Source organism: Proteus vulgaris, assembly GCF_023100685.1.
Taxonomy (GTDB): Bacteria; Pseudomonadota; Gammaproteobacteria; order Enterobacterales; family Enterobacteriaceae; genus Proteus.
This window is the reverse complement of record NZ_CP090064.1, coordinates 922,744-980,414: the sequence shown is the minus strand read 5'-3', so window position 1 is coordinate 980,414 and position 57,671 is coordinate 922,744. Positions and strand designations below refer to the sequence as shown.

General features: G+C 36.3%; 54 protein-coding genes and 1 tRNA gene (2 of these 55 only partly in view). 16 read left to right on the top strand and 39 right to left on the bottom strand.

Annotated elements, in window-relative coordinates; genetic code table 11:
* From LW139_RS04625 to LW139_RS04610, 4 genes are all read left to right on the top strand, one after another.
* Positions 1-815: the 3' portion of a serralysin family metalloprotease gene (locus LW139_RS04625; RefSeq protein WP_166539055.1), read on the top strand. 613 nt of this gene lie to the left of the window's left edge; only the last 815 of its 1,428 coding nucleotides appear in the window; its start codon lies off the left edge, out of view; it ends in the stop codon at positions 813-815.
* 163 nt (positions 816-978) lie between these two features.
* Positions 979-2,718, top strand: a complete 1,740-nt coding sequence (locus LW139_RS04620; RefSeq protein ID WP_109409417.1) for a type I secretion system permease/ATPase — start codon at positions 979-981, stop codon at positions 2,716-2,718.
* Between the two features lie 16 nt (positions 2,719-2,734).
* Positions 2,735-4,060, top strand: a complete 1,326-nt coding sequence (locus LW139_RS04615; protein WP_227336506.1) for an HlyD family type I secretion periplasmic adaptor subunit — start codon at positions 2,735-2,737, stop codon at positions 4,058-4,060.
* Between the two features lie 2 nt (positions 4,061-4,062).
* Positions 4,063-5,412 carry a TolC family outer membrane protein gene (locus LW139_RS04610; protein WP_247850687.1) on the top strand — a complete coding sequence of 450 codons (1,350 nt, stop codon included), beginning with the start codon at positions 4,063-4,065 and terminating at the stop codon, positions 5,410-5,412.
* Positions 5,413-5,873: 461 nt separating this feature from the next.
* Here the strand turns inward: LW139_RS04610 and arnT are convergent, their stop codons facing one another.
* Complete coding sequence (arnT, locus tag LW139_RS04605) at positions 5,874-7,520, bottom strand: lipid IV(A) 4-amino-4-deoxy-L-arabinosyltransferase (protein ID WP_247850686.1); 1,647 nt, start codon at positions 7,518-7,520, stop codon at positions 5,874-5,876.
* 359 nt (positions 7,521-7,879) lie between these two features.
* Complete coding sequence (locus tag LW139_RS04600) at positions 7,880-8,218, bottom strand: carboxymuconolactone decarboxylase family protein (protein ID WP_109409413.1); 339 nt, start codon at positions 8,216-8,218, stop codon at positions 7,880-7,882.
* Positions 8,219-8,351: 133 nt separating this feature from the next.
* Between LW139_RS04600 and LW139_RS04595 the strand changes: the two genes are divergently transcribed.
* Entirely contained in the window at positions 8,352-8,777 is a 426-nt protein-coding gene (locus tag LW139_RS04595) for a DUF1992 domain-containing protein (protein ID WP_227336502.1), read from the top strand.
* Between the two features lie 20 nt (positions 8,778-8,797).
* Here LW139_RS04595 and LW139_RS04590 read toward each other — a convergent pair whose 3' ends face one another.
* The 10 genes from LW139_RS04590 to mrpA all read right to left on the bottom strand — a co-directional run bounded on the left by LW139_RS04590 (position 8,798) and on the right by mrpA (position 18,515).
* On the bottom strand, positions 8,798-10,372 hold the full coding sequence (locus LW139_RS04590) for an AbgT family transporter (protein ID WP_109409411.1): 1,575 nt from the start codon (positions 10,370-10,372) through the stop codon (positions 8,798-8,800).
* A gap of 715 nt (positions 10,373-11,087) precedes the next feature.
* A complete protein-coding gene (locus LW139_RS04585; protein WP_109409410.1) occupies positions 11,088-11,408 on the bottom strand; it encodes a helix-turn-helix domain-containing protein in 321 nt (106 codons plus the stop codon).
* Positions 11,409-11,429: 21 nt separating this feature from the next.
* Complete coding sequence (locus tag LW139_RS04580) at positions 11,430-12,257, bottom strand: adhesin (RefSeq protein ID WP_166540196.1); 828 nt, start codon at positions 12,255-12,257, stop codon at positions 11,430-11,432.
* 21 nt (positions 12,258-12,278) lie between these two features.
* Positions 12,279-12,827 carry a fimbrial protein gene (locus LW139_RS04575; protein ID WP_109409408.1) on the bottom strand — a complete coding sequence of 183 codons (549 nt, stop codon included), beginning with the start codon at positions 12,825-12,827 and terminating at the stop codon, positions 12,279-12,281.
* Between the two features lie 10 nt (positions 12,828-12,837).
* Entirely contained in the window at positions 12,838-13,323 is a 486-nt protein-coding gene (locus LW139_RS04570; RefSeq protein WP_166540198.1) for a fimbrial protein, read from the bottom strand.
* A gap of 11 nt (positions 13,324-13,334) precedes the next feature.
* Positions 13,335-13,880, bottom strand: coding sequence for a fimbrial protein (locus LW139_RS04565; protein ID WP_166540199.1), 546 nt, complete (start codon positions 13,878-13,880; stop codon positions 13,335-13,337).
* Between the two features lie 13 nt (positions 13,881-13,893).
* A complete protein-coding gene (locus LW139_RS04560) occupies positions 13,894-14,652 on the bottom strand; it encodes a fimbria/pilus periplasmic chaperone (protein ID WP_036932679.1) in 759 nt (252 codons plus the stop codon).
* 54 nt (positions 14,653-14,706) lie between these two features.
* Positions 14,707-17,322: an outer membrane usher protein gene (locus LW139_RS04555; RefSeq protein WP_166540200.1), complete on the bottom strand. Its 2,616-nt coding sequence runs from the start codon at positions 17,320-17,322 to the stop codon at positions 14,707-14,709.
* 21 nt (positions 17,323-17,343) lie between these two features.
* The gene (locus tag LW139_RS04550; protein ID WP_162557010.1) at positions 17,344-17,892 is read right to left on the bottom strand and encodes a fimbrial protein; all 549 of its coding nucleotides are present in this window, start codon (positions 17,890-17,892) and stop codon (positions 17,344-17,346) included.
* Between the two features lie 95 nt (positions 17,893-17,987).
* Entirely contained in the window at positions 17,988-18,515 is a 528-nt protein-coding gene (mrpA, locus tag LW139_RS04545) for an MR/P fimbria major subunit MrpA (protein ID WP_109409403.1), read from the bottom strand.
* A 676-nt stretch (positions 18,516-19,191) separates the two neighbouring features.
* On the opposite strand from mrpA, the gene mrpI reads away from it, so the two are divergent.
* Entirely contained in the window at positions 19,192-19,752 is a 561-nt protein-coding gene (gene mrpI, locus LW139_RS04540; protein WP_166540201.1) for a phase variation DNA invertase MrpI, read from the top strand.
* A gap of 435 nt (positions 19,753-20,187) precedes the next feature.
* Here the strand turns inward: mrpI and LW139_RS04535 are convergent, their stop codons facing one another.
* From LW139_RS04535 to LW139_RS04525, 3 genes are read right to left on the bottom strand one after another with little or no spacing between them, the layout of a single operon-like run.
* Positions 20,188-21,411, bottom strand: coding sequence for an RtcB family protein (locus LW139_RS04535; protein ID WP_166540202.1), 1,224 nt, complete (start codon positions 21,409-21,411; stop codon positions 20,188-20,190).
* Complete coding sequence (locus LW139_RS04530; RefSeq protein WP_166540233.1) at positions 21,408-22,547, bottom strand: slipin family protein; 1,140 nt, start codon at positions 22,545-22,547, stop codon at positions 21,408-21,410. The genes LW139_RS04535 and LW139_RS04530 overlap by 4 nt, the downstream gene beginning before the upstream one ends.
* Positions 22,489-22,689: a hypothetical protein gene (locus LW139_RS04525; RefSeq protein ID WP_166540203.1), complete on the bottom strand. Its 201-nt coding sequence runs from the start codon at positions 22,687-22,689 to the stop codon at positions 22,489-22,491. Before LW139_RS04525 ends, LW139_RS04530 begins: the two co-directional genes overlap by 59 nt.
* A gap of 410 nt (positions 22,690-23,099) precedes the next feature.
* Here LW139_RS04525 and rtcR point away from each other — a divergent pair, with 410 nt between their 5' ends.
* Both rtcR and rnz read left to right on the top strand, forming a co-directional pair.
* Entirely contained in the window at positions 23,100-24,692 is a 1,593-nt protein-coding gene (rtcR, locus tag LW139_RS04520; protein WP_247850685.1) for an RNA repair transcriptional activator RtcR, read from the top strand.
* Positions 24,693-24,701: 9 nt separating this feature from the next.
* A complete protein-coding gene (rnz, locus tag LW139_RS04515; RefSeq protein WP_166540205.1) occupies positions 24,702-25,619 on the top strand; it encodes a ribonuclease Z in 918 nt (305 codons plus the stop codon).
* A gap of 85 nt (positions 25,620-25,704) precedes the next feature.
* Here rnz and LW139_RS04510 read toward each other — a convergent pair whose 3' ends face one another.
* Positions 25,705-26,379: a DUF421 domain-containing protein gene (locus tag LW139_RS04510; RefSeq protein ID WP_166540206.1), complete on the bottom strand. Its 675-nt coding sequence runs from the start codon at positions 26,377-26,379 to the stop codon at positions 25,705-25,707.
* Between the two features lie 267 nt (positions 26,380-26,646).
* Between LW139_RS04510 and LW139_RS04505 the strand changes: the two genes are divergently transcribed.
* Together LW139_RS04505 and betT are read left to right on the top strand one after the other, a co-directional pair.
* Positions 26,647-27,282 carry a hypothetical protein gene (locus tag LW139_RS04505; protein WP_166540207.1) on the top strand — a complete coding sequence of 212 codons (636 nt, stop codon included), beginning with the start codon at positions 26,647-26,649 and terminating at the stop codon, positions 27,280-27,282.
* A 365-nt stretch (positions 27,283-27,647) separates the two neighbouring features.
* Positions 27,648-29,651 carry a choline BCCT transporter BetT gene (betT, locus tag LW139_RS04500; RefSeq protein WP_227336499.1) on the top strand — a complete coding sequence of 668 codons (2,004 nt, stop codon included), beginning with the start codon at positions 27,648-27,650 and terminating at the stop codon, positions 29,649-29,651.
* Between the two features lie 68 nt (positions 29,652-29,719).
* On the opposite strand, the gene hpaR is transcribed toward betT, so the two are convergent.
* The gene (gene hpaR / locus LW139_RS04495; RefSeq protein ID WP_166540209.1) at positions 29,720-30,157 is read right to left on the bottom strand and encodes a homoprotocatechuate degradation operon regulator HpaR; all 438 of its coding nucleotides are present in this window, start codon (positions 30,155-30,157) and stop codon (positions 29,720-29,722) included.
* A gap of 590 nt (positions 30,158-30,747) precedes the next feature.
* Here hpaR and hpaC point away from each other — a divergent pair.
* Positions 30,748-31,266, top strand: a complete 519-nt coding sequence (hpaC, locus tag LW139_RS04490) for a 4-hydroxyphenylacetate 3-monooxygenase, reductase component (RefSeq protein WP_109407878.1) — start codon at positions 30,748-30,750, stop codon at positions 31,264-31,266.
* A 598-nt stretch (positions 31,267-31,864) separates the two neighbouring features.
* Positions 31,865-33,352: a dipeptide/tripeptide permease DtpB gene (gene dtpB, locus LW139_RS04485; RefSeq protein ID WP_166540210.1), complete on the top strand. Its 1,488-nt coding sequence runs from the start codon at positions 31,865-31,867 to the stop codon at positions 33,350-33,352.
* Between the two features lie 261 nt (positions 33,353-33,613).
* Here the strand turns inward: dtpB and fbaA are convergent, their stop codons facing one another.
* The 15 genes from fbaA to dnaQ form a co-directional block, all read right to left on the bottom strand.
* A complete protein-coding gene (gene fbaA, locus LW139_RS04480; RefSeq protein WP_072070716.1) occupies positions 33,614-34,693 on the bottom strand; it encodes a class II fructose-bisphosphate aldolase in 1,080 nt (359 codons plus the stop codon).
* A gap of 63 nt (positions 34,694-34,756) precedes the next feature.
* Positions 34,757-35,920 (bottom strand): phosphoglycerate kinase, encoded by a 1,164-nt coding sequence (pgk, locus tag LW139_RS04475; protein WP_109407880.1) that lies wholly within the window; start codon positions 35,918-35,920, stop codon positions 34,757-34,759.
* 86 nt (positions 35,921-36,006) lie between these two features.
* Entirely contained in the window at positions 36,007-37,026 is a 1,020-nt protein-coding gene (gene epd, locus LW139_RS04470) for an erythrose-4-phosphate dehydrogenase (protein ID WP_166540212.1), read from the bottom strand.
* A 257-nt stretch (positions 37,027-37,283) separates the two neighbouring features.
* Positions 37,284-39,278: a transketolase gene (gene tkt, locus LW139_RS04465; protein WP_227336498.1), complete on the bottom strand. Its 1,995-nt coding sequence runs from the start codon at positions 39,276-39,278 to the stop codon at positions 37,284-37,286.
* 552 nt (positions 39,279-39,830) lie between these two features.
* Positions 39,831-40,289, bottom strand: a complete 459-nt coding sequence (locus LW139_RS04460) for a hypothetical protein (protein WP_247850684.1) — start codon at positions 40,287-40,289, stop codon at positions 39,831-39,833.
* Positions 40,276-40,668, bottom strand: a complete 393-nt coding sequence (locus LW139_RS04455; protein WP_088493575.1) for a hypothetical protein — start codon at positions 40,666-40,668, stop codon at positions 40,276-40,278. The genes LW139_RS04460 and LW139_RS04455 overlap by 14 nt, the downstream gene beginning before the upstream one ends.
* 2 nt (positions 40,669-40,670) lie before the next feature.
* Positions 40,671-41,000, bottom strand: a complete 330-nt coding sequence (locus LW139_RS04450; RefSeq protein WP_109407884.1) for a hypothetical protein — start codon at positions 40,998-41,000, stop codon at positions 40,671-40,673.
* A gap of 55 nt (positions 41,001-41,055) precedes the next feature.
* A complete protein-coding gene (locus LW139_RS04445) occupies positions 41,056-41,406 on the bottom strand; it encodes a hypothetical protein (protein ID WP_247850683.1) in 351 nt (116 codons plus the stop codon).
* 84 nt (positions 41,407-41,490) lie between these two features.
* Positions 41,491-42,189 (bottom strand): hypothetical protein, encoded by a 699-nt coding sequence (locus LW139_RS04440; protein WP_247850682.1) that lies wholly within the window; start codon positions 42,187-42,189, stop codon positions 41,491-41,493.
* Positions 42,190-42,411: 222 nt separating this feature from the next.
* Positions 42,412-42,741 carry a hypothetical protein gene (locus tag LW139_RS04435; RefSeq protein WP_247850681.1) on the bottom strand — a complete coding sequence of 110 codons (330 nt, stop codon included), beginning with the start codon at positions 42,739-42,741 and terminating at the stop codon, positions 42,412-42,414.
* Positions 42,738-43,091 (bottom strand): hypothetical protein, encoded by a 354-nt coding sequence (locus tag LW139_RS04430; RefSeq protein ID WP_227336491.1) that lies wholly within the window; start codon positions 43,089-43,091, stop codon positions 42,738-42,740. Before LW139_RS04430 ends, LW139_RS04435 begins: the two co-directional genes overlap by 4 nt.
* A gap of 1 nt (position 43,092) precedes the next feature.
* On the bottom strand, positions 43,093-43,638 hold the full coding sequence (locus LW139_RS04425; protein ID WP_227336490.1) for a nuclease: 546 nt from the start codon (positions 43,636-43,638) through the stop codon (positions 43,093-43,095).
* Positions 43,639-43,671: 33 nt separating this feature from the next.
* A complete protein-coding gene (locus tag LW139_RS04420; RefSeq protein WP_166540218.1) occupies positions 43,672-44,067 on the bottom strand; it encodes an immunity 22 family protein in 396 nt (131 codons plus the stop codon).
* 175 nt (positions 44,068-44,242) lie between these two features.
* Positions 44,243-44,319, bottom strand: a tRNA-Asp gene (locus LW139_RS04415).
* Between the two features lie 123 nt (positions 44,320-44,442).
* Complete coding sequence (gene dnaQ / locus LW139_RS04410) at positions 44,443-45,195, bottom strand: DNA polymerase III subunit epsilon (protein WP_166540219.1); 753 nt, start codon at positions 45,193-45,195, stop codon at positions 44,443-44,445.
* Positions 45,196-45,260: 65 nt separating this feature from the next.
* On the opposite strand from dnaQ, the gene rnhA reads away from it, so the two are divergent.
* A complete protein-coding gene (rnhA, locus tag LW139_RS04405; RefSeq protein ID WP_109407891.1) occupies positions 45,261-45,746 on the top strand; it encodes a ribonuclease HI in 486 nt (161 codons plus the stop codon).
* Between the two features lie 6 nt (positions 45,747-45,752).
* On the opposite strand, the gene LW139_RS04400 is transcribed toward rnhA, so the two are convergent.
* A complete protein-coding gene (locus LW139_RS04400) occupies positions 45,753-46,469 on the bottom strand; it encodes a methyltransferase domain-containing protein (protein ID WP_109407892.1) in 717 nt (238 codons plus the stop codon).
* Positions 46,470-46,507: 38 nt separating this feature from the next.
* Here LW139_RS04400 and gloB point away from each other — a divergent pair, with 38 nt between their 5' ends.
* Together gloB and mltD are read left to right on the top strand one after the other, a co-directional pair.
* Entirely contained in the window at positions 46,508-47,263 is a 756-nt protein-coding gene (gene gloB / locus LW139_RS04395) for a hydroxyacylglutathione hydrolase (protein WP_166540220.1), read from the top strand.
* A gap of 75 nt (positions 47,264-47,338) precedes the next feature.
* A complete protein-coding gene (gene mltD / locus LW139_RS04390; RefSeq protein WP_109407894.1) occupies positions 47,339-48,673 on the top strand; it encodes a murein transglycosylase D in 1,335 nt (444 codons plus the stop codon).
* Between the two features lie 234 nt (positions 48,674-48,907).
* Here mltD and LW139_RS04385 read toward each other — a convergent pair whose 3' ends face one another.
* From LW139_RS04385 to mazG, 4 genes are all read right to left on the bottom strand, one after another.
* Entirely contained in the window at positions 48,908-50,290 is a 1,383-nt protein-coding gene (locus tag LW139_RS04385; RefSeq protein WP_166540221.1) for an SLC13 family permease, read from the bottom strand.
* Positions 50,291-50,611: 321 nt separating this feature from the next.
* The gene (gene eno, locus LW139_RS04380; RefSeq protein ID WP_072070732.1) at positions 50,612-51,913 is read right to left on the bottom strand and encodes a phosphopyruvate hydratase; all 1,302 of its coding nucleotides are present in this window, start codon (positions 51,911-51,913) and stop codon (positions 50,612-50,614) included.
* Between the two features lie 62 nt (positions 51,914-51,975).
* Complete coding sequence (pyrG, locus tag LW139_RS04375) at positions 51,976-53,613, bottom strand: glutamine hydrolyzing CTP synthase (protein WP_166540222.1); 1,638 nt, start codon at positions 53,611-53,613, stop codon at positions 51,976-51,978.
* A 511-nt stretch (positions 53,614-54,124) separates the two neighbouring features.
* On the bottom strand, positions 54,125-54,922 hold the full coding sequence (gene mazG, locus LW139_RS04370; RefSeq protein ID WP_166540223.1) for a nucleoside triphosphate pyrophosphohydrolase: 798 nt from the start codon (positions 54,920-54,922) through the stop codon (positions 54,125-54,127).
* A gap of 60 nt (positions 54,923-54,982) precedes the next feature.
* Here mazG and LW139_RS04365 point away from each other — a divergent pair, with 60 nt between their 5' ends.
* Positions 54,983-55,549 (top strand): colicin-like pore-forming protein, encoded by a 567-nt coding sequence (locus LW139_RS04365; RefSeq protein ID WP_166540224.1) that lies wholly within the window; start codon positions 54,983-54,985, stop codon positions 55,547-55,549.
* Between the two features lie 23 nt (positions 55,550-55,572).
* On the opposite strand, the gene LW139_RS04360 is transcribed toward LW139_RS04365, so the two are convergent.
* Together LW139_RS04360 and relA are read right to left on the bottom strand one after the other, a co-directional pair.
* Positions 55,573-55,911 (bottom strand): colicin E1 family microcin immunity protein, encoded by a 339-nt coding sequence (locus tag LW139_RS04360; RefSeq protein WP_103005062.1) that lies wholly within the window; start codon positions 55,909-55,911, stop codon positions 55,573-55,575.
* A 149-nt stretch (positions 55,912-56,060) separates the two neighbouring features.
* On the bottom strand, positions 56,061-57,671 hold the 3' portion of the coding sequence (gene relA, locus LW139_RS04355; protein WP_227336489.1) for a GTP diphosphokinase. Its footprint extends 627 nt past the window's final position; 1,611 of the gene's 2,238 nt are visible here — the last part of the coding sequence; its start codon lies beyond the right edge, outside the window; it ends in the stop codon at positions 56,061-56,063.

The window sequence follows — 57,671 nt, the reverse complement described above, 5'->3', positions numbered from 1 at the left end:
CTGATTATGCTGAAGATAGTCGCCAATATACTGTAATGAGTTATTGGGATGAATATGAAACTGGTGCACACTTCCAAGGTGCTTATGCGGGTGCTCCTTTACTTCATGATATTTCAGCAATGCAATACCTCTATGGTGCAAATACAACAACCAGAACAGGTGATGATGTTTACGGCTTCAACTCAAATACAGGTATTGATTATTACACTGCAACAAGCAGTAACGATAAATTAATATTCTCCGTTTGGGACAGTGGTGGTAACGATACATTTGACTTCTCAGGATATTATCAAGATCAAGTGATTGATTTACGTGAGGGTCATTTCTCTGATGTTGGCGGACTACAGAAAAACGTTTCTATTGCCCAAGGCGTTACAATAGAAAACGCAATCGGTGGCTCTGGTAATGATATTATCTATGGAAATGATGCTGATAATATTCTCATCGGTGGTGGTGGTAACGACATACTGTATGGTGGCGGTGGCCAAGATACATTATGGGGCGGTACAGGTAGCAATACCTTTGTTTATAAAGAAATCTCCGACTCTCTAGTCTCAGCCGCGGACAAGATTATGGATTTCAAATCAGGCATTGATAAGATTGATCTATCAGAGCTAATCGAAAATACCTTCAGTCATAAATTCCTTAATTTTGTTGATAATTTTACAGGTCGCTCAGGTGAGGCAACCATTAAATATGATCAATCAACAAACTCAAGTGAACTCGCTATTAATGCTTATGGTTATGACTCTAGCGCTGATTTCAAAATTGATATTGTAGGATTTGTTAATTACGAAACTGATTTTATTGTTTAAGTCGTGATTTATTGGGTAGGAGAAATAGTATTCTCCTGCCCTCTTTTACTTACATGGAGTTATTTTTATATTTTTTAAAAAAAATAAATATAAATTATCATGCGTATAGATAAAAAATTACAAGTATAAATAAGTAGATAAAAATAAAATCAGGAATAATATTATGCCAGAAAGCAAACATAACAATGAAATAACCAGTATTATAAAAGAGAGAAAAAAAGTATTTCTTTCCATTGGAATATTTACAGCACTAATAAATATTTTAATGCTAGTTCCTTCAATCTATATGTTGCAAGTGTATGACCGTGTATTACCTTCTGGTAATGAAATGACATTATTGATGCTAACACTTATTATGTTAGCTCTCTTTATTTTTATGGGTGGACTAGAATATTTAAGAAGTATCATTGTAATTAGGATGAGTAACAAGCTTGATTTATCACTTAATTCGCGTATTTATACCGCCGCATATCAAGCTAGATTAAATAAAACACCGGGTATTAATTCTTCTTTAGCTTTTAATGATTTAGTCACAATTCGTCAATTTATTACAAGCCATGCTATTTTTGCCTTTTTTGATTTACCTTGGTTTCCTATTTACCTTCTTGTTATTGCTTTATTTAATCCTTGGTTAGGGTTATTTGCATTATGTGGTGCGCTAATTTTATTTTCATTAGCTATTCTTAATGAATACTTGTCTAGAACATCATTAAAAAAAGCTAATGAATTTGCTAATCAAGCACAAGTCATACAAGGCCATCATTTCGAACATCCACAACCCATTGAAGCAATGGGAATGTTAAATTATTTAAGAACACAATGGCAAATTACCCACTTTAAATATCTACAAGCACAAACTCAGGCAAGTGATAACGCAGCGGGAGTTAATGCAATAACGAAAGTCACTCGCATGGCATTGCAATCCTTAATGCTAGGATTAGGTGGCTGGCTTGCAATAGACAATACAATTAGCCCAGGAATGATGATTGCAGGATCAATATTATTAGGTCGTGCTTTAGCACCGATTGAACAAGTTATTGGTGTATGGAAAAACTGGGACAGTAGTAAAGAAGCCTATAAAAGATTGACGACATTACTAAAAACCTACCCTGAAGAAAATAAAAAAATGGCATTACCCTCACCTAAAGGTGAATTAACAGTTAACATTAATCAGGCACAATATCCCCAAACTGAACAAGTATTATTAAATAATATACATTTCTCACTAGTTCCTGGTGATGTGTTAGGAATTATCGGTCCTAGTGCTTCAGGTAAATCTTCCTTAGCTAAATTTATTGTTGGTATATGGGAAGTTAAAACAGGTTCAATTCGCCTTGATAATGCAGATATATATCAATGGAATAAAAATGAAGTAGGCCAATATATTGGATATCTACCTCAAGAAATTGCTCTTTTTCCAGGCACTATCGCTGAAAATATTGCCCGATTTTCAGAAATAGACTCACAAAAAGTTATTCAGGCTGCAACAATGGCCAATGTTCATGAAATGATTTTACGTTTTCCTGATGGGTATGAAACTCTTATTGGTGCTCATGGTGAAGGTTTATCTGGAGGGCAACGACAACGTATTGCATTAGCTCGCGCATTATATGGCAATCCTACATTAGTCGTTTTAGATGAACCTAACTCTAATTTAGATGATTTGGGTATTAAAGCATTAATACAAGCAATTCAAATACTCAAGAAAAATAAAAAAACAGTTATTTTAATTACTCATCAAAAGCAATTGCTTTCAGTGACCAATAAACTCTTAGTTCTTTTTGATGGACACACTAAATTATTTGGTTCCACAACCGCCGTTATTGCTGAATTAAATAACTCATCAATAATAAAAAACACCCAAACACCATCAAATACACCTATTACTCAAAGTAATTCTTAATATTGAGAAAATAACAATGATCACAGAGAAAAATGAAATTAATATAGTCAAAAACATTTCCGATGATCCTAAAAAATTCTTAATAATAGGATGGTCTGTTATTCTTTTAGGCTTAGCTGTCTTTATTTTTTGGGCTGCATTTGCACCTTTAGACAAAGGGGTTTCCACCACAGGTAATGTTTCCATTTCAGGCAACAAAAAAAGTGTTCAAGCATCCGTGGAAGGCATTATCACGGATATTTTAGTGAAGAATGGGGATAGTGTGACTGAAGGCCAAACACTTATTCAATTAAGCCCCATTCAATCAAAAGCCTTAGTAAAATCCCTATCAGATCAATATGACAATTTACTTATAACTCAACAACGCCTTTATGCTCAACTCAATGAAAAAACAGAGTTTATTTTAGACTCTACCGAAAAATACTATTCATCATCAGAGAGCTTAAATAAACACTTACAACTACAAAATAGATTACTTAATGAAAAATATATTGAATTGCATAGTGAAATAAATGGTTATAACGCCATTATTGATGGTATTTCTAATCGTTTAATTCATCTAAAAAGATCAATACTAAACAAACAAAACCAAATTAATAGTTTGCAGAGTCAAATAAAAGATTTACGCACTCTTGCTACTGAAGGCTATATTCCCCGTCATCGTTATCAAGAGGTTGAGCGTGAACTTGCTGAAAATAATAATCATCTTAATGATACCTTAGGACAAATTAGTACCTTAGAAAAACAAAAACTAGAGTATGAACAGAAGATATTACAACGTAATGCTAACTTTTATCAATCAGCACGTACTGAGCTTAATCAAATTCAATTACAAATAAGTGAAACTGAAAAACAACTTATTATTGAATTGGATAAACTGGCCAAAATGCAAATTACTGCCCCTATTTCAGGAACAGTAATGGATTTATCTGTTTTTACACAAGGCGGTGTTGTTAGAACAGGACAAACATTGATGGAAGTTGTTCCTCAAGATCATCAATTAATTATTGAGGCTCGTTTAGCTCCTCATTTAATTGACAAAGTAACTCCCGGACTTCCTGTTGATTTAATGTTCAGTGCTTTTAATCAAAATACAACACCTAAAATTCCGGGTGAAGTTACTTTAATTTCAGCAGACAGACTTATTGATGACAGAACAACGGAACCCTATTATCAAGTATTTATTAATGTAAAAGATAATACACTTCTTGCTGATAATAAAAGTAAATTAAAGGCTGGTATGCCCGTTGATGTGTTTATTAATACAGGCGATCGTTCATTACTCAATTATCTCTTTAAACCTGTATTAGATAGAGTTCATACTTCTTTAACGGAAGAGTAATTATGCTAATAAAAAAACTTTCTACTATTATATTGATATGGATGTTCAGTTTTCATACTTTTGCTATCACATTGTCTGATCTCTATTTTTTAGCTGTAAAAAATGATCCTACTTTTAATGCTGCAATCAAAGAACAAGTTGCAGGCAAAGAGTATGAAAATATTGGATTATCCCAATTACTTCCTAGTGTTCATGTTAATTACCAAAATAATCCACGAAATTGGCAACGTAAAGTTTATCCGATTAATACTAGCCAAGGAGAATTACAGAGAACAGAATATCAAAATTACCAAAGCCACTCTGTCAGTGCGATTATTAGCCAACCTCTATTTGATTACACTGCTTTTAGTGACTACAAATCATCAGTTATACAAACGTTACTATCAGATAGCCGTTTTCAAGTAAAATTCTCTGAACTCGTAATTAGGTTGGTTGATCATTATATTGAATTAGCCTATGCCCAAGATAAATTATTATTAAATCTTTCTCAGCAAGAAATTTATAAAAAACAGCTTACGTCTAGCCAACGTTTATTTGAGTTAGGTGAAGGAACAAAAACAGATATTTCAGAAATCCAAACGCGATTATATTTAACTCAGTCTCAATACACAGATATTCAACTTGAACTAGAAAATGCCAAAAATAAACTAAGCTCAATGATTGGTTCTCCACTTCCTTATAATAAGCATATTGCAAAATTAAATAGCAAAAATTTTATATTACAACCCATCACCCCCAGCAATTATGAAGATTGGGAAATGGAAGTGATGCAAAATAACCTCAATATTCAAACTGCACGCTATGAAATGGCAATAGCGAAACAAGAAGTAGAAAAAAACAGAGGTGAATTTTTTCCAACAGTACAACTCTATGCTTCTTATTCTAATAGTGATTCCGATAGTAATAATACGGTAAATCAGAAATACCAATCTGCCAATATTGGATTTTATGTCAGTTTACCTTTATTTAATGGCGGAAAAACGACAGCATCAATGCGTCAATCTACCGCGATGTATCAGATGAGTGCTTTTGAAAGGGATGCTACTATTCAGCAAATTACACAAGAGTTACGTCATCAATATCAAATTTGTACGACCAGTAATATAAAATTGAATGCATATGAACAGTCTGTCTCCTCCGCTAAATTACAATTAGATGCAACTCAAAAAAGCTATATTGGCGGGCAACGAACCATGGTGGATGTTCTTAATGCTGAAGAATTATTATATCGTGCTCAACAAGATTTAATTAAAGCTAAATATGATTATATTCAAGCTTGGGCATTATTACATCAATATACCAACACTCTGGATATTGAAAAAATAAAACTCATTGAAGGCTATTTTCAATAATATATTAATATAACGAAAAAGTCCTACATCATGTTGGATATAGGACTTTACATTATAAGTAATCATTGATTACTTATTTTAGCTAGCGGGGAGCCATCACTTCTTTTTAGTACCGTACAACGTTAATACACGGTGAGTAAGAGCAATTGATGCTAGACCGATAAAACATTCAGCTAGGAAAATCAGCATAAATTACCCCCATTCATAAGTACATTTTGTTTGGGCGGGGGTTCTGATAAAGTAAAGTGACTTGTCATATATTGCTTAGCTAACTCCGATTTAATGGACACAATCTAAACCTACCATTAAAACGAAAAAGAGCAAAATAAATTCATCAACAAAATCTATTTTTTAACTTAGATCACATAAAAACAACACAAAAAATCAAATCTAAGTCATGACAAAACTTGAATGACATTTTAGCTCCCTATTTACAACATATAAATAGATTTAAAAATCAGTCAGTTAAAGAAAACAAATGTTAGATCACCCTGTTTTTCTACAATAGGTTTTATCTTTAATTGGCTTATAACGGATAATATGTCTTTGCGCTCAGGTCTGACCAAAACAATAGCAATACCTTGATAGTTATTCTTTTCAATTAAGTTAACCAGTTGCTTAAGATCATAATATTTATTTTGCACATCAGGATATGCTAAACCATAGGCAAGCTCTCCTCTCGTTTCAGTTAGACGAATATCTGTACGTTTCAATCCCCATGCTAGTGACGTTCCAATACCGACTTCATCAGCTAAAATATAAGGCTTATTTGCTAGCTCACTATAATAATGATTAATTGCTTTTTCAGGAGTGCTTTTACTTTCAATTTTATGTGGGATCGCATATCCAATAGCAAGACTTAATCCAACAGAACAAAATAAAGTTAGCAAACGTGTTGATTTAAAGAATGAAGCAATTCCCATCAGACTCCATATAAAAAATCCCCCTATCGCCAGCATCACTTTATGCTGCTCATCTACTTCATATAGTGTAAATCGAGATGAATAAAGAGAATAAATAATAATAGAAACACCTGTTATTCCAAAGGCTGTATTTATTATTGCGTTAATAGTATGAATTTTTTCATTTGGGTTATTTTTCAATTCTTCCATGTAACTCGCAATCAAAATGGATAACGGAACAAAACAAGGCAACATATAAGTTAATAACTTGCCACTAGAGGCTGAAAAGAACGCAAAAAAGATAAATAGCCAAAATGAAAAATAGAGAGTGCCTTTTTTCAAAAAAAGCGCAGATTTAAGTGTACCGAATAGAAACCCTAACCAAGGTAAAATGCCGAAAACAATAATAGGCAAGTAAAACCACATGGGTTGTGATCTTGCTGATCCTTTTGCTATAAAACGCTGTACATGTTCAATCCAAAAAAAGTAATGCCAATAATCTGGGGCTTGAAGTGCAACTGAAATTACCCATGGACCTGCAATAATAAACATAGAGATAAGCGCTATTGGCGCATAACAAAGGACTTCTTTAAAACGAGATAAGCTAATTGCTGTAATCATAAAGACTAATGTGGGCAAAACAACTGCAATAAATCCTTTAGTTAAAAAACCTAAACCGCAAAAAATACCGACTAAAAAAGAAGCATAAATTTTTGATTTTTTATCTGTTGTCAATAATCCGCTTAAAAAATAATACATTGCTATAGTAACAAACATAGTCACTATAGGATCAAGGATATTATAAGTGCCAATAGACAACACAAGAAAAGAGGATAAAAATACCACTAATGCATTAAATGCCAGAGATTGATTATGCCAAACTAACAAAGCAGCTCGATAAACAAATAGGCTGGTTAATAACGTTGAGGTGACAACAACAATGCGAACGGAGAAATGACCACCTCCAAATAACCATTGTGCAATACTGTTTAGCCAATACCCTAAAACCGGTTTTTCAAAATAGCGAATATCGAGCAAATAAGGCACAGACCAATTACCTGATGTCAGCATTTCCCTGCTAATTTCGGCATAACGAATTTCATCTGGTTGCCACAATAGCCGCGTTTCTAAAGGAATGAAATAAGTTAATAATATAAAAATAAAAAGTAGAAACCATTTATATCTTTCTATAAAACTGACGCTCATACATTCCTCATTAAAATAGAAAACTCACCTTACAAAAACTAATTAGTTAGAATGGTTATATTATAAAAAATTCAATTATTATTCATTAATTTATAATTAACTAAAACACAGCAATAATGACACGCAACACATTGAAATAATTACAATTTATAAAACAAAACATATATATACTGATAGAGTTGATTGCTTTAATTCATCATTTTTTAATTTATTATTAATCTATTTTTAATAATAGATATTTTTATTTCACTACTTTTAACTTAAACAAAAAATAAACAAGCTATAAGAAATAAAAAGGCCAGAATGAACTTATTCTGGCCTTATGACTATTTTATTTTAGTTATATAATGATAAAAATCTTATTTACTAAATTCTTTAAAAGCACCCATAGTGTTGGCGGCATACATAACTGAAGGGCCGCCACCCATATAAATAGCAACGCCCAATGCTTCTGCAAGTTCTTGTTCTGTTGTACCGAGTTCGACTAAAGTTTTAGTATGGAACCCAATACAACCATCACAACGATTGGCAACAGCAATTGCAATCGCGATCAATTCTTTTGTTTTTGAATCTAATGCTCCTTCTTTGCCCCCTGCTTTTGTGGTACTCATAAAAGCTTTCATCACTTCTGGAATATTTTGAGACAATGCTCCCATGTTATTTGCAATGTCTGTTACTATTTCTTTGTACTTACTCATTAGATATCCCTTAGTTAATATATATTTTTATATAATATAAAAATATAATATCAAATCATATAATTTGATCAAGATAAATTGAGCATGTGTGATCTTTTCTGCTTAAAATAATCTCAAAATAACGAGGTTTAGAATGTCAATTATTGATGAATGGGCTGAACGCCACATTGAACAAGCACTACAAAAAGGTGAGCTATCATCACTTAAAGGTGAAGGAAAACCTCTGATCCTTGATGATAATAGTCATGTACCTGAGTCACTTAGAGCAAGCTATCATTTATTAAAAAATGCAGGTTTCTTACCTCCTGAAATGCAAGATAGAAAAGAAGCATTATCTCTAGCCGAAATTCTAAGTACGCTGAGTGAAACAGGAGAAGAGCATGAATCGTTGCAAAAGCGTTTAGTATTGCTCGAATTAAAATTACAACAAGCAGGTTTAGATACTCAGTTTTTACATGCAGATTATGCCAACCAATTAACTGAGAAATTGGCAAATCATAAAAAAGAAATGGATAAAAAAGAAAAAGAAAAAGAAAAAAGCTTATACATCTCTGTATAAGCTTCTGTTATAGCAGAGAATTAACCTGCTGTTGGTGTGTAATAGATTGGTGAGCCAGGTCCTACTGGTAAATGGAATACAAATACCCATAAGTAGAATAAGAGTGACCAGCCAATTAAGAAAATAACAGAATATGGCAACATCATAGAAATCATAGTACCAATACCCGTATCTTTCTTATATTTCGTAGCAACCGCTAATATCAAACCAAAATAACTCATCATAGGGGTGATGATATTAGTAACAGAATCTCCAATTCGATATGCTGCTTGGATTGTTTCTGGTGCATAACCTGCAAGCATTAGCATTGGTACAAAGATAGGTGCTGTTACCGCCCATTGTGCCGATGCCGAACCTATCATTAAATTAATGAAGGCACAGATTAAAATGAACCCTAAAAACAACAAACCACTTGGCATATCAATACTGTTAAGTAATGCAGCACCTTTAACAGCAATAACCTGGCCAATATTTGTCCAACCAAAGAAAGCAACAAATTGGGCCGCAAAGAAAATAATAACTAAATAAAGCCCAAGCGTACTCATCGAATTCGCCATGGCATCAACAATATCTTTATCTGTTCTCATTGTCTTAGCAACCCAACCGTAAACGATACCCGGAATTGCAAAGAATAAGAAAATAAAGACAACAATAGATTTTAAGAAAGGAGAATTACCAATTAGCCCTGTTTCTTGGTTTCTCAATATGCCATTTTCAGGAACAACAGTTAGCGCCAAAATCACGCACATAACAATAAATGTACCCGTTGCAGCCCATAATGCTTTCTTTTCTAACGACGTAACTTCAGCCGCATTCCTTAAATCATTTTCTTCTTCATCAAGCTCATTACCGTTATATGGACCCAATTGAGGTTCAACGATTTTTTCGGTGATGAAGTAACCTAAGAAAGTGATCAGGAATGTACTGACAAACATAAAGTACCAGTTTGCTTCAGCACCCACGATATAAGTTGGATCGATGATACGTGCCGCTTGCTGTGTAATGCCCGATAGTAATGGATCTATCGTACCTAAGAGCAAGTTAGCAGAGTAACCACCAGAAACCCCAGCAAATGCAGCCGCAAGTCCCGCTAGAGGGTGTCGTCCTAATGAATGGAAGATAATTGCTGATAACGGTATTAATACTACATACCCTAATTCAGCAGCGGTATTCGACATTATACCTGCGAACACAATGGCTAAAGTGGTCATTTTACGTGGTGCTTTCATTACCACTAAACGCATAACTGCGGATAATAAACCAGCACGTTCAGCAATACCGACACCTAATAATGCCACCAGCACCGTACCTAAAGGGGCAAATCCCGTAAAGTTTGTGACAATATTGGCTAATATACGGCGAATACCATCGGCATCTAACAAGCTAATAATATGAATATAGCCATCTTCAGCGCGTCCTTTAGCGCCCTCTGGTCGGGGATCTTGTACGGTAACACCAAAATATTCACCAACCGCCGAAGAGACAAGTAAAATAGCAATTAAAATAATAAATAAAATAACGGGATGGGGTAGCGCGTTTCCTAACCACTCCACTGTGCGTAGAAAGCGACTGCCTCCCTGTTTTTTTGTTTGCATCATTTATCCTTTTTATAAAAAAACAGAAAATGCACAGTACACAACCCTTTTTGTTATGACTATCTGTTAATCCTATTTACAACCGCCTTATTTAAGATAAATATCATGATAAAATTATTAGATAATATATTTTTTACTTTATTAAACAATAAGATAAAAATAAATCATACAATTATAAATCACTTACATTAAAATTAATTTATAGTATCTAAAATTAAAAAATGTGCATAAGGTAACATTTTTTAACATTATTATGATTATTTATTAACCTTTCATGACTGAAAATATCTTAAATTAATAGCCAGAATCGATTAAACACTCTGATAAACCTGATAGTAACGGTTGTAATTACTATAAAAGAGAAAATAATGTCGAATAAATGGTCAAGATAGGTTAAAAGCTTAGTTTATTTGTAACGTAAATAGGTAATTTTACAGTAGATATTATACGTAGAATGAAGAATAGATAATCTAAGAAAGGAACGATTAAAATTGAAAAGTTAATATTTAAAAATAGTATTGCTGATTTTTTAAAGATAAAAAAGAAAGCAAGTAATACTTACTCTTTTTAATAACAGCTCAAGTTCATCTCACAATTTAATACTTTTTATATAAAAAAAGGGCAAGGTCTCCCTTGCCTTACCAATTAGGTAATCAATCAAAGAAACACATACACACTAGAACACCAAAATTTGGATCTTATTTAGTCGTATGTATTAGTACAAAAAGACATCGGGTGTCGCTTCAGCAATGATACTGCTACGTTTATCAACACGCAGATTTTCTGATGAGGATTTTGGTATAAAGCAATCTTCAAAAAACCAATAAATAGGTGTATTTAAATAGCTAGCTAATAAAACAAGATAGCTTAAATCTATCTTGTTCATCCCGCGCTCATATCGAGAGAATTGCTGTTGGCTTACACCAATTTTTTCAGCAATTTGCATACCGGTATAACCCAATTCTTTACGCTTTTTTTGAATTCGCTTTCCAACTAACGCATTAACATCAATATCTGTAAAATCGTAATTCATCATAATATTCACCCATTATCATGATTAAGGCATCGTTAAAATAATTGAACCTGAACCAGAGAAATAACCTGGTGCAACGCGACCATTGGTATGTAAAATTGATTTAACCTCTACAGGTATGGTTCCGTTTTTAGGAACATCAATTACAGAGCCTCTTTCACCAGGATAACCATCAAGAAATAAATCAGCATAAAGGCTATTATCAGGTCGTAATGGAACTCGGCCACTGTCCGAGCCTGATGCGATAACCAGAACTTTCATTGCTAAGTTGCAAGTCACATTAATATTTTGAGCTCGTGCTGCATTTTCTAAACTGAATTCGTCAATATCGCCATAATTAAGGTTTACAGCTCCTTCTGTTATTTTGCAGGCACCAACGGGTGGCGGTGCAATACCACATAATGATCCCGGTAATAAACGTCCATTTGGAGACCAGCCGCCTTCCTTAGATTCATAAAATAGCCCAACACACTCTTGGTTTGAGGTCAGAGGATCACCATCATGTCTTGCCGTTCCTTGTATTGGAAAACTCTCAACTCTCATAACGGCATCACGAACCCCCGCTAAATAAGGTTCTTTTTCAACGCGAACAATACTTCTTACTGCCGAACCTGGAGAGCCATTAGCATCATGCTTATGGTTAATTGTTATCCAGCATTTACTCCAGCCATAACAAGGGTTGGGAGTATAAGGGTCTTCAGGATCCCAGCGTTGAATAACATAGGTATATGTGGCGTGAGCAGGCTCACCTTCGGAATGTGTTATATAAGAAAAAATAGATGCCATCGCCGGCGCTGAAAACAGCAAACCTATTGCAATACATAAAGCTGGAAATCGCTTTAATATAGACATAGAAAACCTCAACCCTAATAATTAGTCATAATTCAAATGGAATGTGGCTATTGCACTAAATGGACCGCGTTTAATGGATTGATTGGCAATCGCATCCGGTTCCCCTTGAATAAAGGCATAAAAATTTAAAATAGTGTCATCCGCATTTAATGAAAGTTTGTCTGTCTCTTTATTAACAGGTAAGGCATTTCCATTTTCAGACTCCAATCCAACCGCAATTCCTGCCGCTTGGCTACTTGAGCTAATCGCTAAAAAGCCTTGCCCTGCCATGGCTTGGTTTTCATCACCTTTAAATGTAATTTTGACGCTTTTACCAATCGTGAGATCACATTCAGATAAGCGAATTTGAAATAATTTGCTTGGTGTTCTTTGATATGCATAAAGATTCTTATCAGGAATATTGCCAAAATCTAATTCAACGGTTTCATCACCAGGTTTTATGGTGCAAGGCTCATCAACTAATATGCCGTGAAAGTACATATTGTCTGGTGCAGAAAACGCCGTTGATGTTAATCCCATAAATGTGATAAAGCCCAAAACGAACGGGATCGATAATCTTTTCATTTTCATCAATACGCTCCTATTGGTATTCAGCAAGAAGTGTTGCTGAAACTTCAAATGCACCTTCAGGTAGCGTGCTACCCGGTCTTTTAACCGGCACAGCTTGGATCACTGGAGGATTATCCGGTGATATCGCAATGCGTTCGTTTAATTTAAAAGGCTGACCATCTTGTGTGAGATGAATACCTAAATCAGGAATATTGGTTTGTAGCGCAGCTTCATCAAACTGTGTTTTAGGTCCAATAATAGAAAGACCTAAATCCCATCCTTTTAAATTTGGATCGCAGACCAGTTGATAATTCACTGATTCGGTGTAATTAATACCATCTACTTTATGAATACCTACGTTGTGTCCAAAATAGACATCAATCAGTTGGTTATTGCTGATAACACAAGGAGGTGGAACTAATAAGGTGCCAAATAATTTCATATTCGGCGTATCTGCACCCATGACCGCGTAAGAATTCAGTAATGCAATCAGGCATATGTATTTTAATTTATTCATTTTCTGGCCCCTTACTGATAATCCACATGCAACGTGCCACTAGCGACAAAATCACCACCACTTAATGTGGCACTCTGATCACGAACAGGAATAGCTTCTAAATCAGGCAAATTAGGGTAGGTAAAATTAATCGCTTTGCCTAAATCTAATAATTGGCCTTGATATAAAATACGCACCCCTAATCCCGTAATATCTGTTTGTAGTGCATTTGAATCGAATCCAGTTGCGCTGCCAGTGATATAAACCTTCATTGCATTTGTCGGCATCTTTTGGCACGTCGCAGTATAGTGAACTGGCTGTTTATAATTTGCGCCATCAATACGCGTACTCATCACTTCGCCAAAATTTACCTCAATCATTTTGCCGTCATTGATCAAACAAGGCGGTGGGGCAATAACATTCCCAGTAATATTGATATAAACAATTCCTGGAATAACATCTTTCACCGCTCTAGCGGGTAAATTCGCAACAGCAGTAAAACTTAGGCCTCCAGTAAATGTTGCCAGAATAAAACTCAACACTGCTTTGCTTGGGCTAAACCGCTGTTCCATTTTCATAAAATAGACCTATTTAGTATCCTGCTGATGTTTCTGTCACTTTGCATTCATTGCCATTACAGCTAAATTTCATCTGTGGACGTCCACCATAATCATTGATGTAACTTAATACTGGTGACGCACCAAATGCAGAAGCATTTAGGTTTATCGTGCCTGTACTTTTAGGCGCAATCATTAATGGCTGAAAACCATCAAGACTTTTCCCTTGTAACCCTGTCAATCCATCAACTAATGTTACGTAGTAAGGTGTTGGGTTATTCACTTCGTAACGATCACCTTTTTTCGTTAAGATGATTTTTTCTTGCCAAGGATGAGTCAGATCTGTTTGAGTGGCATAAATAGCCGCTGGGCGATAAAACAACTTAATTCGTGTTTGTAATGCAATTTGCAACACGTTGGGTTTATCACTACGAGGTGGAATTTCACGCAAGTTAAAATAGAAAACGCTTTCTCTATCTTGTGGTAACTTGGCAATGTCAGGCAATGACTGCACTTTTACTTGGCTTTTATCGCCTGGTTCAATACGTTGGATTGGTGGTAAAACCAGCAATGGAGAATCAATACGTTCACCATTCTCATTTTCCATCCAACCTTGTGCTAAATAAGGCAGCTCTTTATTTTGATTACTGACATTTAAACTAATTGATTTATCCGCGCCATTAAAAATGACGCGCGTTCTATCTAAAGCAATCGCGGCAATGGCTTGACTAGTAAACATCATTCCAGTCAATAAAGTGGTTGTTACAACAAATAAGCGCTTTAATAACATCATTTTAAATTACTCTTTTTGTCTGAAATTATTGTTATCTTTCCCTTTTGCCTAACCTTATTTTGTGATCAATTGAGGTTTAGGTAAGGGTTCGGTTCTTTGATTGATTGTTGATGGTGTGGTATTGCCATCACCACAAGTTAGTAATAATGAAGATATAAACATGCCTTCAACTAATGTCGGGATCTGAACTTTGCACTGTGCTTGTCCATTCCAACGCACACTCAACACATCGCCACTATTAATACCTGTCAGGTAGACATTTCCACCATCATTGACAATACCGAGCTCTCGGCCTTTATCAGTTGTGACACTGGCACCAAATGGTGGGTAAGTTCCATCTTGTAAACGAATGACAGCCATGGCTTTTTGTCCCGACACTACATCAAAGTGACGGTAGCCTATTGCGCCTTCTGTTAGGGTTAGTTGTTGAATTGAGCGTAATGCTTCAGCGTTATCAGGCATCTGATCAAGGTCGATACTGGCACTACTACGGTAATAATCATTGATATCAGGCAGTATGGCTTTACCAAAAGCATTGGTACGAGTAATAGCACCGATACTCTTCACTGGTACATCAGAAATACCATCTGTATCAATAAGTAAACGAGTACTACCTGTACGACTTGTACGGTGTAATGCCCCACCTTTTGGTGTCAATGTTGCCCCACCTTGCAATGATAATGTGGCTGATGTGTATTCATCATTTATATGGCTCGCACTGGCAGTGATTAATGCTGCATCAGCGTAATGCATGAGATAGGCATCTGCAGATGGTTTACCGTTACTACTTAAGCCAGCACCAACACGATAGCTACTATTGTCATCAATACGATCGTAATAACTGACATTATGTGAATTACCGTGTTTGTTAATCACGGTGTTGTAGCTAATGGTTGCACGATCGCTCCAAGGCATACTGACATTCATATAAATGCCATTATCATTGGTGCCATTGAATTTATTGCGAAACGCCGACAGACTGAGATTGATGTTTTTAAAGCGACCAATATCCATCGCTTTGGCTAATGACAAGTTATAGTTATCATTATTAGGCTTATTCCAATAAGTCTGATGGCTATAGTTTAAGTAAGCACTTAATCCCCATTCAGGGAACTGCTTACTAAACATAATGGTATAAAGCTCTTTATTGTTATCTTCTTCACCATCACGATAACGGCGATCTAAATATTGGTTCATACTCATAAAATCACGTTCAGAGAATCGATAGCCTGCGAATGTCACTTGGCTATTTATTTGTTCAAAACGTTTTGAGTAACTTAAGCGATAAGAACCACCGTGATAGCGCTTGTTATCACTTGGAATTTTGGCCCAAGAATGTGTTGCATCAAAAGAGATGGCACCCAGCGCCATTAAGTCACGACCAATACCAGCAGAAACAGAGTTATAATCGCCAGAGACTAATGAACCACCATAAAGTGACCAACCATTACTAATACCCCACGAGAATTCACCCATACCAAAAATAGGACCTTCGGTATTACGGTTCATATCTGACGGTTTACCTGCAGATAATTTATATTGCACTCGGCCAGGACGTGTTAAATAAGGAATACTCGCAGTATCCATTTGGAATTCTTGAACAGATCCATCTTGTTCTTCAACACGTACATCTAATTTGCCACTCACTGCATCATTAATGTCTTGAATACGAAACGGCCCGGGAGCAACCTGAGTTTCATAGATCACACGACCTTGTTGGCTAATCGTCACCTTCGCATTCGTTTTTGCGACCCCCGTTACTTCAGGGGCATACCCCCTTAAGTTAGGCGGTAGCATATTGTCATCCGTAGATAAATTAATCCCAGTAAAACGGAAGTTATCGAAAATGTCAGAGCGTGAATAAGTCTCCCCCATCACAAGGCGAGCCCCTAATTGGGTGATTGCTCTATAAAGATAAAGCTGGTTCCATTTCCAACTATTTTCAGTGCTATCGGGAAGACCCGTTGTATGCTGATAACTTGCTTGCCAATCAGCACGGAAACGCCAAACCCCCAGGTTTGCGCCCACGGTTCCTAAACCTGTAACTTGTTGACGTTGCTTTCCTTTAGCGGGATCTGTCACGTTAGCATTGACGTTATAGTCAAAAAGCACTCCTGAGATACCATGATCCCAACGAGAAGGTGGATCCCAGTTTGGTGCTGAATATTCAAGATAAGCTTGAGGAATAGTCAGAATAAGATTACCACTTCCTAGACTTGCATTTACTGTCATTCCAGGAATGGAAGAGATATCAAGACAACTTCCATTATCTTGATATTTAACTTTTTCAGCCCATTCAGGTTTAAGGCCTATTTGATGGATCAATTCTGGAGGTAAGCAAGGTTCACTACCTTTAGGATCATTGGCAGGCACTACATAATTAATGTTATAAAGTTCAGGGAGTTCATTATTGTTAACACGAACAACAAACTCATATCGGCCAGGCATAATATAGCCCGCACGAGAGAAATCTGATAAGTCGATATTTTGCTTATCTTTTAGATCCAGAATATCGGCATTAAATTCAATATCACTATTTGCTAAAGCTGAACTTGAAATACTGGAAGCCCCAGTAAGGATTAAATAGATCAGTACAGCAACAGGCCGAATAGTATGTTGTTTTTTCTTTTTTTCCGTCCCTAAACCAACGGTTTTGAATGATCTCGCCATAAATTATCCAACCCGATCCATTTAATAGTATTCCAGCTTAAATCGCAGCGTTGTACGGTAATTCCCTGCTTTGGGTATTTCGTTATTTTTGACTATTCGCGCTTGATAAAGTAACGCCATTGATTTCGAATCAATACCAACAGGGGGCAATGGTTGCCCTGGAATAGCTTGTCTACCATAACGATCAGCTATCGCTAATGATGCACCTCTTGCTTCACCAGAAAGCGTAAAATTACCATTTTCGTTAGAAGGTCCTTCAAACGTTGCAATAAAACGAGGGTTGTCCGCTTCCTGACCTTTTTGTTCAATGAGCGTACATTCCGTTAATCTGATAGAAAAATACTCAATAGGTCCTCGCCCTTCAGTCACTAACATTGGAATAGAAACCGTTGTCAGTGGAATAACTTGTTCACCACTTCCTGCTGCAATCGTGCAAGATGGTTCTAAGATCGAGCCTGAAAGATTAAGTACCCCAAATCGCTGATGCATGTTTTTATCTTGTTTTACATCACTTGCTATTACCGATGTTGTCAGTAAGCTGGCAATAAGGCATAGCCATAGTGGTGTCATCTTGCGATTCATATTTTTCTCCGTAAGAAAAAAATCGTTAAAAATAGACACAGGAAATAAAGCTCTGTACATCCATGTACAGAACTTATTTTTTCTTACTGATAAGTCAGTGCGAAAGTTGCAATTGCAGTGAAGTCACCTGGAACAGCGGCTTCTGCAGCAGAACCTTGTAGGTAAGCAGCGAAGTTCAGATCATTATTACCATCACGTAAGTTTTGAGCTGCACTTGGTGTACCTAATTTGATTTGTTTACCACCCGCATCAGTGATAACAACAGCAGCATTTTTAGCGATACCTTCAATACCTAAAGAGCCTGCTAAAATGTCTGCATCTTCTGAACCAGTGAAGGTTGTTTGAACTGTTTTATAAGTTTCAGTTGTGCAATTTTCTAAAGAAATTTTGAAATCACGAGAATTACTACGGCCACCATCTTTTAATGCAGCAGTAGAAATTTGACCTAATGGAACAGTTTGATTTTCTGAATCAGGATGAATAGAACAAGGTGCATCAATAATTGAACCAACAAATTTAACAGTACCGTGACCTTGGTCAGCAGCAAATGCAGAACCCGCAGCAACAGATAAACCTAAGCCAAGAACTAACGCTAATTTATTTAATTTCATCTTTTTGTTTCCTAAAATATAAAGGACGAAGACATTAAAAATAATAAATTCATTAGGATTGAATTATTCCTAATTGAATGACTCATTATTGAGTTTTTTAATTTTGGTATACTTGTGCCCGTCCAAAACGAAATTAAATTTCGTTAGAAACAAAACAAAATACACCAAATTGTTTTGTTAAAAATTTTCATCTCGAAATTAAACACATTTAGATAATCTAACTTTAAATATCAGAAAAAGAGTTTATAATTCTAAGTGCAATTACTATAATTTGTGAAAAAAGTAAAAAAATTTATTTCTAGATTTTAAACAAAGTAACTAATCATATTTAATTTTTGAAATAATGATAAATATCAATATGTTAAATAAATGATGATATGTGATGAATATTAAATTTGACTTAAGTGAGAAGCCAGAGAATAATAGTAAACAATTTGGTGTATTCTGTTTATTTCTCTAAAGATGGCCGAATTCCTACCTATACTCATTTTTCGCTTTGTCAATCAATCACTTTCATTTTCTAAAAATAAATAAACTTTCAATAAACTTGTTTAAAATTAACAAGTAAAAGCGCAAGCATAAAAAAAACACAACTCTTTATTGATACATATTACTTGTTATAGTTATGTATCAATTGACTTTTGTTCTTTGTTATCTCATTGAAAAGGTTATAAAAATGAAGCAACGTAAGTTTCTTACACGTTTTGAGATCAACTCTATTTTGAAGCAAGCAAAAGAAGGACGATATCCAGAAAGAGATTACTGTATGTTTTTAATGTGTTTTTTACATGGGTTTCGTGTTAGTGAGCTATGCAGACTAACTTTAAGCGATATCGATTTGGAAAGTAGGATACTCTACGTCAGGCGCTTGAAAGGAGGTTTATCAACAACACAACCTATTATAGAAGAGGAATACGATGCGCTGGTTAACTGGTTGAAAAAAAGGGAAACATGGAGAGAATCTGACTCAGAATGGGTCTTTTTATCTCAAAAAACAGGTCCAATCTCTCGTCAACAAGTATATGGATTACTTCGCCGTTTAGGTAAAGAAGCTAATGTATCTATAAGCCCTCATCCCCATATGTTACGCCATGCATGTGGCTATGCGCTTGCTGATTTAGGTAGAGATACGCGTCTAATTCAGGATTACTTGGGACATCGGAATATTTCACATACTGTTATCTATACAGCAAGCAACTCAAAACGTTTTGTTCACATTTGGGATATAAGAAATTAACAATCACTTTTTTATTAATATGCGCTATGAAGATTAATACACTAAATAGAGTAGGCTATATTTTTTCAATAAGAATAAAGTTAATTTTTAATATAATTAAGAAATTTAGGATTTGTTTTATACTAAATAAATAACTGCGATTGTAGATATTAATAAGTTATTAATAATTATTTTTTAATTAAAGAGTGACTCAATATAGGTATTCGTTTTTTGATTATCTTTATTGGTCGATTATAAATTTAATATCAGTAATTATTTATTAATAATGCTAAACATTGATTGTTTAAATTTCAAACAGCAAATAAGGACTTAATTTAAAAATAACTTTAACTCTTTAACTTGTATTCATTTGCATTCCATGCACACGCTGTCATATCTCACTATCCCCTACGTTACTATTAGGGGATAGTTATGAATTACCGTAAAAAAGTACGATTAACCTTTTACACACACCACCTGTCTTAGTGTATGAACAACTTCAACCAAAGATGATTGAGCCTTCATAACTGCATCAATATCCTTATAAGCCATTGGAATTTCGTCAATGACATCTTTATCCTTTCGACATTCCACATGAGCTGTAGCTCGGATCTGATCTTCAACACTAAAGGCTTTTTTAGCCGCCGTTCGACTCATTACACGTCCTGCACCATGGCTACATGAACAAAAACTTTCAGCATTTCCTTTTCCTCTTACAATAAAGCTCTTAGCACCCATTGAACCTGGAATGATCCCCATTTCACCACGTTGTGCTGAAACAGCTCCTTTTCGTGTTACCAATATCTCTTCACCAAAGTGCATTTCCTTTTGCACATAGTTATGGTGGCAGTTCACTGCTTGTTGTTGTGTCGTAAAAGGTTTAGTGATTTGTGTTGATAATGCGGCCAACACACGTTCCATCATGACTTCTCGATTATGTCGTGCAAAATCCTGAGCCCATTCAACCGCTTCTATATAGTCATCATAGAAAAGCGTTCCTTCTTTTAAGTACGCTAAGTTTTTATCTGGCAAATTAGCAATATGTTCTCTCATATCTTCTTGTGCCATTTGTATAAATAACGTACCGATAGCGTTGCCAACTCCCCGAGATCCACTATGCAACATTACCCAAACGTTATCTGATTCATCAAGACACAACTCAATAAAGTGGTTCCCTGTTCCTAATGTTCCAAGATGACGATAATTATTAGTATTTCGTAAACGTGGATACTTATCAGTTAAAACCTTAAAACGTCCTTCAAGTTGTTGCCAATGTTGATCAACAAGTTTAGGTGGGTTCTTCCATGAACCACGATCATTCCCTGATTGATAACTCGTTCTTCCATGAGGAACGGCTTGTTCTATTGCTGTTCTTATCGCAAATAAATTATCGGGCAGATCATTTGCATGTAATGATGTTTTCACTGCAATCATTCCACAACCGATATCCACACCAACAGCCGCTGGAATAATCGCACCTTTGGTTGGAATAACACTGCCTATTGTTGAACCTTTGCCTAAGTGAACATCAGGCATAACCGCCATATGTTTAAAGATAAAAGGCATCTTAGCGGTATTGATAAGCTGCTTTAGAGCATCGGCCTCAACAGGCACACCATTTGTCCACATTTTAATTTCAGCAGTCCCTGCTTCTTTTACTATTTGGTGATCCAATATCATGCTTGTGCTCCTTTAATTTGGACTAATCCGTTTAATACTTGATCTAAACCGCCATAAACGGAGATCTTATCAATACGTTCTGCTATACGTTCTACCGTTTCTAGCTCTTTTAGCCTTAAAGCAACAGGGTTATTTTCCATCACTTTCGCAGTATTTAATAAAGAACGTGTTGCTGATGTCTCTTCTCTTCGACGAATGACATTAGCTTGTGCTGATTTTTCAGCTTCAACGACTTGCGCTAAAATCGTTTTCATTTCACCCGGTAAAACGATATCTTTTACCCCTAATGAAGCCACTTCAATACCATATCCTTGAGTGGCTTCACTGATTTTTTCACTGACTAAACTATCTATCAGGCTTTTATTTTCTAATAATTCATCCAGCGTTCTTGTTCCTACTGCTTCGCGTAAGGCAAATTGCAACTCTTTATATAAGAACTCCAATGGTGAAGCCAGTTGTTGATATGCTAAAAGTACATCGCTATAACGCCAGTTAGCCGATAAATTAATACGCAGTGTCACTTTGTCTTTCGTTAAGATCTCCTGCCCACTAACATCCAGTGTTTGTAAACGCATATCGACTACTTCAACATCTACTTTATACTGATAACGCCAATATCCTTTTAGTCCCGGTGGCAATAAGGCTTGTGTTTCTCCATTGATCCGAATAACACCATTATGCCAAGCAGGAATATCCACATTGAGAACCCCTTCACTTCCCTTTATGACTTGATTTCGTAATTTAGGATGCTGGAGTTTTTTCATCAATATTGAAGATACTTCAAGTTCATCGATAGATACTATTTCTAGAGAACGGTCGGCATACCGCCAATATAAACGTCGCGTTCCTGGTGCTAAGATCTCTTTTAAAGAGCCGTTTTCATATAAAAGGCCAATCTCTTCATCCGATAACACAATATCAAAACCATACTCAGCCACCCATTGAGGATAGTATTGACGTAAAAATTCGGCTTTCTCGCTTTCTAATGCTCCCCCATTTAAAGGGAAAACATCTGCACTGAGCTGACGCCCAAAATCAAAAAATTTATGTTCACCTGCTGTTAGCACATCAATGTATTCATCTTTTTTCTTTAAAAGTGCTAACTGCCCCTGTTTTACCACTATTGTTGTTTTTATCATTTTTCGTTCCTTCTTCTTTTTTATTCTTCTTTATATAGTGCAATTTATCGTGACTTACTTTTCCACGGGCAAGCTTTGCGAAACTGAAAGGAAAACAAGAGAGGAACGATACTTTGTTTGTCTCTTCTTCTGCTATCAATCCAGCTCCGTTGCTGGTGGATAAGTAAGGTGACGGTACAGCTGTCACAACGATTTTTTATATTTAAATTTACATTTGGATTTGTAATGGTTTTGGTGTCAGGAATCGAACCTGAAAATAACCCTCTTCACCTACAGAGTCTCGATGTGGAGGAACACATTTAGATAACACTACAGAGTGTTCCTCATGTGCCTACCAGATTTAAAATCTGCTCAAGACAGTAATAATATTGCCAATATCGTGCCAAGTTTTAAAAATATAAAAAAAATATTTCTAAATTATTGTTTTTTATTAATAAAAATATTTTTTGTAATTTTTAGATATTTACCCATTAAATTAAAAACAACAGAACACTATCTTTTTATCTATATATTTATAAAAATAGATAAAAAATAAGTAGAGATAATTTAATGAAACGCAAAGTAGTGATTGGTGTTTTAGGCACAACATTAGATAAAAGAGGTAAAAGCCATAAAAGGTGGAACTCATGGCGCCCAACAATTTCCATTTGTCATCAAAAGGATTTTCCTGTTAGCCGATTAGTGATGATCCACCAGCCTAATGACTCAATGCTAGCATCTAAAATTACAGAAGATATCCATACTGTCTCACCTGATACTGAGGTGTGGCCTTATGAAATTGATATTTGTGATCCGTGGGATCTCGAAGAGGTTTACAGCCATTTTCTTGATTTTGCAGTAAATTATCCATTTGATACTGAAAATGAAGAATATTATGTGCATATCACAACAGGAACACATATTGCTCAAATTTGTTGGTTTCTACTGACAGAAGCACACTACTTACCAGCAAAACTATTACAAACCTCACCCACTTCTAAAATAGAAAATGAAGACGGTGCTAAAACCATACAGTCAGCTACAGGCAGTTATGCCATTATTGATCTTGATTTAAGCCGTTATACAAAGTTAACGAGTCGGTTTGAACACTATCATAATGAGTCACTCTCTTTTTTAAAATCAGGGATTGCCACACGTAATGAACGCTTCAATACCTTAATTGCTCAAATTGAACGAGTAGCGTTGCGCTCTTTTGCTCCTATTCTATTAACGGGTCCCACTGGTGCAGGAAAATCATTTCTTGCTCAACGTATTTATGAATTACGACAATCGCGCCATTTTGTAAAAGGGCGTTTTATCGCAGTTAACTGCGCTACTTTGCGCGGTGACAACGCCATGTCCACTTTATTTGGACATGTAAAAGGCGCATTTACCGGTGCGTTGCAAGCTAGACAAGGATTATTAAGAGAAGCAAACAAAGGGATTTTATTTCTGGATGAAATTGCAGAATTAGGGCTTGATGAGCAAGCGATGCTACTTAAAGCGATAGAAGAAAAATCTTTTTATCCGTATGGCTCAGATACTGAAGTACAAAGCGATTTCCAGTTGATAGCAGGTACACATCGAGATATGGATAAACAAATTGCAAAGGGGCTTTTTCGCGAAGATCTCTATGCAAGGATTAATATGTGGTCTTTTTCATTACCGGGATTAGTCGATCGCAAAGAGGATATCGAACCCAATATCGACTATGAGTTACATCATTTTACAACACTCTATCAAAAAGCGATCCGCTTTAATTCAGATGCAAAATCTCACTATATTCGGTTTGCCACATCTGAGCAGGCTTTATGGCGTGGTAATTTTCGTGAACTTAGTGCTAGTATAACGCGAATGGCTACACTTGCTGAAAATGGTCGTATTATCCTTTCTCTTGTTGATGAAGAAATTAATCGTTTAAAACAAAATTGGGGAGTGGCTTCATCTTCTTTATTTAATAGTACTGATATTGATCTCTTCGATCTTAGCCAACTCAATACAGTTATCAAAACCTGTCAGCAATCATCAACACTCTCAGAAGCTGGTAGAAAACTTTTCGCAGTATCAAGACAAAATAAAAAACAACCCAACGATGCCGATCGATTACGTAAGTATCTTGCGAAATTTGATTTAAATTGGGAACAAATTCAACATGGAGAATAATATTTCATTATGGAGCTCATTTTTTTAGGCACTAACGCAGGCGTTCCGTCTAAAGAGAGGAATGTCACAAGTATGGTGCTTGATTTACAAAATAAACAAAAAAGTATGTGGATGTTTGATTGTGGTGAAGCCACACAACATCAGATACTGCATACTCGCGTGAAATTGCCGCGTTTAAATAAAATTTTTATTACCCATTTACACGGTGACCATATTTTTGGTTTGCCGGGACTACTTTGTAGTCGTTCAATGGGGGGAACTGAAACAAGCTTAACAGTATATGGCCCCTCTGGCATCAAAGCTTTTATAGAAACATCACTGACATTAAGTCAATCCTATTTAACTTATCCTATTAATATTGTTGAAATTGACGAAGCGGGTTTTCTGTTTGAAGAAGAAGGAATGAAAGTCAGTTGTGAAGCACTTTCTCATCCAGTACCTTGTTTTGGCTATCGCTTAGAGGAAGAAAATAGCCTCGGTAAACTCGATGCTCAGAAGCTAAAAGCTGAAAATATTCCGACTGGCCCTTGGTTACAAGAGTTAAAACAAGGCAAAACTATTACATTACCCGATGGAAGAGTCATTGATGGCCAAGAGTATATCGGCCCTGAAATAAAAGGACGCTGTATTGCTATTTTTGGTGATACACAACCCACACCGGATGCATTAAAACTAGCGAATAACGCGGATGTTATTGTGCATGAAGCAACGTTTAAGCATGAAATGGCTGAACAAGCAAATAGTCGCGGGCATTCAACAACAGTACAAGCTGCAACATTAGCAAAAGACGCTAACGTCAAAAAGTTGATTATTACCCATCTTAGTAGCCGCTATTTACCAGAAGACTGTGTTGAGTTGCTCAATGAATGCCAACACGTTTTTAGCCATACTGAAATTGCGTCTGATTTTGCCGTGTTTAAGTTGTAGTTCTACTATTAGAAAGTAACAATAGCGACATTACGTCGCCATTGTTACTCTACAGCATTCACCTAATCATCGATTTGTATTTTAGTTAATTATTCGGTAATGATGCGGTACGTTTTATCTTGCCATCTTGCAAAATAAAATTCACTTTCCCATCCCAAAACTCAGCTAAAAAAACATCTTCAGGCTTATCAATATGCTGATTTTTCATTTCTTCTTGTAACCATGCTTCATCTTTTTCTATTTGTACTAATTCTGAAGTACGGATAACGCCATCTTTCATCACAATCAAGGACGGCATTTTAGCACCGTCACACACTACTGTAATTTGTCCATCAGGTTCAATTTGTGCATAGTTAACTTCTTGAAATGAATGGATACCTTGAGCATGAAGACGTGAAGTAATATTAAGAATATCTATTTTATTCTTCTTCTCCATGATGTTTTCCATAATAAACTCGCCCTTCTTTATGATAGGGATCGGATTTCCAATGGTAACCGCACGAAAAAAATTGAATCGTTTGCTGATATAGTTGAGCAAAGAGATAAAACAAACACCAATTAAAAAGACAATAATATATTGGTAAAGAGGAATAGCATCAGTATAAATCACCCCTCCCATAATCCCCCCAAGAACAAAATTGCCAATAAAATCAATGGGAGTTAATTGAGAAAGTTGTGTTTTCCCTGATAAATTCATATGGGCTAATATGATAGTAAAACCAATAATAAATTTAATAATAACCAGAAAGTAATATTCCATTTGCATCTCACATTTCCAATAATGTCTGCCCTCATTATTATAAAGCAGAAAACGCTATCCTGATAAAAATTCAAATTATTTTTCATGGGATTTGACTAAGAAAAAACACTTAATATACTTAAGTTAGTTGATTTTAAGACTCACACTATACTTATTACGATAGTTTATCTGTAATCTCTTACTATCAGCGTAATAGCTTCTCGCCTTTTTTACTACTTACGCGGGATATCACTGAATTGTTTTTGAACACACATTTTGGAGAAAAAAATGAATAAAAAACTACTTACTTCATTGGTTCTAGCGGGTCTGGTTACTATCACAGCTGGTTGTGATGATTCATCTAAAAAAGTCGATGATGGTATAGATAAAGCAAAAGAAACTGCAACTCAAGTAACTGAGACAGCACAAGATAAAGCTAACGAGTTGACAGAACAAGCCAAAGATAAAGCCGCTGACGTAAAAGAAGATGCAGCTGCAAAAGCAGATGAATTAACACAACAAGCTCAAGAGCTAAAAGATAAAGCAGAACAAAAAGCTGCAGAATTAAAAGCACAAGCTGATGAAAAAACAGATGCGCTAAAAGAGAACATCTCACAAAAAACTGATGAGTTAAAAGATGCGAGTGCAACAAAAGCAGAAGAGATTAAGCAAAGTTTAGAAGCTGAAAGCAATAAACTCTCTGAAAAAGCGACAGAGTTAAAACAAGATGCCAGTAAAACAGCAGATAACCTGATGCAAGAAGCTGACACAAAAGTTGATCAGCTAAAAGGTGATGCTTCAAAAACAAGTGGTGATATAAAACAACAGGCTCAAGAGACTGAAAATAAAGCACTTGATAAAGCAGATCAATTAACTGATCAAGCCAAACAAAAAATTGATGATTTAAAAGCTGAAAATAAATAATCAGATTTCAGTTTTTTTGATGAATCAAGAGCCAGTAAATTTTTACTGGCTTTTTTTGTACAAAAAAAAGACGAGGCTTGATCGATTAAGCAAAAAATGTAACCATGTTCTCCTTTTTTCAACAGGAGAAACCTATTAAAGAGCGAAAGCACCTAGCATACAAAGTTGTTACTAATTTGATTTAATTATATTTTTCTTCATTTTACGGAAAAAATAACTGACTTCCGTTCTTTTATAAAGCATCTTTCCAATTTGGTGTTTTATTCAAATTTTCTTATGAACTTTTCTTTTCTGATGACATAAACAATCAGATAGAGGGTAGCGAAAAGTCTCTTTCTAGGAAAATAACAAAAAATAGGTTAACTATGAGCCAACAAAACGATATAACGCCTCAGAAAATTAGGATAAAAATTAATCCTCCCGTTTTTTATACATCAGCACTACTCATTTCATTAATCGTTGGATTTTCTGCGCTATTTCCAGAACTTGCTAATGATAAACTAGGTCATCTTCAGGAAAACCTCTTCACAAATGCGAGTTGGTTCTACATTCTAGCCGTAGCATTGGTTTTGCTGAGTGTGACTTATTTAGGGTTCTCCCGCTTTGGTCAGATCAAGTTAGGCCCCGATCATGCACGTCCCCACTTTAGCTATTTTGCTTGGTTTGCCATGCTTTTTTCAGCAGGTATGGGAATTGGCTTAATGTTCTTCGGTGTTGCAGAACCTGTTATGCATTACCTTATGCCTCCAACGGGTGAAGCACAAACCATAGAAGCTGCTAAAGAAGCGATGCGACTAACCTTCTTCCATTGGGGATTACATGCATGGGCAATTTACGCGATTGTCGCTTTGATCTTAGCATTCTTCTCTTATCGTCATGGTTTACCGTTAACGTTGCGTTCAGCTCTTTACCCTATTATTGGTGATCGTATACATGGCCCAATTGGTCATGCTGTTGATATTTTTGCCGTTGTGGGAACTGTTTTTGGTGTTGCAACTTCTCTCGGTTTTGGTGTTTTACAAGTTAATGCAGGTTTAAATCACCTTTTTGATGTTCCTATTAATCCAACCGTGCAAGTTGTATTGATTGTTGTGATAACAGGACTTGCAACCATTTCTGTTGTTTCTGGATTAGAAAAAGGGATCCGTTTTTTATCTGAACTGAATTTAGGATTGGCAGTTGTTCTTCTTTTATTAGTCATAATCCTTGGTCCAACCGTATTGATATTAAAATCATTTGTTGAGAATACGGGGGGATATCTATCCGAAATTGTCAGTAAAACTTTTAATCTCTATGCATACGAGCCAAAATCGAGTGATTGGTTAGGTGGATGGACTCTGCTTTATTGGGGTTGGTGGCTTTCATGGTCCCCATTTGTAGGGATGTTTATTGCCCGTATTTCTCGCGGTCGTACTATTCGTGAATTTGTTATCGGTGTTCTGTTTGTTCCTGCTGGCTTTACCTTACTTTGGATGACCGTTTTTGGTAATACCGCTATTCATTTAATCAAAGATAAAGGTGCAGAAGCTCTCGCAAATATCGTACAAAAAGATGTCTCATTAGCTTTATTTGAGTTCTTAAATTATTTCCCATTTTCTTCTGTTTTATCCTTCTTTGCGATGTTGATGGTCGTTGTCTTCTTTGTGACCTCAGCTGACTCGGGTGCTATGGTCGTTGATACTTTAGCTTCAGGTGGTGATAGTGAAACACCTGTGTGGCAACGTATTTTCTGGGCAGGCTTAATGGGTGTTTCTGCAATTACTTTATTATTAGCCGGTGGTTTAACCGCGCTACAAACAGTCACTATTGCAAGTGCACTTCCCTTCTCAATGGTATTGCTTGCTTCTATTTATGGGTTAATAAAAGCATTGCGAGTGGATGTATATAAACGTGATAGCCAACAATTAACGACAATTGCTCCACCAGCAAGCCGTAATCCGATCCCTTGGCAACGCCGTTTAAGAAATATTGCCTATTTCCCTAAACGTTCTCATGTAAAACGTTTTATGGATGAAGTGATCCAACCCTCAATGGAAATGGTATCTGCCGAGCTAAGTAAACAAGCGACACAATGTATTATCCATAACGATGAAGATGATCGAATTGGTTTTGAAGTCGATTTAGGCGATGACATGAATTTCTTCTATGAAGTTCGTCTGCGTTTTTATACTCAACCCGCTTTTGCTTTAGCTGGATTAAGTGATGAAGAAAGAGACGAAGAACATAAATATTATCGCGCTGAGATTCATTTAAAAGAAGGTGGACAAGACTACGATGTCATGGGCTGGACGAAAGAACAAATCATTCACGATATTCTTGATCAGTATGAAAAACACATCCACTTCTTACATGTATTAGGTAAACAATAATATTATCTAAGTCATAACAAACAAAAAGGAGATGCTCTTGCATCTCCTTTTTTATTATCAATAATAAATTATTTCTCTGATTGTTCGATATCATCTGGATTAAGCGCAATCAGCTCTTTTAATAATCCAGCTAGTCGTTGTAGTTTTTCAGTGGAAAACTTTTGCTCAAGTAATTGATAACCTTCTTCAATTTTAGGCTGAATTTTATCGTATAAATCTTGGCCGTTTGTAGAAAGTGAAACAAAAAGTTTTCGTTGGTCACTGACAGGCTTTAATCGACAAATTAGCTCGTCTCTTTCCATTCTAATCAGAATGCCTGTTAGGCTTGGTCGAAGAATACACGATTTTTGTGCTAATTCGTGAAAATCAATAGAACGCTTATCCGCAAGCACTCGAATAATCCGCCATTGTTGTTCTGTCAGATTATGCTCTTTAAGAACAGGTCGAAAAAAACCCATCGCAGATTCCCGAGCTTGCAATAGCGCGATAGTTAATGATTCATGCATAATCAAGAAGCTCTTTATATGGTGTTATAGGTGAATGGACGAAAAATCACTCAATATAGACAGTGAAAAAGTACCGCTGTTTATGGTTTATAAAATGACTATATTCTAAGAATAGACTATTTGTTACAATTATTCATATTAACAAATAAATAAAGTTGACTCAATTTTTGCAATTTTATTCTCTTTGTGCAATTTATCACCCTTCACTTTTATTTGTTTTAACACCTCTGTTCTCAACCTTTTGCCCTATATGCAATTATTATGAGTTTACAATTTGTGTTATCCCTCTATCTATTGAAAAAAGTCGCCTGATTTGCCTATTACCTTAGTTATAAATTAGGAATAATGATCGTAGCGATAAGGTTGTCTCACATTTTTTTGAGATAAAGTTAACAGGTTGTAACAAAGAAAGATTGCTATCTTTGTTTATGCGCGGTAGCGTTACGGCTTTAAAACAACGCAACAAAGAGACCGGCAATAACATTACAACTTTGTTAGCGGAGTAGTTAGGTGATTTTTTAGTTATCTAACTAATAATTATTTTAAGTGAAGACGCCCACAGACGAGAAGTCTGGCAGTAGGAGTAAATAATGTCTGAGGAAAAACAGGCTAACCCACTTTTTCGGGATGCAATGGCAAACTTAGGTGCGGCAGTTAATATCGTTGCAACAAATGGCGATGCTGGATGCTGTGGCTTAACCGCAACAGCAGTATGTTCCGTTACTGATAACCCACCTACCGTGATGGTTTGCATCAACAGTAAAAGTCAGATGAACGCTATTTTTCAAGAAAATGGAAAATTGAGCATCAATATATTGAATCATGAGCAAGAAGAAATGGCATGTCATTTCGCCGGAATGACAGGGCTCGCGATGGCAGATCGCTTTACCCAGCCAGGATGGCAAAACGGACAATTACAACAACCCGTATTAACAAATGCACTCGCCTGCTTAGAAGGTGATATTTATGATGTTCGCCAAGTGGGCACACATTTTGTTTATATGGCTGAAATTAAAAATATTGCTGTACGTGAAGATGGTGATGGACTTATTTATTTTAAACGTCGTTTCCATTCTGTTAAAAATGAATTGGCACCTATCTCCATTTAAACTTTGGCTATTTCTGACTCAAGATAAAAACGCGCTTTCAATAAGGGCGTTTTTTATTATTAATAATATCTTTATAAAATTAAATATTTATCCAAAATAAATGAATACTTATTTAATTAAATATCAATTCCTAATTTTTAGGTCTTTATTAAACTTTTATTAACATCTGTTTGTTATAAAAGAATATCTTTAAATTATAATGAAAAAATTCTTTCTATAATCAATCAGTCACATCATCAAAAATATTTTCTTTCCACTTTCATCATGTATCTTTATTTATTTTAATTAGATTAAAATACAAACAAAAAATAGTCTTATTGACGAAATTTTATACCAAAAGCAAATTAAATAGCTTTATTTGAAAATAAACTAATGAATATTTTTTTCAATCTGGTATTAATCTTCCCTACAGTGTGATCAACCTTTGAGAAGTCATTCCATCAATATATTAGTCTACTCGACTTGCTGATTACCTTCTTAAATTTGCAAACATCACTCTAAATGCGACAGATAATGTTACCGTCATGTAACATATCTCATAAGTTTGAGTAAATAACATCGTTGTTAAAAATAAATAATAATTAGGGGCATTACAGATATGGATAAACCCGCTCAAGTCGGTTTATTACAACAGCCTAAACCATTCTTTATGATTTTCTTTGTAGAATTATGGGAACGTTTTGGTTACTACGGCGTACAAGGTATTCTTGCCGTTTATTTTGTTAGTAAACTTGGATTCTCTCAAGAACAGGCTTTTATTACTTTTGGTGCATTTTCTGCACTGGTTTATGGGCTTATTTCTATTGGTGGTTATGTTGGTGATCACTTATTAGGAACAAAACGAACTATTGTTTTAGGTGCTATTGTCTTGGCTATCGGTTATTTCATGACTGGTATGTCAATTATGTATCCTAATTTAATTTTCTATGCATTAGGAACTATCGCTGTAGGTAACGGTTTATTTAAAGCGAATCCTGCAAGCCTATTAGCAAAATGCTATCCACCTAAAGACCCCCGTCTTGATGGCGCATTTACGCTATTTTATATGTCGATAAATGTTGGTTCATTAATTTCTTTATCTATTGCGCCAGTACTTGCCGATCATTATGGATATGGACTGACTTATAATATTTGTGGTATTGGCTTAATTATCGCCTTATTGGTTTATTTCTTCTGTCGTAAGATGGTAGCAAATATTGGTTCTGAACCAGACCATTTACCAATGAATTACAACAAACTGCTATTAGTCATTGCTGGGTCTGTCGCAATGGTATTTGCTTGTGCATGGTTACTGCACAACGTAATGATTGCGAATATTGTTTTAGTCAGCTTGTCTATTATTGTTGTCTTCATTTATTTCCGTGAAGCATTTAAACAAAAAGACCGTGTTGCACGTAATAAAATGTATGTTGCTTTTGTTCTGATGTTAGAAGCTGTTATTTTCTACATTCTTTATGCACAAATGCCAACCTCACTAAACTTCTTTGCTATTCACAACGTTCATCATAATTTATTGGGTTTTGAGATCCACCCTGTAAGCTTCCAAGCTTTAAATCCATTCTGGATTATCATTGCTAGCCCAATCTTAGCCATCGTATATAGTCGTTTAGGCGCGAAAGGCAAAGACTTCTCAATGCCAGCGAAGTTTACCGCAGGAATGCTTCTGTGCTCGTTAGGATTCCTTACAGCTGCCGCATCGGGTATGTGGTTTGCAGATGCTCAAGGCTTAACATCACCTTGGTTTATCGTTCTGGTTTATTTATTCCAGAGTTTAGGTGAGCTAATGATCAGTGCATTAGGTTTGGCCATGGTTGCAGCTTTCGTACCGCAATATATGATGGGCTTTATTTTAGGTATGTGGTTCTTAACTCAAGCAACGGCCTATTTGTTAGGTGGTTATGTTGCAACCTTCACAGCAGCACCAGAAGGTATTACAGATCCACTACAGACTTTACCTATTTATACCGATGTGTTTGGTAAAATTGGTATAGTGACCTTAATTGTAGGTCTGGTTATGTGGGCAACAGTGCCCCTACTTACCCGGATGATGAAAGAAGAAAGCAAAGGCGTTAAAGTCACAGGCTAATCTTTCAGTTAATATATTACTTAATTTAAGCGTCTATTCATTAATAGACGCTTTTTTGTATCTGCTTTATCTCAATTTTAGATCTTCTTTCATGGGGATCGGATATCTCTAATAGAGACTAAAGATATTGATTATCAACATAACTTTATACCTAATTTTGCAGATAAATATCATCATAACCAAATTGCCTGATAACTTTCTATCAGACATAAAAAACCCGCCAAGTAAGCGGGTTTGTTTCATTTTAAATGAATGAATTAATTACAGAACATCAATCGCATTCAATTCTTTAAATGCTTGCTCTAAGCGAACAACCATTGATGATTGTGCTTGGCGTAACCAGTTACGTGGGTCATAGTATTTCTTGTTAGGTTTATCAGCACCTTCAGGGTTACCTAACTGACCTTGCAGATAGCCTTCGTTCTTTTTGTAGAACTGTAAAATACCATCCCAAGTTGCCCACTGAGTATCAGTATCGATATTCATTTTGATAACACCATAGCCAACAGCTTCTTTGATTTCTTCAGCAGAAGAACCTGAACCGCCGTGGAAAACGAAATCTAGGCTATTGTGTGGCAGATTGAATTTCTCTGATACGTAGTCTTGTGAGTTACGCAGAATTTTTGGCGTTAATTGAACGTTACCTGGTTTATAAACACCGTGAACGTTACCGAAAGAAGCTGCGATAGTGAAACGAGGGCTTACCGCACTCAGTTTTTCATATGCGTAAGCAACATCTTCTGGCTGAGTATACAGAGCAGAACTGTCCATACCTGTATTATCAACACCGTCTTCTTCACCACCAGTACAGCCTAATTCGATCTCTAAAGTCATATCGATTTTAGCCATACGCGCTAAATATTTAGCACAGATTTCGATGTTTTCTTCTAATGACTCTTCTGATAAGTCAATCATGTGAGAAGAGAACAGTGGTTTACCTGTTTTAGCGTAGTGTTTTTCACCTGCATCTAACAGACCATCAATCCATGGTAATAATTTTTTCGCACAGTGGTCAGTGTGCAGAATAACAGGAACACCGTAGTATTCAGCCATTTGATGCACATGGTGAGCACCAGAAATTGCACCTAAAATAGCGGCTTGCTGTGGCACATCAGATTTAAGACCTTTACCTGCGATAAATGCAGCACCACCGTTAGAGAACTGTACAATAACAGGAGAACGAACTTTCGCAGCAGCTTCTAACACAGCATTGATTGAGTCAGTACCTACGCAGTTAACCGCAGGCAGAGCAAATTTGTTTTCTTTTGCTACTGCAAATACTTTTTGTACATCATCACCCGTGATGACGCCCGGTTTCACGAAATCAAAAACTTTAGACATGTAATAAGATCCTATATTTGGAACAGGTAGAAAATAACTTTCTACCTGTATGAGCTGACTTAATTACTGTTTAGCGCGTTCTTCTAACATTGCAACAGCAGGAAGTTTTTTGCCTTCAACGAATTCTAAGAAAGCACCACCACCGGTTGAAATGTAAGAGATTTTGTCTGCGATATCAAATAAATCAATAGCTGCCAGCGTATCACCACCACCTGCGATAGAGAATGCTTCGCTATCTGCGATCGCTTTAGCAATGATTTCTGTGCCTTTACGGAAGTTAGGGAATTCAAATACGCCTACTGGGCCATTCCACAGGATAGTTTTCGCATTTTTCAGGATTTCAGCTAAACGTTCAGCTGTCACATCACCGATATCTAGCACTTGTTCATCGTCTTTGATGTCACTTGCTGATTTTAAAACAGCTTCTGCTGTTTCTGAGAATTCAGTTGCAACACGAACATCACTTGGTACTGGAATATCGCATTTTTCCATCAGTTTTTTAGCGTCATCAACTAGGTCTGCTTCATATAAAGAACGGCCTACTGGGTGACCTTCTGCTGCGATAAAGGTATTTGCGATACCACCACCAACGATTAATTGGTCAGCGATTTTTGATAAAGAATCTAATACAGTCAGTTTAGTTGAAACTTTAGAACCACCAACAATTGCAACCATTGGGCGCGCTGGTTTATCTAATGCTTTACCTAATGCTTCAAGCTCTGCTGATAACAGTGGGCCAGCACAAGCAACTTGTGCAAATTTAGCAACACCATGAGTTGATGCTTGAGCACGGTGAGCAGTACCGAATGCATCCATTACGAATACATCACATAATGCAGCGTATTGTTTAGACAGTGTTTCGTCGTCTTTCTTTTCGCCTTTGTTAAAACGAACGTTTTCAAGAACAACTAATTCACCGGCATTAACTTCAACACCGTTTAAATAGTCTTTAGCAAGGCTAACTGGTGCGGTTAATTTGTCTTTCAGATAGTCAACAACTGGTTTTAAAGAGAACTCTTCGTTGTACTCACCTTCGGTAGGACGGCCTAAGTGAGAAGTTACCATCACTTTAGCGCCTTGTTTTAACGCGGCTTCAATTGTTGGTAAAGAAGCACGGATACGCGCATCTGAAGTTACTTTACCATCTTTTACTGGAACGTTCAGGTCAGCACGGATAAGAACTCGTTTACCCGCTAGGTCTAAATCGGTCATCTTAATTACAGACATGATGAATCCTCTCATTGATTCTCTAAAATTTAGTAATCTTCTGTTCAGTGTGTTGTATTTTACGCGACACCGTCATTAAAACATGATTATTTAAAACCAGTTGTAGCCATTGCTAACGTTGTATCAAGCATCCGATTAGCAAAGCCCCATTCATTATCACACCAGACTAACGTCTTGATCAGGTGTTGCCCACTGACTCTTGTTTGAGTGCCGTCAACAATAGCACTATGAGGGTCGTGGTTAAAATCAGTTGAGACTAATGGCAATTCTGTGTAATCCACTATACCACGAAATGCGCCAGTTGCTGATTTTTGAATTAACCGATTGACATCTAACACATTTACAGCAGTTTTTACAGTGACACTTAAATCAATTGCCGTCACATTAATTGTAGGAACTCGTACAGAAATTGCCTCAAAATGATCTTTAAATTTTGGGAAAATCCGAGTAATTCCTGCGGCCAATTTCGTATCAACAGGAATGATAGATTGTCCTGCGGCACGAGTACGGCGTAAATCCTTATGATATGCATCAATCACGGGTTGATCGTTCATGGCTGCATGAATTGTTGTTACTGTTCCAGATTCTATATTAAATGCATCATCCATCATTTTAATGATAGGAATAATGCAATTTGTTGTACAAGATGCATTTGAAACAATGCGGTGTTCTTTTTTAAGTTCATGTTGATTAACACCAAAAACCACTGTTGCATCTAAATCTGTTGTACCTGGATGAGAAAAGAGCACTTTTTTTGCACCTTGTGCAATATGAGCTTCGCCATCAGTACGAGAGCCATAAGCACCACTACAATCAAGCACAACATCAATACCAAGCTCACCCCAAGGTAAATCAGTAATATCAGCATGATGAAAAAGACGAATGCTATCATCACCTACTTGCAATAAATCGTTATTAATTCGTACATCCCAAGCGAAACGTCCGTGACTGGAGTCATACTTGAGAAGATGCCCGATACCTTGTGCATCAGCCAATTCATTTATTGCAACAACCGTTATTTCAGCCCGTTTACCTGATTCATAAAGCGCTCTTAACACATTACGCCCTATACGACCAAAACCGTTAATAGCGACTCTGATTGTCATGTGACTTCCTTGATAACTAGTGATTTGCAACCGCTTAGAATAATAGAGCAAGATACTAATCAACAACGATAAATCAAGTAAATCTAGAAATTGTGCAGTCACCGACATTTTAGCATTAACTGAAACGGTTCAGCTTGTTGATAATCAGATTACGAGAAATGAGAGAAGATCGCAATAGTAAACAAAGATGGAAGGATAAAAAAAGAGCACATCTGAGAAATTCTTCCCAAAAATGTGCTCTTGTTAACACTTATTGATTATTTAAGTAAAGATTTTGCCTGTGTGACCACATTTTCAACAGTAAAACCAAACTCTTCAAATAATTCGTTTGCAGGTGCAGATTCACCGAAGCTACGCATACCTACAATCGCACCATCTAAACCAACATACTTGAACCAGTAGTCAGCAATACCAGCTTCGATAGCAACACGTGCTTTCACTGATGTTGGTAATACTGCTTCACGATAATCTGCATCTTGTTTATCAAATGCATCTGTTGCTGGCATAGAAACAACACGTACTTTACGGCCTTCGGCAGTCAGTTGATCATAAGCGCTAACCGCTAATTCAACTTCAGAACCTGTAGCAATAAAGATTAATTCAGGCGTACCAGCGCAATCTTTCAGGATGTAACCACCCTTCTCGATATTTGCTAGTTGCTCTGGAGTACGTGGTTGTTGTGCAAGATTTTGACGAGAGAAAATCAGTGCTGTTGGACCATCTTTACGATCAATTGCATATTTCCATGCAACAGCTGATTCAACTTGGTCACATGGACGCCATGTGCTCACGTTTGGAGTTACACGCAGGCTTGCCATTTGCTCAACTGGTTGGTGAGTTGGGCCATCTTCACCCAGACCGATAGAGTCATGAGTATAAACAAAGATACTGCGGATCTTCATCAGTGCAGCCATACGCACTGCATTACGCGCATATTCCATAAACATCAAGAAGGTTGCACCGTAAGGAACGAAACCGCCGTGTAATGCAATACCATTCATAATTGCAGACATACCGAATTCACGTACACCATAATGGATGTAGTTACCCGCTTTGTCTTCATTCAGCGCTTTAGAACCAGACCACATAGTCAGGTTACTTGGTGCTAAGTCCGCAGAACCCCCCATGAATTCTGGTAATACTTTACCGAATGCTTCTAATGCATTTTGAGATGCTTTACGGCTTGCAATACTTGAAGGGTTTTGTTGCAGATTTTCAATAAATGCTTTGGAATCTTTTTCCCAGTTTGCTGGTAATTCACCAGAAACACGACGTTTGAATTCAGCCGCTAATTCAGGGAACTGTGCTGCGTATGCAGCAAATTTAGCATCCCATGCAGCTTCTTTTGCTTTACCCGCTTCTTTCGCATCCCACTCTTTATAGATTTCTTGTGGAATTTCGAATGCGCCGTATTCCCAACCTAACGCTTTACGTGTTTCAGCGATTTCTGCATCACCTAATGGAGAACCGTGAGAATCAGCAGTACCTGCTTTATGAGGAGAACCAAAACCGATAGTGGTTTTACAAATCAACAGTGAAGGTTTGTCTGTGATTTGTTTTGCTGCTTCAACAGCTGCTTTGATGCTTGCTGCATCGTGACCATCGATGCCACTGATGACATGCCAGCCATAAGCGTCGAAACGTTCTGCTGTGTTATCAGTAAACCAACCATGCACTTGACCATCAATAGAGATGCCATTGTCATCATAAAATGCAATCAGTTTACCTAATTGTAATGTTCCCGCTAAAGAACACACTTCATGAGAGATACCTTCCATCATACAACCATCACCCATAAAGGCGTAGGTGTAGTGGTCAACGATGTCATGACCAGGACGGTTAAATTGAGCCGCTAATGTACGTTCTGCAATTGCAAAACCCACTGCGTTTGCAATACCTTGACCTAAAGGACCCGTTGTTGTTTCAACACCCGCGGTATAACCATATTCTGGATGACCTGGTGTTTTAGAATGCAATTGACGGAAGTTTTTCAGATCATCTAAAGAAACTTCATAACCAGACAGGTGCAGTAAGCTATAAATCAGCATTGAAGCATGGCCGTTAGATAATACGAAACGGTCACGATCAGCCCAGTTAGGGTTAGTCGGGTTATGATTTAAAAAATCACGCCATAATACTTCTGCAATATCAGCCATACCCATAGGGGCGCCAGGGTGTCCTGATTTAGCTTTTTGCACAGCATCCATACTTAAAAAACGGATCGCATTAGCAAGGGTTTTACGAGTGGTCATTTTCTACTCCAAGTCGGATAAAAAGCATCTAGATAGCTGATTCTCTCAATGCGGGCAAAAAACCGCAATATAAAAAATCCACAAAGGTGGCTATCGTAATTAGCATAAAGCAATAATTCTTTGATTTGCACGGCATTTTTTACGATCAAAGCGGAAAATAACATTACACCACCGCATTGTTGCGCAACAAAAAGCAAAAAAGATAATGATTTGCGCAATTGAGAAGCGTGCTATTAAACCTTAGCTTGATATGACTAATCAAGATAAAATTTCATTACCTAATTATCCATCAAATCAAATAAATACCGTATTTGTTTTAATTATAGCCTAATAACTGACTGAACTTGTTACAAGGACGTAGAATTATAAGAGCTTAAAAAAGATAAAAAGCAGATAATTCACTGATTCAGTAATAAAAATATTATTTACATCATATATAACTAAAAGGAAAAATCAGCGTAGCGTAAATGTTACTTTTTAATATCAATAGCAAAGAATAAATTTAATTCTATTTGTCCCTGTGAGTGAAAACTCTTTTTAAGCAACTGACGATTAAATCACCACTAATTTCTTTTTATAAAAACCTATCGGAAAATGACCTTGGTAGTAAATCTGAATGATCTTTTCCCAGCTGTCACCATAATTGAAGTATTTTTCAGTAAGATACTGCCTAAATGCGTAACATATCGCATTTCTTGCTGCAATTTTGAAGTTATGTGCATCGTATTGAAATTGACTGTCTGGTACAGAGAAAACTTTTAGACTCTCTATCACGGCTTTACTGACGACTAATCGCATCTCGACCAAATCTTTGGGATATTCTTGTTTTATATAGAAAGGATCATCTTGCGTGGGAGAAGTTGGCAACCATTCAACATTTAAAGACGATTCAAAACAAGCTTGGATACTTTGAAAATAGATAATCTTTTTATCATCGAAGCTTCCCTTTCCCATATTAGAAAAGAAAAGTGTAATGCTGATTTTTTGTTGGATTTCGTTAAAAAAGCTCATTGCTAATAGACTCAATTATTTCTACGTTAATTCTGTCTGATTTCAACATAACATACTGATTTTCAATATGTGAATATTGATAAAATAGATCATCTTCAAAAACTAAATTAGTGACAATAAACTTATTATCAAGCAATTTACCATTTAATTGATAAGCAAAAGAATTTCCAATTTGAGTCAACGACATAACGTGATCATTTGATGGTTTAATCTCAATATCATCAAAAAACATTAATACTAACTCAACTAAATAGACCTCCCCTATCACAAATACATTGGGCTCATTAATAAAACAACAAATTTCATATTCACCAAAAGAGAGTGTAACTTCTTCTTCCACATAAGGATTGAGGGCAACAACTCTAGCAAAATATTTCATTCTTATTCTGGCCCATCCCATTTTAGTTGGTCTTTTAAATGCTCAGGTACAATCTCAAATAAGCGCTTAATATTTTTCTTATGCACATTATAATTATCACAAATTCTTTCACTAGCATTATCTAAGTAATACTTGGCCTGTACATTAAGAAAGTGGATATCGTTATTAGTCATCTCTTCCGTAGGTAAAGTACCAACAACATTATGTAGTAATTCAGCTTCAAAACCACAGGATTTGTTTTTTCCTTTACGGATAAAACTGTGTGTTTGAACATTTCGAATATGGGATAATGACCACCATAACATTTCAGAGTAAATTTCTATTTTTTTCATTTTAATGCGTAATATCCTTTATAGTAATTGGATCCTTGCCAGAATAAATTTTAATTTAACTATTATTATCTTCCACTAACGCTAAAAAATGATCTTGAAGATCGCCTTGGATTTCTTCATTATCATAAATAAGCTGAAAATCTTCATCGATATTATTAACAAAATGAGTACCGTCTAGCATTCCGAATATTGTTGATGCGGTATCTGTCATCACGATTTTCATCATATTAATCACTGACTGCTTTTCTTTTTCTGATAAATTAACAAAAATCTTATTCACTTGAGAAAAAGTACCTTCATGATAACTCTCTGGATCTTGTCTATTTAATCTTTCACTATACTGTTTTAGGTTATCTTCAAATAACTCTTTGTATATTTCATTAATAATAAATTTATCTTTTCTCATGATTAACACACTAGTTAAAACAAATCATAACTTAATAAAAGTAATATAGCCTACTATTATTTTATCTTGAAACTTATGACAGTTTTATTTTAATTCTAAAATAAAGAAATCTTCTAATATAGAAACCATTTCTTCCGCTAGAGATGGATAATATCCAGAAGGTATCGTACTATCAATAGCCATAAATGATAAATTACTATCAACCCAGGTTATTTTTCTTTCTGGAATTTCAGCTATATCAATAAATAAATCTCTAACTGCATCAAGATTACTCCCCATATAACCATAAGGACCTAATAAGGAATATCCCAATTCACAAAAGAAAGAATAGTAATCTTGAATATATTTCCCCTCAATCACTAACTCATCTTTTAAAATTTTTCTAGGAAATCCATTTTTAACATAACTCGCTGAGATATATATTTTTTTTAATTCACCACTCATTTCCAACCAAATTCTTTCTTTACTATCCTCATGGAATTCAAGTAATGAAACCACACCAGAAACATACATCCCTGAAGTAAAATAAGAATCTACAATTAAGTTATTTCCATAATAATGATATTTAATTAAATTAAAAGAAAATTCTAATCGACCATCATAATTTTGAGAAACCACATAATAACTCTTACCTTTTTCAAGATGTAAAACTTTATCTTTCAATCCAATAAAAATAAATGATTGTGTTTTATTTGTATTTTTATAGTCATAACATTCGACTAAATTTTCAAATGAAAAAATTAAATTATTTTCATAGTCTAATACTTGATATGGTCCAATCATACTATTTCCTTATAATACTTATTGAAGATTCACTATTTCAATATAGAATTGAATTTATTTATACCACAATATCAACTGCAACATAAAGTTAGATAAGATTTATTTATAATAAATTAGGCTTGATAAAGAATAAATTCTACTAAAAATTCAGCATGAGAATAATATAATAATACTTAACTTAAATTTCCTCGATGAAAGTATCATAATTATTATCCAATTGTATTAAATCCAACGCCCCATAGGTGAATTTTCTCTCAGATTTTTATCAATCAATTCTGGTGTAATGATTTTTTGTTCAATAACAGGAGGCATGATTTCATCTAGAATTTCGCAATCAATATGGCAACCAGTATTATGAAATATAAGGTTTAGAGCCTCATCAATTAATACGTGTTCACCATGTTCTTTCATTTCAAGGATAAACTGAACAATGGCTTGTTTTATTTCTTTATTTTTACTGTATTCGGCTTGTTCAGTTTCAAATTCTTGATAATAAAAGTGGTCGAGCGTTTTAGATAGCATACTTAAACGTAAATAAAATTCCGTGTTCATAAATTAATCCTAAATATCCCTAAGACTATGATTTGATACCGCGCAGGCTGTCTTTCACCAATAGCAAATAAGCCAAGCAACTGCATATTTTCTTTTTTTGATTTTTGAATATCATACATTACCGATAATCCATCATAGTTATAGTGCATTCCTAAATTTAAAGTCAGTCCTTTAACCTTATTTATTACCTGCTGTTTTACATCTTTATCTAGGCTGTTTAAGTCTCTTAATTGCGTTACGCTAACTAACATATCTTCATCATAATAAGGGCATTGAATAAGATGATTTAACTGATAAAAATCATCTTCAAAACCATCATAAACTAGCTCTTTTTTCTTTATATTTTTCATCTTATTCAGGTTTTAATTGATACCAAAATGAAGTTGTTTTAGATGAGGTTAGCTCAATAATTCTATCTGGCGAAATATCCGTTAAAAACAGAGTGGCAACTGCGCGAAAAAAAGCAAAAAAATTCACTGCAATATGTTCGAAACTATCCATAGATGACTCACTCGTCATTACAAAAATATTCCCTGTTTGAGTATTTAATAAGAGGGTATAAGGATCTGACAGTGCAATAACAATGACGTTTTCAGGCCGTTCATCACCAATCCACCATTGAGTAAACTGATTGGGGCTATTTAGCATAAAAAGCCTTTCAAGATAATCTTCACCACAGCCAAAACTGATATTAAATAATGAGAAATTATCTAAATTATAGAGAGAGATAAAAGAGGCAAAATCATCAGGAAGGGAGAGTGTTAGCATCTGTTCTAGTAAATCTAAACCAGTAAGAGGTGTTGTCCTTTTAAAAAGAATGAAATCATTAAAATCTTCGCCTAAAGGAGAAAATTTATCTTCTAGCGCTTTTGTGATTTCATCAAACGTTAATAGCATGATTAGTCCAGACTAAATTAATTTTTAAACCAGTTAATCACCATTATATTCGCCAATATAATGTAAATTATTATAGGTTTGATTATCGCTCTTTTTGATAACAAGCTCAGGATCTTGATACCAAAATATAGCATTCGCACTTTTAATTCCTAGTTCTTCACATTTAGCTTTAATGAACGATATTTCACTTTCATCAACAGCAGCATCTACCAAAACCTCGTCAAGCGTAACATCGTTATCAAAGCGATGAATAACACCAATAAAATCTTCGTCGTACCACACTACTCCCAGATCTTTGCAAAATCCACATACTCTATAATTAGGAGAGTCAATTCCGTCTTCCTCAGAGTAATCTAATTCAAAATAGTACATATATTCTTCTTCAGAAGAAAAATTACTGCCAATCCATAAATGTACTCTATTTTCCATATTGATTACCCTGCGAAATGCCATTGAGCATAGCATTAATATCATTAATAAATTCTAAGATAGTGATATCAAATATTGAAAGCAAGAAATAGTGACTTAGAAAAATAAGAGAAGAGAAAATTGTTGAGGCAGTAAAACGCAAAAACCCCAGCATAAATGCTGGGGTTTGGAATGTTGGCGGAACGGACGGGACTCGAACCCGCGACCCCCTGCGTGACAGGCAGGTATTCTAACCAACTGAACTACCGCTCCGCGTATCCTTTCGGACGAGGTGAATATTACGAATCTCTTGCCTTGTCGTCAACTGTTTTTCTAACAAAAAGATGCATTTGGATAGTTTTTAATCTCAGCTAACTATTTCTGCTTTTTTTATATTCAAACGGCCTCATCATTTGATGCCGGACGCCACAAACAATGCCCGCCTTTTTTCTCAACTAAATCTAATCGAGACTCGTGTTCAGCAAGTTCTTCTGCGGTTGCTCTTATTACTCTTAATCCTGAAACAGGGCGTTCGATACGTTGGATATCATTTTGCTCTTGTTCGTTACTTGATTCGCCATCCATTGAAAATGCTAATGCTGTTTGCCCACCAGTCATTGCCAAGTAGACATCAGAAAGTATTTCAGCATCCAATAACGCGCCGTGAAGAGTACGTTTAGAGTTATCTATTAAGTATCTATCACATAAGGCATCAAGATTATTTCGCTTACCGGGAAATAATGCCCTCGCCATTGCAAGGCTATCGGTAATTTGGCAGAACGTTTCGGTAAGTGGAATATCACGATTAAGCTTTCTAAACTCATAGTCCATAAAGCCGATATCGAACGAGGCGTTATGAATGATCAGCTCTGCACCACGAATATATTCTAAAAACTCGTCAGCAATATCAGCAAAAGAAGGACAATCTTCTAAAAACTCATCACTAATACCGTGAACTTCAAACGCTTCAGGATCAACTAATCTTTCGGGCTTAATATACACATGGAAATTTCGCCCTGTTAATCGACGATTGATAACCTCTACGGCACCAATTTCAATGATATTATGACCTTCATAATGAACGCCCAGCTTATTCATACCGGTAGTTTCGGTATCAAGTACAATTTGTCGTGTGATTGGAGTGCTCATAATCCGTTTTTATGTCAGACTTAGGGTTAGTTTTTCGTATTAATCAAAAAGGATAAGTCGCCTTTATGCACAAGCAGGTAGAAATATTCACCGATGGTTCATGCTTAGGCAACCCTGGCCCCGGTGGTTATGGCGCTATTTTACGCTATCAACAACATGAAAAAACCCTAAGTGAAGGTTTTTTTATGACCACCAATAACCGAATGGAACTTCTTGCCGCTATCGTAGCATTAGAAACATTAAAATTCCCTTGTAAAATTACACTGACAACAGATAGCCAATATGTCAGACAAGGTATTACACAGTGGATCCATAGCTGGAAAAAGCGCCAGTGGCGTAAAGCAGACAAAAGTCCTGTACTTAATGTCGATTTATGGAAACGCTTAGATAGTGCTATTACTCGTCATGAAATTGAATGGCATTGGGTAAAAGGCCATGCTGGTCATGATGAAAATGAACGTTGTGATGAATTAGCGAAAGCAGCCGCGCAAGCACCAACTCAAGAAGACACAGGTTATATCGAAAGCCAAAAAGATAAAACCATAGATTAGTAAGCATTATGGCTCTGGATGATTACGTGTAGCCCCTAAAACTCGACCTTTTACACTCATGCGTGGCAATGCAAATTTCAAGGCGGTGGGTGTTAAAGGAAGTGTTCTTTTACGTGCAATGATTAAATTTAAACAGCCACCGATGTGATAGCGGCTACCATCACGTTTTATTGGTCTCGAAAATGGCATAATCTGGAAATTCTGTTGTGTCATCACTTCATAATTTAACACACTAAGCCAATCTATTTGGCGACGAAGTGAAAACATACGACTGGAGTAAGGCTGTTTTTGTCGTAATATCGGCGTGCATTTCCCAAGCCCTAATAAACTAATGGGGTTAAAGCTCGTTAATACAATCCAGCCATCATCAATTAAAACGCGATCTACTTCTCGTAATAGCCAATGGGGGTCTGCACTATAATCCAGTACATGCGCCATAAGGCAAACATCAATCGATTTATTTTCAAAGGGTAAATAATCTAAAGAGGCAATAACATCTGCATTTATTTTATTAGATGTCACATTGACTTGATGTGAAACGATACTTAATTTGGTATCCAGTTCGGCACTGAGTTGACCGAGTTTTAATAAATGAAAGCCATAAATTTTCGGCCACCAATTTTGTAAACGTAGTTCGATAGCCATGCGATAATATTCCCCCCAAGGAATATCGCGCCAAGAATCTGGCATCATAATTGGTTTTGCTGAACGAGCTGCTTTCATCGTTTAACCCTTTATAATTTATAAGTAAGGTAACTTATATGGAGCTTATCAGAATTCCTGCTTTATCCGATAACTACATTTGGCTATTAAGTAATGAAAATAGTGAATGTGTGATTGTTGATCCTTCACAAGCCAAACCTGTTATTGAAATGCTCACACAACGCTCACTAACACCTATCGCGATTTTATTAACTCATCATCATGATGATCATGTTGGTGGTGTTGCTGAACTTGTAAAAAAATATCCTAATATTGACGTTTTCGGCCCACAAGAAACACAAAGTAAAGGAGCTGAAAATATTATTCATAATCAAGAGCACATTATTGTTGGCTCATTTACTTTTAATGTAATTGGCACGCCAGGCCATACATTGGGTCATGTTGCTTATTATTGCGAACCTTATCTGTTTTGTGGCGATACACTTTTTTCTGGTGGTTGTGGTCGTTTATTCGAAGGTACTGCACAACAAATGTTCAGTTCATTACAAAGATTAAGTTCATTACCTGATAACACATTAATTTGTTGTGCTCATGAATACACCCTATCGAATATGACCTTTGCACACCATATCATGCCAGAAAATGCGCTTATTACCGATTATTTAGCCCAAGTTAGTGAAATGCGTAAGAAATTACAACCTACAGTGCCAATAACGCTGAAAAATGAAAAGAACATTAATCTTTTTTTGAAATCTGACGATATTGATTTACAAAGGATTTTAGGTATAACCACTAACACTTATGCTCCAATTAAGACATTTACAAAATTAAGGGAATTAAAAGATAACTTTTAATACCTATTAGTTGTTTTATTTTGGCACACTAAGTATCATTTGGTTCAAAAAACACACAGGATGAATTTTTCTATTATGAAGACAAAAGCGATTTTGTTCTCCATATTGCTATTGGCAGGCTGCCAGCAATCTGAGAACATTAAACCTAATTTGTCTGCGATAACGCCAACATCAACAAAAGGGACTTCAACTTCTCACCAACCTCAATATGATGTCAAAACCAATTTATGGGGTTATGTGATAAGTGAATTAAAAATGGATCTCCCTGAAAATGAAAGGATCTCGCAGCAAGAATTATATTTTTTAAATAATCCCAAACATATACAAAGCGTTGCTTCTCGCGCCGAACCTTATATGTATTCGATTATTGATGAAATTGAAAAACGTGAATTACCGATGGAGCTAGCTTTAGTTCCTGTGGTTGAAAGTGCGTTTAATCCCCATGTTACCTCTTCTGCAAATGCAGCTGGCTTATGGCAATTTGTTCCAATAACTGGTAATTACTATGGTTTAGCACAAAACCAATGGTATGACGGTCGTCGTGATGTTATGGCGTCAACCAAAGCCGCACTTGATTTACTTGAACGCCTGTATGTAATGTTTGATAGTGATTGGGCACTTGCCCTTGCTGCTTATAACGCTGGTGAAGGCCGTGTTATGCAAGCAATAAAGGCAAATGAAAGTAAAAATCTACCAACAGACTATTGGTCACTCTCTTTACCTAAAGAAACAATGAATTATGTCCCTAAAATTCTTGCTTTAAGTAAAGTTATTCGTGAAAACGAAGAAAATATTACTTTTCCAAAAAGTAACTATCGCGATAAAGCGTTAGCTTCCATTGATGTTGGTGAACAGATCACATTAAATAAAGTTGCTGAATTAAGTCAGCTACCTATTAATACTGTGAAAGATTATAACCCAGGCTATAAACGTGGAATAACCGCACCTAATGGCCCTCATGTCATTATGTTGCCTCGCAATAAGCTTGATCAATTCCGTAACGCTTTTGAAGATGAAGCGGTATTAGAGACTATTCGCTTAGCAGTTGCCAAAACAAATCAGTCAATTAAGCAAGAGGGTGTTTATAAAGTTCGCTCTGGGGATTCATTTTACGCTATTGCTCGTCGCTACAATATGAGCATAAAAGACTTACAACGTATTAATGGATTAAATGCAAAAAGCACCCTATTAGTAGGACAAACATTAAAAATTCATAATGCGGGTAGTACCAGTAATACCACGGTAACAAAACCGGCAAAACCGTCTCCGAGTTATTACAAAGTTCGACAGGGAGATTCTTATTACAGCATCGCTCGTCGTCACGGTATTAACCTTAAATTATTAATGAGTTGGAACTCAGACATTAAAATGTTAAAGCCGGGTACACAACTTACACTTTATACAAAATAATTAACTTATTTTCTATTTTAAATAGCCATCAATGTTATGACATTTTTAGTCTTAATATTGATGGTTTTTTATAGCTCCTAAAAGCCATATCACCTCTCCTTTTTCTAGAGCAATCCCTATGATAACTAAGATGACAACCCAAATAACAGATAAGAAACAGGCAATAAAAAAGCGCCTGATATAACTATCAAGCGCTCTATTTTTATCTCATCAAGGCTAATTTAGCGTATTGACTTACAACCAGAAGAACCAAGCAAACAGAGAGATAACTAAGATACACACTAAGTTTAGCACACCACCTACTCGTACCATCTCTGTCTGTTTAATATAACCAGAGCCAAAGACAATCGCATTTGGTGGGGTTGCAACAGGTAACATGAACGCACAAGATGCGCCGATACCGATAATCATAGTTAACGCCATTACTGGCATACCTAATGCTTGTGCTACAGTTGCAAAGATTGGCACTAATAACGCCGCACTCGCAGTATTACTGGTAAATTCAGTTAATACGATGATAAAGGTTGTTACTGCAAGGATAATCACGAACCAGTGGCTTGCACCGAAGGTTTCTTTCATGAAATCTGCCATCACAAGGCTTGCACCAGAAGACTGTAAAATAGCGCTCAGTGTTAAACCACCACCGAACAGCATTAATACGCCCCACTCTGTGTTCTCTTGAATTTGGCTCCAACTTGCTACACCTGTTACACCTATAACAATTGCTGCGCTGACCGCAATCACAGTATCAAGATCTTTTACGCCACCAAAAGCACTACTGATGAAAGAGCTGAAGATCCAGCATACGACAGTAACTAAGAAGATGATCATGGTAATAACACGTTTGTTATTCCACTCCAATACTTCTAATTTCAGGTCAAACTTATGTTTTAAGTTAGGACGTAACATCAGATACATAACGATAAACATGATAGGTAATAATACCAACATGATTGGAATACCGTACTTCATCCACGTAATGAAATCTAAGTTTAATTGAGCAGCAGCAATCGCATTTGGCGGACTACCCACTAACGTACCTAAACCACCGATACTCGCACTATAAGCAACACCTAATAATACGAATACGAAAGTATTACGTTCTGAACGAATATCTAAGTTAGATAAAATACCTAATACTAAAGGCAACATCATCGCAGCTGTAGCTGTGTTACTGATCCACATAGAAAGCAATGCAGTAACACCAAATAACAGCAATACAGCGATTGAAAGCTTACCTTTTGCAATCATCAACAAACGGTTAGCAATTAAGCGGTCTAACCCTTGAATATGAAGCGCCGTTGCTAAAGCAAATCCACCAAAGAATAAGAAAATAATAGGATTCGCAAATGATTTTAATGACTCATTGGTATTCAATAGCCCTAAGACGACAGCTAAGATAGGAATAAATAATGCAGTGATCGTAACGTGAATAGCTTCGGTTAGCCATAACACACCCACAAACACCATTAATGCTAGACCTGCATTGGCCTTCGGATCATAAGGTAAAAATTCTAGCAAAAGTAATAATAAAACTACATCGATTGCCAGAATGATCAACCCTCGTTTATTTATCGGGCTCGACTTCGCCGATGGGGCTAAATTGGACGCGTCCATGATAATACTCCACATTAGCTGATATGAACATTGGGTTCACTAAGCCATAATTGTTAACGAAATAGGTTATATGTGAAATATAAAAACATTTCTCGTCATTGAAAATGCGCAAAACTAATAATTGGGATCTCATCCACGAGAATTAACCAATTTATTAATAAAAGAGTAATAATTGAACACTATTTCCTCTTACACATCACACTTTTTTAAAGATGTTAAGAATAAATATTCTGTTTTTTCTGAAAAAAAATCAAAAAAAAGGGGAGAACTTAAGGTTCTCCCCTTTCAGATTAATAAGATTTTTTAATCAAACAAGCAAGATTATGCTTGGCCTTTAACTTCTTTCAGACCATTGAAAGGCGCTTTGTTACCTAATGCTTCTTCGATGCGGATCAGTTGGTTATATTTAGCAACACGGTCAGAACGGCTCATAGAACCCGTTTTGATTTGGCCTGCTGCTGTACCAACTGCTAAGTCAGCGATAGTTGCATCTTCAGTTTCACCAGAACGGTGAGAGATCACAGCGGTGTAGCCTGCATCTTTCGCCATTTTGATTGCAGCTAAAGTTTCTGTCAGTGAACCAATTTGGTTGAATTTGATCAGAATTGAGTTAGCGATGCCTTTGTCGATACCTTCTTTCAGGATCTTAGTGTTAGTTACAAACAGGTCGTCACCAACCAGTTGGATTTTGTCACCAAGAACTTTAGTTTGGTATGCGAAACCGTCCCAGTCAGATTCGTTTAAACCATCTTCGATAGAAACGATTGGGTACTGTTTAGTCAGTTCTTCTAAGTAATGAGTGAACTCTTGTGAAGTGAAGGTTTTACCTTCGCCTTTCAGTTCGTAGTTACCAGTTTCATTGTTATAGAACTCAGAAGCTGCACAGTCCATAGCCAGAGTAACGTCTTTACCTAAAACGTAACCTGCTTTCTCAACTGCTTCTTTGATAGCAGCTAATGCAGCAGCGTTAGATTCTAAGTTTGGTGCATAACCACCTTCGTCACCAACTGCAGTGTTCATACCTTTTGCTTTCAGCACTTTTGCTAAGTGATGGAAGATTTCTGAACCCATACGTACAGCTTCTTTCAGTGAAGGTGCGCCAACAGGTTGGATCATGAATTCTTGGATATCAACGTTATTATCTGCGTGTTCACCACCATTGATGATGTTCATCATTGGCAGAGGCATAGAATATTGACCGTGAGTACCATTCAGATCAGAAATGTGCTCGTACAAAGGCATACCTTTTGCAGCAGCTGCTGCTTTTGCGTTTGCTAAAGAAACCGCTAGGATTGCGTTTGCACCAAAGTTTGATTTGTTTTCAGTACCGTCTAAATCGATCATGATTTTATCGATGTTAGCTTGGTCTTTTGCATCTTGGCCAAGGATAGCTTTAGCGATTGGACCATTAACAGCTGAAACCGCTTTCAGAACACCTTTACCTAAGAAACGTGATTTATCACCATCACGTAATTCTAATGCTTCACGAGAACCTGTTGATGCGCCTGATGGAGCAGCCGCCATACCAACAAAACCACCTTCTAAATGAACTTCAGCTTCAACAGTTGGGTTGCCACGAGAATCAATAATTTCACGACCAAGTACTTTAACGATTTTGGACATTCGGTTTTCCTCTGTACAAGTTAAATTTCCGAGAAGAGATACCCTATCTCTTCTCATATATCCTATTTCAGCAAACCTTTTTGGTTATCAAAGGCTGCTTTCACAAAGCCTGCAAATAACGGATGGCCGTCACGCGGCGTTGAGGTAAACTCTGGGTGGAACTGACAAGCCACAAACCAAGGATGGTTTGGATTTTCAATAATTTCCACCAGCTTGTTATCTACTGAACGACCTGCAATACGTAAACCCGCATCTTCGATACGTTTTAAAAGTAGATTATTTACTTCATAACGGTGACGATGGCGTTCTGTAATGGTGTTTTTTCCATACAGTGTACGTACTAAGCTATCACCACTTAAATGGCAAGGCTGAGCACCGAGGCGCATCGTGCCACCTAAATCACTATCATCTGAGCGTACTTCAATGTTGCCGTCTTCATCGCGCCATTCGGTAATTAATGCGATAACTGGATATTTACAATCTGGTGCAAATTCAGTGGAGTTTGCACCTTCCATACCAACAACATTACGTGCAAATTCAATCATAGCAACCTGCATACCTAAGCAAATGCCTAAGTAAGGGATTTTATTTTCACGCGCATATTGAGCAGCCATAATCTTGCCCTCAATACCACGTTCACCAAAACCGCCCGGTACTAAAATTGCATCTAACCCTTTAAGCATTTCTACGCCACGGGTTTCAACATCTTGTGAATCAATTAGTTTGATATTTACAGTAACACGGCTTTTGAAACCACCATGTTTTAATGCTTCAATCACTGATTTATAGGCATCTGGTAATTCAACATATTTACCAACCATACCAATGGTGACTTCGCCTTCAGGATTAGCTTCTTCGTAAATAACTTGTTCCCACTCTGCAAGATTTGCAACTGGGCAATCCAAGCTGAATCGTTTACAGATATAATCATCTAATCCCTGTGATTTCAATAGTGCAGGGATTTTATAAATGGAATCGACGTCTTTTAATGAAATAACCGCTTTCTCTGGCACATTACAAAACAGTGCAATTTTGGCACGTTCGTTTGCAGGAATAACGCGGTCTGAACGACAAATCAACGCATCAGGTTGAATACCGATTGACAGTAGTTCTTTTACAGAATGCTGTGTTGGTTTAGTTTTCACTTCACCTGAAGCAGCTAAATAAGGCACTAATGTTAAATGCAGATAGAAGGTATGCTCACGACCCACTTCTGCTGCCATTTGGCGAATCGCTTCTAAGAATGGTAAAGATTCGATATCACCAACTGTCCCGCCGATTTCAACTAAAACGACATCATGGCCTTCACCGCCACGGATGATGCGTTCTTTGATTTCATTAGTGATATGAGGAATAACTTGAATTGTAGCCCCAAGATAGTCACCACGACGCTCTTTGCGTAACACTTCAGAGTATACGCGACCTGTCGTAAAGTTATTACGACGGGTCATTTTCGTGCGAATGAAGCGCTCATAGTGTCCTAAGTCGAGATCAGTTTCAGCACCATCGTCAGTGACGAAGACTTCCCCGTGCTGAATTGGGCTCATAGTACCTGGATCGACGTTGATATACGGATCCAACTTCATCATGGTGACATTGAGTCCACGGGCTTCGAGTATAGCCGCCAGAGAGGCTGCGGCAATGCCTTTACCCAGAGAGGATACGACCCCGCCGGTCACAAAAATATAATTCGTTTTCATGCTGAACCTGAAAGTTTAGGTGTATTAGGATGATGGATATAACTGGACGGGAACACAGTATACCCGAACCTTATTTTCGCTACAAACATTCTTAGTAGTATAAAGTTCTTTTTCATCACGCCACTTATCCGTTTAAACACGAAAAAACAGTAAAAATTCAATAAACTAAACCCGTGAAAATATTTCTCAAGCATTTTAGCTTAATCCTTTCAGCTAAGATACCACTTTTAGAAAAGAGATGCTTTATTTTTTTCACGACATTAAGTGTAGCAGGTTTATAGCGAGATCTTTTGCTTATGATCATGCTTTTAATTTTTTTGAGGTTAATCACATTTTTAATGCAATAGAATGTAACTGCAATATTTAAAATTACCTAAAAACAAAAAAACGAAATTACCTTTTATAATTTCTATCTTTAAGAGTTTTTATAAAAATAGCTGAAAAAACGAGATGTTACAGGCTATTTTTATCGCATTTTATGTCACGCTGGCGTTAATTTGCGTGTCACAATTCACTCAATCTGTTGTTTCTTTGCTTTCTGCCAACAGATCTCCATCTCTTCCAATGAAGCATTTTCTATGCCTACACCTTTTTCTGAGAGCGTTTTTTCAACAAAACGAAAACGTTGTTCAAATTTTCGGCAAGCACGATTTAAGGCTTGTTCTGGTTTTTGTTTTAAGTGCCGAGATAAATTTACAACTGAGAATAGTAAATCCCCCAATTCATCTTCGATTTTAGACGCATCTTGGGGCGTTTTTTTCACTTCAGCCATCACTTCATCGATTTCCTCAAACACTTTACCTAAAACAGGTTCAAGTTCATTCCAATCAAACCCAACAGAAGCACATCGCTTTTGAATTTTTTCTGCTTTCATTAAAGCAGGTAATGTAGTGGGAATATCATCTAATAATGAAAATTGTGCTTTTGCCTCACGCTCTTGCGCTTTAAGTTTTTCCCAGCGATGTTTTTCTGTTGATAAATTGTTTTCGCTTTCAGAGGCAAAAATATGAGGATGACGACGTTCTAACTTATTACTAATGGCGTCACAAACATCATTAAAATCAAATAACTTTTGCTCTTGCGCCATACGTGAATAAAAAACAACTTGATAAAGTAAGTCGCCTAACTCTTCTTTTAAATCAGCAAAATCTTTACGAGTAATAGCATCTAACACCTCATACGTTTCTTCTAAGGTATAAGGTGCGATAGTGTCAAAAGTCTGCACTTTATCCCATTCGCATCCCGTATCAGGATCACGTAACTGCGCCATAATTTCTAATAAACGAAAGATTTCACGATTTTCTGACATCATATTGCCTTTTAAATAAGAGTGAGCTTTATCCTGTTTAACACATTTTTAGATAAAAAAATGCCGAGAACAGTTGTCTCAGCATCTTATCATTTCAAGCTCAAGATCTTAAAAATAACTTTTTTGAAAGAAGTGTTTAATGCTTATGGTGATAAAGCAAGGAAATTAGCGGAATCTTTAGCACAACAAACCAGAGGAAAAACTATCCGTAACGTTGATGATGCGCTAAAAGCTTACGAAAAATACAAAGCGGATATCAATAGAAGAATTAATGCCAAAGATCGTAAAGCTATTGCAACCGCATTGGAATCGATCAAACTCGATGATATAGCTCAAAAATTAAAAAAATTTAGTAAAGGTATGTTTTTTGTAAGTAAAGCCCTTGACGTCAAAGATTTATGGATAGAGTTAATAAAAGCAACAGAGACAGATAATTGGCGTCCATTTTTTGTTAAAGCTGAGACTATATTTGCAGGAATGGCGGCTACATCTGTAGCAGGATTTACATTTAGTGTGCTTCTAGGTGGTCCCATAGGGATATTAGGATATGGATTGCTCATAGCAAGTATTGGAGCATTGATTGATAACGACTTAATTGAAAAAGCCAATAATTTGATTGGTATTTAATTAATACTTTAAAGGTTGTTTATTTAGAAAAGCAACCTTTTCACTAACACGAATAATATAAAAATTATTGTAATTGGTATAGATAATAAAAACACAATGAAACTATATAAAGCCAAGCCACCAGCTTTACCTGCTGTATCTGAAAATAGTCCTCGATTCCAAAATTCTTTGGTAGTAAATTGAAGAAAAAAACATTCAATCCCCCATTTAGCCAACGGATATAGTCCAATACCAGCAATACTAATTAACAACATCAGACTTTCATACTTCAACTCATATTCTAAGCAAGAGTATAAAAATAGAGCACCAATAAACCACCCCCAACACATATTTTTAATATAATATTGTTTAGTTATCTTCATATTTATCTACTAGATCCCTTTTATTTAAAACCATATTTATTTTAAATAAACCATAACAATTTAATTACTAACTAAATATACAGTTTTTCTGATTTTTAGATAAAAAAATGCCGAGAACAGTTGTCTCGGCATCTTATCATTTTCATATTTTAGTGAGAAAAGCGTTTCGCTTCTATCACATCAGGCAACTGATTAAGTTTTGCCAAAATACGACCTAATACTTGGAGATTATAAATCTCAATATTCATGTCAATTGTCGCAATTTGTTGCTTCACATCACTACGGCTACTGACACCTAGCACATTAACTTTTTCATTTGCTAAAATAGTGGTGATATCACGCAATAATCCACTACGATCATTAGCAACAACACGAACGACTAATGAATAACCACTAGAGTAATTTTCTCCCCATACCGCATCAACGATACGTTCTGGTGCATGAGAAAGCAGTTCAGCAAGTTGTTCACAGTCTGCTCGGTGAATCGAAATACCTCGGCCTTTAGTAATAAAACCAACAATATTGTCACCTGGAATAGGTTGGCAACAGCGTGCTATATGGTGCATTAAGTTACCCACGCCTTCGACAACAATACTTCCACCAGATCCTGTGGCTCTTGGTGCTGGCGTTTTGTTCTCGAGTGTTCGCAGCGCTTCTTTATCTTCGTCTTCCGCAGTAGCTTTATTCAATCTACTTTGAATAAAATTCACCAACTGGTTGATTCGAATATCACCAACACCAATACCTGCTAATACTTCATCAACACTATGAACGTTATAACGTGCAATCAGCAGTTTCTCTGCTTCTTTCATGTTGATATCCATATGTGCCAATTCGTTATCTAAAATTTGGCGACCTGCAAGAATATTTTTATCGCGATCTTGCTTACGGAACCAGTTATGAATTTTCGCACGCCCACGACTTGTAGTGACATAGCCTAAGTTAGGATTTAACCAATCACGACTTGGATTAGGGTGTTTTTGCGTGATAACTTCAATTTGATCACCCATCTGTAATTGATAGCTAAACGGCACAATACGTCCGCCAATTTTTGCCCCAATACAGCGGTGTCCCACATCACTATGAATATGATAAGCAAAATCAAGTGGTGTTGAGCCTGCTGGTAAATCAACTACATCACCTTTTGGTGTAAAGACGTAAACCCGATCATCAAAGACTTGGCTACGGACTTCATCCAACATTTCGCCAGAATCTGCCATCTCCTCTTGCCATGCAATCAGTTTACGTAACCATGCAATACGGTTTTCATAACTGCCTGTACCGCCTTTCGTCGCAGCACCAGTTGCACCTTCTTTATATTTCCAGTGCGCAGCCACACCTAATTCTGCATCTTCATGCATTTGGCGAGTACGAATTTGGATCTCAACCGTTTTGCCTTCAGGCCCTAATACAACAGTATGAATAGATTGATAGCCATTAGGTTTTGGATTTGCGACATAATCATCGAATTCATCAGGTAAATGACGGAAATGAGTATGCACAATCCCTAATGCCGCATAGCAGTCTTGAAGCCGTTCAACGACGATACGTACCGCTCTCACATCAAATAACTCATCGAATGCGAGATTCTTTTTCTTCATTTTACGCCAAATACTGTAGATATGTTTGGGACGTCCGTAGATGTCTACATCGACATTCTCTTCCTTCATATAACCGCGTACTGTACTGACAAAATTATCAATATACTGTTCGCGATCGATACGACGCTCATGAAGCAAGCTTGCTATTTTTTTGTATTC

Excerpts from the sequence above, each read along its gene's own strand:
- LW139_RS04555 (WP_166540200.1), bottom strand. The coding sequence starts at position 17,322 with ATGGCGAGATCATTCAAAACCGTTGGTTTAGGGACGGAAAAAAAGAAA.
- LW139_RS04565 (WP_166540199.1), bottom strand. The coding sequence starts at position 13,880 with ATGAAAATGGAACAGCGGTTTAGCCCAAGCAAAGCAGTGTTGAGTTTT.
- LW139_RS04385 (WP_166540221.1), bottom strand. The coding sequence starts at position 50,290 with ATGGACGCGTCCAATTTAGCCCCATCGGCGAAGTCGAGCCCGATAAAT.
- LW139_RS04535 (WP_166540202.1), bottom strand. The coding sequence starts at position 21,411 with ATGATATTGGATCACCAAATAGTAAAAGAAGCAGGGACTGCTGAAATT.
- pgk (WP_109407880.1), bottom strand. The coding sequence starts at position 35,920 with ATGTCTGTAATTAAGATGACCGATTTAGACCTAGCGGGTAAACGAGTT.
- mrpI (WP_166540201.1), top strand. The coding sequence starts at position 19,192 with ATGAAGCAACGTAAGTTTCTTACACGTTTTGAGATCAACTCTATTTTG.
- LW139_RS04560 (WP_036932679.1), bottom strand. The coding sequence starts at position 14,652 with ATGATGTTATTAAAGCGCTTATTTGTTGTAACAACCACTTTATTGACT.
- rnhA (WP_109407891.1), top strand. The coding sequence starts at position 45,261 with ATGCACAAGCAGGTAGAAATATTCACCGATGGTTCATGCTTAGGCAAC.
- LW139_RS04585 (WP_109409410.1), bottom strand. The coding sequence starts at position 11,408 with ATGATGAATTACGATTTTACAGATATTGATGTTAATGCGTTAGTTGGA.
- LW139_RS04445 (WP_247850683.1), bottom strand. The coding sequence starts at position 41,406 with ATGAGAAAAGATAAATTTATTATTAATGAAATATACAAAGAGTTATTT.
- eno (WP_072070732.1), bottom strand. The coding sequence starts at position 51,913 with ATGTCCAAAATCGTTAAAGTACTTGGTCGTGAAATTATTGATTCTCGT.
- LW139_RS04440 (WP_247850682.1), bottom strand. The coding sequence starts at position 42,189 with ATGATTGGACCATATCAAGTATTAGACTATGAAAATAATTTAATTTTT.
- tkt (WP_227336498.1), bottom strand. The coding sequence starts at position 39,278 with ATGACCACTCGTAAAACCCTTGCTAATGCGATCCGTTTTTTAAGTATG.
- LW139_RS04400 (WP_109407892.1), bottom strand. The coding sequence starts at position 46,469 with ATGAAAGCAGCTCGTTCAGCAAAACCAATTATGATGCCAGATTCTTGG.
- LW139_RS04455 (WP_088493575.1), bottom strand. The coding sequence starts at position 40,668 with ATGAAATATTTTGCTAGAGTTGTTGCCCTCAATCCTTATGTGGAAGAA.
- hpaR (WP_166540209.1), bottom strand. The coding sequence starts at position 30,157 with ATGCATGAATCATTAACTATCGCGCTATTGCAAGCTCGGGAATCTGCG.
- LW139_RS04430 (WP_227336491.1), bottom strand. The coding sequence starts at position 43,091 with ATGAAAAATATAAAGAAAAAAGAGCTAGTTTATGATGGTTTTGAAGAT.
- dtpB (WP_166540210.1), top strand. The coding sequence starts at position 31,865 with ATGGATAAACCCGCTCAAGTCGGTTTATTACAACAGCCTAAACCATTC.
- LW139_RS04435 (WP_247850681.1), bottom strand. The coding sequence starts at position 42,741 with ATGAACACGGAATTTTATTTACGTTTAAGTATGCTATCTAAAACGCTC.
- LW139_RS04505 (WP_166540207.1), top strand. The coding sequence starts at position 26,647 with ATGAATAAAAAACTACTTACTTCATTGGTTCTAGCGGGTCTGGTTACT.
- LW139_RS04580 (WP_166540196.1), bottom strand. The coding sequence starts at position 12,257 with ATGTCTATATTAAAGCGATTTCCAGCTTTATGTATTGCAATAGGTTTG.
- LW139_RS04590 (WP_109409411.1), bottom strand. The coding sequence starts at position 10,372 with ATGCAAACAAAAAAACAGGGAGGCAGTCGCTTTCTACGCACAGTGGAG.
- mazG (WP_166540223.1), bottom strand. The coding sequence starts at position 54,922 with ATGTCAGAAAATCGTGAAATCTTTCGTTTATTAGAAATTATGGCGCAG.
- LW139_RS04620 (WP_109409417.1), top strand. The coding sequence starts at position 979 with ATGCCAGAAAGCAAACATAACAATGAAATAACCAGTATTATAAAAGAG.
- LW139_RS04420 (WP_166540218.1), bottom strand. The coding sequence starts at position 44,067 with ATGGAAAATAGAGTACATTTATGGATTGGCAGTAATTTTTCTTCTGAA.
- dnaQ (WP_166540219.1), bottom strand. The coding sequence starts at position 45,195 with ATGAGCACTCCAATCACACGACAAATTGTACTTGATACCGAAACTACC.
- rtcR (WP_247850685.1), top strand. The coding sequence starts at position 23,100 with ATGAAACGCAAAGTAGTGATTGGTGTTTTAGGCACAACATTAGATAAA.
- mrpA (WP_109409403.1), bottom strand. The coding sequence starts at position 18,515 with ATGAAATTAAATAAATTAGCGTTAGTTCTTGGCTTAGGTTTATCTGTT.
- arnT (WP_247850686.1), bottom strand. The coding sequence starts at position 7,520 with ATGAGCGTCAGTTTTATAGAAAGATATAAATGGTTTCTACTTTTTATT.
- gloB (WP_166540220.1), top strand. The coding sequence starts at position 46,508 with ATGGAGCTTATCAGAATTCCTGCTTTATCCGATAACTACATTTGGCTA.
- LW139_RS04615 (WP_227336506.1), top strand. The coding sequence starts at position 2,735 with ATGATCACAGAGAAAAATGAAATTAATATAGTCAAAAACATTTCCGAT.
- LW139_RS04510 (WP_166540206.1), bottom strand. The coding sequence starts at position 26,379 with ATGGAATATTACTTTCTGGTTATTATTAAATTTATTATTGGTTTTACT.
- LW139_RS04425 (WP_227336490.1), bottom strand. The coding sequence starts at position 43,638 with ATGCTATTAACGTTTGATGAAATCACAAAAGCGCTAGAAGATAAATTT.
- rnz (WP_166540205.1), top strand. The coding sequence starts at position 24,702 with ATGGAGCTCATTTTTTTAGGCACTAACGCAGGCGTTCCGTCTAAAGAG.
- hpaC (WP_109407878.1), top strand. The coding sequence starts at position 30,748 with ATGTCTGAGGAAAAACAGGCTAACCCACTTTTTCGGGATGCAATGGCA.
- LW139_RS04595 (WP_227336502.1), top strand. The coding sequence starts at position 8,352 with ATGTCAATTATTGATGAATGGGCTGAACGCCACATTGAACAAGCACTA.
- LW139_RS04575 (WP_109409408.1), bottom strand. The coding sequence starts at position 12,827 with ATGAAAATGAAAAGATTATCGATCCCGTTCGTTTTGGGCTTTATCACA.
- LW139_RS04570 (WP_166540198.1), bottom strand. The coding sequence starts at position 13,323 with ATGAATAAATTAAAATACATATGCCTGATTGCATTACTGAATTCTTAC.
- LW139_RS04365 (WP_166540224.1), top strand. The coding sequence starts at position 54,983 with ATGCCGAGAACAGTTGTCTCAGCATCTTATCATTTCAAGCTCAAGATC.
- epd (WP_166540212.1), bottom strand. The coding sequence starts at position 37,026 with ATGACAATCAGAGTCGCTATTAACGGTTTTGGTCGTATAGGGCGTAAT.
- LW139_RS04450 (WP_109407884.1), bottom strand. The coding sequence starts at position 41,000 with ATGAAAAAAATAGAAATTTACTCTGAAATGTTATGGTGGTCATTATCC.
- LW139_RS04610 (WP_247850687.1), top strand. The coding sequence starts at position 4,063 with ATGCTAATAAAAAAACTTTCTACTATTATATTGATATGGATGTTCAGT.
- fbaA (WP_072070716.1), bottom strand. The coding sequence starts at position 34,693 with ATGTCTAAAGTTTTTGATTTCGTGAAACCGGGCGTCATCACGGGTGAT.
- pyrG (WP_166540222.1), bottom strand. The coding sequence starts at position 53,613 with ATGAAAACGAATTATATTTTTGTGACCGGCGGGGTCGTATCCTCTCTG.
- LW139_RS04460 (WP_247850684.1), bottom strand. The coding sequence starts at position 40,289 with ATGAGCTTTTTTAACGAAATCCAACAAAAAATCAGCATTACACTTTTC.
- mltD (WP_109407894.1), top strand. The coding sequence starts at position 47,339 with ATGAAGACAAAAGCGATTTTGTTCTCCATATTGCTATTGGCAGGCTGC.
- LW139_RS04600 (WP_109409413.1), bottom strand. The coding sequence starts at position 8,218 with ATGAGTAAGTACAAAGAAATAGTAACAGACATTGCAAATAACATGGGA.
- betT (WP_227336499.1), top strand. The coding sequence starts at position 27,648 with ATGAGCCAACAAAACGATATAACGCCTCAGAAAATTAGGATAAAAATT.
- LW139_RS04550 (WP_162557010.1), bottom strand. The coding sequence starts at position 17,892 with ATGACACCACTATGGCTATGCCTTATTGCCAGCTTACTGACAACATCG.
- LW139_RS04360 (WP_103005062.1), bottom strand. The coding sequence starts at position 55,911 with ATGAAGATAACTAAACAATATTATATTAAAAATATGTGTTGGGGGTGG.